This is a genomic window from Streptomyces sp. NBC_01390 (assembly GCF_045040105.1).
Lineage (GTDB): Bacteria > Actinomycetota > Actinomycetes > Streptomycetales > Streptomycetaceae > Streptomyces.
The window spans coordinates 2,870,958-2,926,215 of record NZ_CP109551.1 but is presented as its reverse complement, the minus strand read 5'-3'; the positions used below and the strand labels follow the sequence as shown (position 1 = coordinate 2,926,215).

The following is a 55,258-nucleotide window of genomic DNA, read 5'->3' as shown; positions in this document are numbered from 1 at the left end:
ACCGCCACAAAAACGGCCTGCGCCCAGTCTTGCACCGGCCACTGACAACACCCCTCGCCCTCGCGCCGCCGAGCCGCGTCGACGGACCGACCGGCAGCACTCCGATACGCCGCCTGAGCTGCGGCGCCGGACCGCGGGCCGAACGGGTGACCCGGCCCGAACACCCACGCGCAGAGAAAGTGCTTGCACGACCCCGTTAGACTTGCCCCATGGCCCTTCTCCTCGCGCATTAGACGGCGGGAACGTCCTCAGCCGCCCACCCCGCCAACAACCCCGCCCTGGAGTCTGTCCGTGATCTCCGCCTCCGGTATCGAGCTGCGCGCCGGCGCACGTGTCCTCATCGAGTCCGCCACCTTCCGTATCACCAAGGGTGACCGCATCGGTCTGGTCGGCCGCAACGGCGCCGGCAAGACGACCCTCACCAAGGTCCTCGCGGGCGAGGGCATCCCCGCGGCGGGCCAGATCGCCCGCACCGGCGAGGTCGGCTACCTCCCCCAGGACCCCCGCACCGGCGACCTGGACGTGCTGGCGAGCGACCGCATCCTCTCCGCGCGAGGCCTGGACACCCTGATCCGCAAGATGCGCGAGAACGAGCAGCGCATCGCCAACGGCTCAGGCGCCACCCGCGAGAAGGCCATGCGGCAGTACGAGCGCCAGGAGACGGAGTTCCTCACCAAGGGCGGCTACTCCGCCGAGGCCGAGGCCGCCACCATCGCCGCCGCGCTCAACCTGCCCGACCGGGTGCTCGGCCAGCCCCTGCACACGCTCTCCGGTGGTCAGCGCCGCCGTATCGAGCTGGCCCGCATCCTGTTCTCGGACGCGGACACCCTGCTGCTCGACGAGCCGACCAACCACCTCGACGCGGACTCGATCGTCTGGCTGCGCGACTACCTGAAGACCTACCGCGGCGGCTTCATCGTGATCTCCCACGATGTCGACCTGGTCGAGACGGTCGTCAACAAGGTGTTCTACCTGGACGCCAACCGGGCCCAGATCGATGTCTACAACATGGGCTGGAAGCTCTACCAGCAGCAGCGCGAGGCCGACGAGAAGCGCCGCAAGCGCGAGCGCCAGAACGCCGAGAAGAAGGCCGCCTCGCTGAACGCGCAGGCCGACAAGATGCGCGCCAAGGCCACCAAGACGGTCGCCGCGCAGAACATGGCCAAGCGCGCCGACCGGCTGCTCGCCGGGCTCGACGCGGTGCGGGTCTCCGACAAGGTCGCCAAGCTGCGCTTCCCTGAGCCCGCCCCGTGCGGCAAGACCCCGCTGATGGCCGAGGGCCTGTCGAAGTCGTACGGCTCGCTGGAGATCTTCACCGACGTCGACCTGGCCATCGACAAGGGCTCCCGCGTCGTCATCCTCGGCCTGAACGGCGCCGGCAAGACGACCCTCCTGAGGCTGCTCGGGGGAGCCGAGAAGCCGGACACCGGCGAGGTCATCGAGGGCCACGGACTCAAGCTCGGCTACTACGCGCAGGAGCACGAGACCCTTGACCCCGAGCGCTCGGTCCTGGAGAACATGCGTTCCGCCAACCCCGACCTGGACCTGGTCGAGGTCCGCAAGACGCTCGGCTCGTTCCTGTTCTCCGGCGACGACGTCGACAAGCCCGCCGGCGTCCTCTCCGGCGGCGAGAAGACCCGCCTCGCGCTCGCGACCCTCGTGGTCTCCTCCGCGAACGTCCTCCTCCTCGACGAGCCGACGAACAACCTCGACCCGGCCAGCCGCGAGGAGATCCTCGGCGCGTTGCGCACGTACAAGGGCGCCGTCGTCCTCGTCACCCACGACGAGGGCGCCGTACACGCGCTCCAGCCGGAGCGGATCATCCTGCTGCCGGACGGCGTCGAGGACCTGTGGGGTGCCGACTACGCGGATCTGGTGGCCCTCGCCTGACCGCTCGGCGGGGTCACGGGCGCGTGATCGAATCGCTGATCCACTTCCTCTGGATCATTCGGCCGATCCGTGATCCATCATCTGTGTGAGATCTCCTCATACCGAGGTGTGTCCTACATCCATTTCACGGCCGGGCCCTTCATCGACAAGGGCCCGGCCGTCGCGCGTTCCTGACCAGGCAATTCACGGAACAACTCGTTCGGCCGTACGGACAGACACGTGCGGAACATCGACTTCCGCTTGTGGGGATGCGCTCCTGTCGTCAAAACCTTGTCTCACGGACCTTGCCGAATGGGTGGCCATGACGCGCTTGAGGGGTGATCATGAGAGGACCAGAGCGCACTTCCCACGAGGAGGCACGGGTGGCCGAGACTCTGAAGAAGGGCAGCCGGGTAACCGGCGCCGCGCGCGACAAGCTCGCGGCAGACCTGAAGAAGAAGTACGACTCCGGTGCGAGCATTCGAGCGCTGGCCGAAGAAACCGGTCGCTCGTATGGCTTCGTACACCGGATGCTCAGCGAGTCGGGCGTCACGCTCCGTGGACGGGGCGGGGCGACCAGGGGCAAGAAGGCCGCTTCGGCCTGACCCCCGTCGACTCGTCGGCTTCGATGGTGACCACCCGGTCGGTCCACTGACCGGTCGGGTGGTTACTGTGCAGTCACTTAGGTGTGTCCCGCAGGGGACAGGCACCTGATCCGACCGCACTCATCGGAGGCGCCCCATGGCTTCGTTCGACCAGGACGTTGTTGGTCAAGGTCCCGAAGTTTCCGTACTCGACAAGGACGGCGTACGGCTCACCGTCGACGACGCGGTAGCCACGGTGACACTGGCCAACCCGGCCAAGCGCAACGCGCAGAGCCCCGCTCTGTGGCGGGCACTGGCCGAGGCGGGCCGGCTGCTGCCGGGCACCGTGCGTGTCGTCGTGCTGCGCGCCGAGGGCAAGTCGTTCTCGGCCGGACTGGACCGTCAGGCGTTCACGCCCGAGGGGTTCGACGGCGAGCCGTCGTTCATCGACCTCGCGCGCAGCGACGACGCCACGCTGGACGGCACCATCGCCGAGTACCAGGAGGGTTTCACCTGGTGGCGGCGCACCGACCTGGTGTCCATCGCCGCCGTCCAGGGGCATGCCGTCGGCGCGGGCTTCCAGCTCGCGCTCGCCTGTGACCTGCGCGTCGTCGCCGACGACGTGCAGTTCGCCATGCGCGAGACCAGCCTCGGCCTCGTCCCCGACCTGACGGGCACCCATCCGCTCATCGGCCTGGTGGGTTACGCCCGCGCGCTGGAGATCTGCGCGACCGGCCGCTTCGTCCAGGCCGAGGAGGCCGTGAACACCGGCCTCGCCAACATCGCCGTCCCGGCCGACCGGCTCGACGACGCCGTACGCGAGCTGATCGCCCCGCTGCTCGCCGCGCCCCGGGACGCCCTCGTCGAGACGAAGGCGCTGCTGCGCGGTGCCCAGGGCCGGACCTACGACGAACAGCGCACCGCCGAGCGCGCCGCCCAGGCCCGCAGGTTGCGGGACCTGGCCGGCGTCGGCGACTGACAGGCCGTACCAGTCCGTACACGTACGCGTACGCGCGCGTGAGGGGCCGCTGCCCGCCGGCAGCGGCCCCTCACGTGTCCCCTGCCTGCCGCATCCCCGGCGCGGGTCCGCCCGGCCCCGCCTACTGTGGATCGTGGAGGGCGACCGAAAGGGAGGTACGGCGATGACCGACACGACCCGGCCCAGCCGGCCGGAGCAGCCCGGCGGTGTGGGCGAAACCCCGCTGTCCGCCCAGCTCAGGAAGGCGAACGTCACCAGGCGCGGCGGTGGCGACCCCGCCGACCGTGGGCGTACCACGATCGCCGACGGGGTGGTCGAGAAGATCGCCGGGCTCGCCGCCCGGGACGTTCTCGGCGTGCACGCGATGGGCAGCGGGCTGTCCCGGACCTTCGGCGTGGTCCGCGACCGGGTGCCGGGCGGCGCCTCCAAGTCCGTCAGCCGTGGAGTGAAGGCCGAGGTCGGAGAGGTGCAGACGGCTCTCGACCTGGAGATCGTCGTCGAGTACGGCGTCTCGATCGGCGACGTGGCCCGGGCCGTGCGCGAGAACGTCATCGCGGCCGTCGAACGCATGACCGGCCTGGAGGTCGTCGAGGTCAACATCGCGGTGACGGACGTCAAGCTGCCCGAAGAAGAGGAAGAGGAACCCGAGCCCCGGCTGCAGTGACGGATTCGGGGTATCGGCAAAGTACCGGGAAGGCAGGGCAGCATGAGCATCGCCGTGATCGGCATGATCGCCGGAATGGCGCTGGGATTCGCCGGGTACTTCGGCGGCTTCGGCGCGTTTCTGCTGGTGGCGGCGCTGGGCGCCCTCGGCTTCGTCGTCGGCCGGTTCCTGGAGGGTGACCTGGACCCGGGTGACTTCTTCCGCCGCGACGACCGGCGGCGGTGACGCCCGGTGGCCGAGGAGCAGTCCGGTGGCGAGCGGTCGGGGGAGACCCGTACACCTACATCCCGCCAGGCCATGACGACCGTGCCGCCGGGCGAACGCGGCGCCACCCGGATCGCCGACCGGGTCGTGGCGAAGATCGCCGCGCAGGCGGCCCGTGAGGCGCTGGCCGAGCTGCCCCAGGACGCCGTGCCCCCGCACGCCACGGTCGTCGTCCACCACGACCGCGCCCGCGTCCGGGTGATCCTCGAACTCCCGTACCCCTCGGATATCGGTGGCCAGTGCGCGACGGTGCGTCATCGGGTCGCTTCGCGGGTACACGCACTGGCGGGAATGGAGGTGCCGGAGGTCGCCGTCGAGATCGAGCGGCTGCATCTGGCACCGCCGCACCGTGCGGCACCAGGGAAGGCACAGCGGAGGACGCGATGAGCGAGCCCCAGGGCTTCGACGGCTCCGGGAACACCCGAAGACTGCCAGTACTGGAGAAACCGGACGACGCGACGACCGACACCCCGGGATCGGGGCAGTCCTCGTCCACCGCCGCCTACGACCCCCTGCCCGTCCTCGGCGACGGGGAGGACAGAAACGGCCGCTTCTGGTCGGCGCGCCGCGTCCCGGCAGCCGTCCTCGCCCTGCTGCTGCTTATCGTCGCGGGCGCGTTCCTCTACGACATCACCGCCGTACGAGCCCACCGTCAGGCCATGAGCTGGCGGAGGTCGCTGGCCGGGCAACTGGCGCAGCGTCCCCTCGACGACACCTGGGTGCTGGTCGGCGCCGGCGTCGCGGTGGTCCTCGGTGCCTGGCTGCTCGTCCTCGCCGTCACGCCCGGCCTGCGAGACGTCCTGCCGATGCGGCGCACCCACGCCGATGTCCGGGCGGGCCTGCACCGGGCCGCCGCCGCGATGGTGCTGCGCGACCGGGCCGTGGAGGTGTCCGGCGTCCAGTCGGTCCGGGTCCGGATGACCCGCACCAGGGCCGACGTCCGCGCGGTCTCCCATTTCCGCGAACTCGACGACGTACGGGCCGATCTGGACGATGTGCTCGCCCACGCGATCAGGAGCCTCGGCCTGTCCCGGCCGCCGGCCCTGTCGGTGCGTGTCGCCCGCCCCGGCCGGAAGGGATGAGGACGGATGCCGCGCATCGTCAACCGCGTACTGCTGGGCCTGGCGGGCCTGGCCCTGATCGTCGTCGGCGGCTCGGTACTGGCCGTGGGGCTCGGTGCCCGATGGCCGACGTGGTGGATCCACGACGACCGCCACGACGTACTGCTGAGTGACGCCGAACGAACCCACTACCGGGACGCCGGCTGGTGGTGGCCGACGGTCCTGGCCGTCCTGGCGGCCCTGGTCCTGCTGTCCCTGTGGTGGCTGGCCGCGACCCTCCGCCGACGCCGCCTCACCGAGGTCCTGGTGGACACCGGCGACAACGAGGGCGCCCTGCTGAGAGGCCGCGCCATGGAGAGCGCGGTCGCGGGTGAAGCTGCCCGCCTGGACGGCGTGGCACGAGCCCATGTGACCCTGACCGGCAGCCGCACCTCCCCGGAGGCCCGAGTCCAGCTCCTTCTCCAGCCGCACGCGGCCCCGGAGGATGCGGTACTCCGCCTGGCGGCGGAGGCCCTGACCCACGCCCGCGACTCGGCAGGCCTCAGGTCCCTCCCGACGGAAGTGGATCTGCGGGCGGTCAAGCACCGCGCGGAAAGGGTGAGTTGACACCGACGCGAGGGGGACGGCCCCTTTTCAGGGGCGCGGGGCTGTGACATATGCGGCTCCGCCGCGGGGCGCGACAAGCCACAACGCACCCGCGGTCGACAACGGCGCTCAGAACCCGTGCCGCATCCCCCCGTCGACAGGCACCATGACCCCCGTCAGATAGCTCGCCGCGGGCGACAGCAGAAACGCCGCCGTCCGCCCGAACTCCTCCGGCTTCCCGTACCGCCGCAGCGGAATCCGCGCCTCGTTGGCGACCCGGGTCGCCGCCGGGTCCGCCGACAACGCGTCCAGCTCGCGCACGCGATCCGTGTCGATGCGCGCCGGCAACAACCCCACCACCCGGATCCCGCGCGGCCCCACCTCGTCGGCGAGCGACTTGGCGAAGCCGGCGAGCCCCGGCCGCAGGCCGTTGGAAATGGTCAGCCCCGGAATCGGCTCGTGCACCGAACCGGACAGCACGAACCCGACGACGCCGCCCGCCTCCAGCTCCGCCACCGCCGTACGGGCCAGCCGTACCGCCCCCAGGAACACCGAGTCGAACGCGGCCCGCCACTGCTCGTCCGTGTTGTCGGCGACGAACCCCGGCGCCGGACCGCCCACGCTGACGAGGATGCCGTTGAAGCGCCCGAAGTGCTCGCGGGCCGCCGCGACGAGCCGCTCCCCGATCTCCGGGTCGGAGTTGTCCGCGGCCACACCCACCGCCCCCGGGCCCAGGGCTGCCGCCGCCTCCGCGACCGTCTTCTCGTCCCGCCCCGTGATGACCACCTTCGCGCCGTCGGCGACGAGTTCGCGCGCGGCGGCGTTGCCCAGTCCGCGGGTGGCTCCGGTGACGACGTACACCCGGTCCTTCAGTCCAAGATCCATGGTCCCTATCCTGCCCGGTTCTCGCCGTACAGGGCGAGGGCGGTGTTGACGAGGCCGATGTGGCTGAACGCCTGGGGGAAGTTGCCGAGCTGGCGTTCGGCGACCGGGTCGTACTCCTCCGCCAGCAGCCCCACGTCGTTGGTGACAGCGCACAGACGGTCGAAGAGTGCGCGCGCCTCCTTCGTACGGCCGATCATGTGCAGGGCGTCCGCCAGCCAGAACGAGCAGGCCAGGAACACGCCCTCGTCACCGGGCAGCCCGTCGACCACGGGACCGTCCGTGCTGTAGCGGCGGACGAACCCGCCGTGCCCCAACTCGTCCCTGATCGCGTCGACGGTGCCGACGATCCGCGGGTCGTCCGGCGGCAGGAAGCCGACGCGGGGCAGGAGCAGCACGGCGGCGTCGAGTTCGCGGGAGCCGTAGAACTGGGTGAACGTGTTGCGCTCCGGGTCGTAGCCGCGTTCGCACACCTCCCGGTGCACCTCGTCGCGCATCGCCCGCCAGCCCTCCAGGTCGCCGCCGCTCAGCTTCGGGTTGAGCTCCAGCTGACGCACCGCGCGGTCCGCCGCGACCCAGGCCATCACCTTGGAGTGCACGAAGTGTCGGCGTGGGCCGCGCACCTCCCACAGTCCCTCGTCGGGCAGGCGCCACGCCGTCTTCAGGAACTCCATGAGCGCGCACTGCAGGCGCCACATGTGCGGCTTGGACGGCAGTCCCGAACGCCGGGCCAGCGCCAGTGAGTCGATCACCTCGCCGTACACGTCGAGCTGGAGCTGCCGTACCGCGGCGTTGCCGATGCGCACCGGGGCCGAGCCGCCGAATCCGGGCAGCCAGTCCAGCTCGAACTCGGGCAGCCGGCGCTCACCGGCGAGCCCGTACATGATCTGGAGGTCCGCCGGGTCGCCCGCGACCGCCCGCAGCAGCCAGTCACGCCAGCGCTCGGCCTCCTCGTGGTAGCCCACCGACAGCAGCGCGTTCAGGGTGAGCGTGGAGTCGCGCAGCCAGCAGTAGCGGTAGTCCCAGTTGCGTACGCCGCCCAGTTCCTCGGGGAGCGAGGTGGTGGGGGCGGCCACGATCCCGCCGGTCGGCGCGTACGTCAGCGCCTTGAGGGTGATCAGCGAGCGCACGACGGCGTCCCGGTGCGGCCCGTCGTAGGTACAGCGCGCCGACCAGTCCTCCCAGTCCGAGACGGCCGCGTCCAGTGCCTCGTACGGGTCGACGAACGGCGGATGCGGCTCGTGCGAGGGATGCCAGGTCAGCACGAACGCGACCCGTTCGCCCTCCGCGACGGTGAACTCCGAGTGCGTGGTGAAGTCCCGGCCCCAGGTGCGCACCCCTTCCTCGGTGCGCAGCCACACCGAGTCCGGTCCGGCGACGGCCACCCGGTGTCCGTTCGCCCGGCGCATCCAGGGCACGATCGCCCCGTAGTCGAAGCGCAGCCGCAGCGTGCTGCGGACGGTCACCTCGCCGCGTACGCCTTCGACGATCCGTACGAGATCGGGGGCGCGGTCGCGCTGTGGCATCAGGTCGGTGACGCGTACGGCGCCGTCGTCGGTCTCCCACTCGGTGTCGAGGACGAGGGTGCCGGGCCGATAGGAACGCCGCACGCACCGGTCGGCGCCCTCCGGGGCGATCCGCCAGTGCCCGTTGCGTTCGTCGCCGAGCAGCGCGGCGAAACAGGCGGCCGAGTCGAAGCGGGGCAGACACAGCCAGTCGACGGAACCGTCCATGCCGACGAGCGCGGCGGTCTGGTGGTCGCCGACGAGGGCGTAGTCCTCGATACGAGGGATGCGGTGCTTCTGATGGGGGTGCACGAGGGTCGGGTTCCCGGTGAGGGGCCCCGGCATTCGGGCGAAGCCGTCCTGTCACACGCCGGATCTCCCGGTTACGTCACCCGGCTGTCCACGCCGGACCGGATGGTGTCACACGGTGTCACACGGGGGCGGGCTCGGTGTCCGGCGAATCCTGCGCCTCACGTGCCGCGGCTTCGGCCTCCGCGCGGTCCCGGCGTTCACGGCGCACCAGGATCACCCAGCCCAGGGGGACACCGGCGGCGAACAGCCACCACTGGATGGCGTAGGCGTAGTTCAGCGCGGCGTTCTCGTTGCCCGGCTTACCCAGCAGCTCCGGGGTGTCGCCCTTCGGTGCGGGTGTCGTCAGCACGACGTAGCCGCCGAGTACTTCGGCGCCGAGCCGCCGGGCCTCCTGCTCGCTGTTGATCAGCATGACCTGGCGGTCCGGCAGCCCCTTGAGGTCCTTGATACCGCTCGCCGCGGTCGTCTCGGCGGGCATCAGCCGCCCGGTGACGGTGACCTCGCCCGTCGGGGGCGCCGGGATCCTGGGGAACGCGGTCTGGCTCGGACCGTCCGAGGGGATCCAGCCCCGGTTGACCAGCAGGACCTTGCCGTCGTCGAGGACGAAGGGAGTCAGGACGTGGTAGCCGACCTCGTCGTCGGAGTTGGTGCGGCGGCGGACGACGACCTCGTCGTCGGTGTCGAACCGGCCCTTGGCGCTGACGGTGTGGTACCGCTCGGCGGTGGTGACGGTGTGACCGGGGGAGGTCAGCTTCTCCACGGGCACCGGATCGGCGGACAGCGCGTCGGCGACCAGCTGGTTACGGGCGCTGCGCTCCTCGTAACGGTGCATCTGCCAGATGCCCAGCCTGATCATCGTGGGGATGAGGACGAGGGCGACCAGCGTGAGGATCACCCACTGCCGGGACAAGAGGAAGCGGTACACCCCACTGACGGTACAACTCGCCCGTGGGGTGCCTTCAGGGGGGTACGGACTCGGACGCGGACCGTCTCAGACCCTGTCGACGATCCCCACCCTCCCCTCCGCGCGTGCGCAGTGCGCCCCGCAGTACCAGTGACCCTCGGCCTCGACGCCTTGCCCGATGATCTGGACCCGGCAGTGCTCGCAGATGGGCGCCATGCGATGGATCGCGCAGGCGAAGCAGTCGAAGACGTGCACCGCGCCCTGCGCGTGCACCTCGAAGGTCATTCCGTAGCTGTTCCCGCAGACTTCACAACTGGCCATGGGCCACAGGGTGGGCCGTCGGCGCCGTGCGGGCGAGACGGCGCCGGGCGAGTCGGGCGCCAATCACCCGTCCGTACGGTCATCCCTGCGCCGCGGGTTCCACGTCCCGCAGGAGTTGCCCGAAGGCCGCCTCGTCGATGACCGGCGTGCCGTACTGCCGGGCCTTGACCACCTTCGAGGTCATGGAGTCGGGGTCGTTGGTGACGAGCAGGCTGGTCAGCCGGGACAGGCTCGTCGCGACATGCAGGCCCGCCTCGACGGCCCGGTCCTCCAGCAGGTCGCGCTCGACCGAGGTGTCCCCGGAGAACGCCACCCGCATGCCCTGCCTGAGCGGACGGCCGTCCTCGTAGCGCCCCGGGTTGGGGTACGGGCACGCGGGACGCTTTCGGGACGGGCGCCAACTGGTCGGCTGATAGCTCCCGTAGCCCCCGGAGTTCCCGTTCCCGTGACCACCGGAGGCCTGCCGCCCGATCTGCGGGCGCGCGGAGCCGCCGGTCGCCGCCGACCCGGACCACTCCGTCAGCGGCCGGCACTCCAGCAGGGGCAGCCGTACGCCGCCCCGGGCCGCCGCGTGCAGACTGGGCCGGAACGCCTCGGCGAGCACCCGCGCGTCGTCCAGCGCGTGGTGGGCCCGTTGCTGGACGACCCCGTAGTGCGCGGCGAGGGTCTCCAGCTTGTGGTTGGGCAGCGGCAGCCCCAGCTCCTTGGACAGCGCGATGGTGCACAGCCGCTGCCGCACCGGCGCCTCGCGCTCCGCGCGCGCGTACTCCCGGGCGATCATCGACCAGTCGAAGACGGCGTTGTGCGCGACGAGCACACGGTCGGCGAGCCGGGACGCGAACTCCTCGGCGATGTCCATGAAGAGCGGGGAACCCTCCAGGGCGTCGCTCGTCAGCCCGTGGATCCACACCGGCCCGGGATCACGTTCCGGATTGACCGTTGTGTACCAGTGGTCCTCGACCTCACCGCGTGCGTCCAGCCGGTAGACCGCGGCGGAGATTATCCGGTCGTCCCGGGACAGACCGGTCGTCTCGACGTCAACGACCGCGTATCCCTGGGGATATGCGGTCGGCCACGGGGCGGGGGACGGCGTGGGCGTCAGGTCTTCGAGCATGGTCCCAGAGAATACGGGCCGCGACTGACACTCCGTCGCCCGCCCATTGGTGGACACCGCCAACAAGCAAGCGCGTACCGTGCTGAATACTTGTCAGTAACAACGTCTATGCGCCGCCTGTGCGGCGTCCTAACGTGCAGTCATGCCCAACCTCCCCGACGTCGTGGCCTGGTCGATACCCGCCTTCGTACTGCTCACCGTCATCGAGATGATCAGTGTCCGGATCCACCCTGACGAGGAGGGGCGCGCCGCCGGGTACGACACAAGGGACGCCGCCACCAGTGTCGGCATGGGACTCGGCAGCCTGGCCTTCGACTTCCTGTGGAAGATCCCGATCGTCGCGCTCTACACGGCCGTCCACGAACTCACGCCCCTGCGCGTCCCCGTCCTGTGGTGGACCGTCCCGCTCATGCTGCTCGGCCAAGACTTCTTCTACTACTGGTCCCACCGCGGCCACCACGTCGTCCGCATCCTCTGGGCCTGTCACGTCGTCCACCACTCCAGCCGCAGCTTCAACCTGACGACGGCTCTGCGCCAGCCCTGGACCACGCTCACCGTCTGGCCGTTCTACGTCCCCCTCGTCGCCCTCGGTGTGCACCCGGCGGCGCTCGCCTTCTGCTCCTCCGTGAACCTCGTCTACCAGTTCTGGATCCACACCGAGCGGATCGACCGCATGCCCCGGTGGTTCGAGTACGTCCTGAACACGCCCTCGCACCACCGGGTCCACCACGCGTCCCAAGGCGGCTACCTGGACCGCAACTTCGGCGGAATCCTCATCGTCTGGGACCGGCTCTTCGGCTCGTTCGTCGCCGAGACCGAACGACCTGTCTACGGCTTGACGAAGAACATCGACACGTTCAACCCGGTCAAGGTCGCCACTCATGAGTACGTCGCGATCGCCAAGGACATCAAGGCGGCGGGCAGTTGGCGGGAGCGCGCCGGCCGGGTGTTCCGGGGGCCCGGCTGGCAGCCCGCACACCCGCGCCAGGAGCAGCCGGCCGAAGAGACCGTCGGCGCGTGAGGCCGGCCCGGGTTCTCCTCGCCGCCTTCGCTCTCACGGCGGCTGTCGACCTGATCTCCCTCGCGGTCGGCTCCGACACCGGACACGCCCTCGCCAAGCCCTTCCTGATGCCCCTTCTGGCCGCCCACGCACGCCTCCGTGGCGCTCCGCGACTCCTCCTCGCCGCCCTCCTGCTCGGCTGGGCCGGCGATGTCCTGCTGCTCTCCGACGCCGACCCGGCGTTCCTGGCCGGCATGGCCTCCTTCGCGGCCGGTCACCTCTGTTACCTCGCCCTCTTCAGGACGTACGGCAGCCAGGACCGTACGCCGAACGGTGCCCCACGCGCGCGTGCCGCACACGGCCGGCTCGCCGCGGCCTACGCCCTGGCCCTGGCCGGCACCCTCGCCGTCCTCTGGTCCGGCCTCCCCGCCGAACTCCGCGTCCCCGTCGCCGGCTACAGCCTCCTGCTGACCGCGATGGCTCACCGGGCCACGGCACTCGGCCTCCTCGCCGGCACGGGCGGCGCGCTCTACCTGCTCTCCGACACGCTCATCGCGACCGGCGTCGCGGATCTGCCCCAGCTCCCCGCACCCGACTTCTGGATCATGCTCACGTACCTCGCGGCCCAGTGGCTCCTGACCGGCGGTGTACTCGCGGCGGCGAGAGCCGCGACGCCCCCACCGGTCACGTCCAGCGGATCGGCACCGGCAACGCGGTGAGCAGCCCCGACACCGCGACGACCAGCCCCAGCGCGACTACCTCCGCGCGCGCGGGGGAGCAGGCGGTCAGCGGGTCGGCCGCCCGGCTCAGCCGCAGCCGCGCCCACAGGGCGAGGCCGGCGACGGCCGCCACGACGATCATTTTGGCGAGCAGCGTGCGACCGTACGCCGTCGAGGTCAGCTGGTCCAGGACCGTGTCCGGCGGCATACGGCGCAGAGTGCTCCAGATGCCCGTGGCGGTGATGAGGGCGAGGAGAACGGCCGCCACGCGCGCGTAGAGGCCCAACAACGCCACGCGCGCCTCCCGGGCGGCCCCCCAGAGGGGCAACGTCCGCAGGACGTACAGCAGTCCGCCCACCCACAGCGCCGCGCAGGTCACATGGACCAACGTCAGCGCCGAGCCGGTCAGCGGATCGAGCTCCGGCGCCGGATGGGCCCGCAGCGCCTCCGCCACGGCCACCGCGCCCAACGGCCAGACCTGTGTGGCCGGGCGGCCCGAGAGGGCGCACAGGCCCGCCGCGGCGAACCCGTTGACCTCCAGCAGCGCCAGCTTGCCGTCCCGGGACTCGTACAGGCCGCCCACATCGATCGCGGCCAGGCTGTGCGGTACGAGGTTGCCGGTCGACACCACCGAGGCGAGTCCCAGCGCGGCGACGAAACCGACTCCGGCCGCGTACGGCGCCCACGCGCGCGCCCGCTCCGGTGGCGCCCCGGGCAGCCGGCCGGCCAGCCGGTGCGCGAACAGCTCGCCCACCGGAACGCACAGCGCGGTGAACAGCGCCGTCCGCAGCAGCCCGATCCCGCCCACGCCGGGCGCGACGGCCTCCCCGGTGCCGTCCAGCACGGCGGACGGCCCGAGCAACGGGATCAGGGCGGCCAGCACCACCAGTACGAGCACGGCGACGGCCCGGCCGGTGCCGTGGCGTGAGCCGTCGGGCGCTCTCGCGGGCCCGTCCTCGCCGGAGCGCCCGTCAGTCGGTCGTGTCAAACCCACCCCAAGTTCCTCACCGGCCGCAAGGCCGTGGGGTCGTAGGGCCGCGGTCGCGTCTCCGGTCGCCCGGTGACCCGCCTCGGCACCCTCCCCACGTACTCAACGCTGTGTCTGTCTCAATACACCCAGCGCGCCCGGTCGGTCCCCCAAACGCCGGGAGACCGTGCCCAGTCGACCGGCCCGCCCGTGAAGGAGACCGGCGATCGCGCGTACCGCAGCCGCCCCAGCGCGCTGTCCCGCTCGGCGAGCCACGCCTCCGGCCCGTTGTAGGCGCACTCGCCCACGGGCGCCCCCTGGCCTCGCTCCGCCCCGCTCGTCAGCCACCCGGCCGTGCCGGCCAGCGCCAGCCGTACGAACCGGCTGCCGCCCTCCCGCACCTGGTCGCTCAGCGCCCGCAGCACCCCCGCCGCCAGCAGATACCCCGTGCCGTGATCGAGCGCCTGTGCGGGCAGGGCGCCGGGTTTCCCGGCGGATCCCTCGATCACCGCGATGCCCGAGGCGGCCTGCACCAGGCTGTCGAAGCCCCGCCGCTCAGCCCAGGGCCCGTACGCACCCCACGCCGACAACTGCCCCACGACCACTCCGGGCCTGCGCTCGGCCAGCGCTTCCGGCGAGAGCCCGAAGGGGTCCAGGGCGCCGGGCCGGTACCCGGTGACGACGACGTCCGCGCCGGCGAGGAGTTCCTCGAAGGCCCGCCGGTCCGCCGTCAGATCCAGCACCGCCGACCGCTTCCCGAACCCCGTGTCGGTGTGCTGGTCCGGCAGTTCGGGCAGCTGAGGCGCGTCCACGCGCAGCACGTCCGCGCCGAGCAGGGCGAGCGTGCGGGTGGCGACAGGGCCCGCGATGACCCGGGTCAGGTCGAGGACCCGGACCCCGGCGGCGGGCAGCAAGGGGTCGGTGCCGATCGGCGCGAGCACGCGCGCGCGTGCCGAGTCCAGCAGCCCGCGCTCGACCAGGGGCCGCGCGACCACCGCAGCGCCCTGCTCGTGCGCGGCCCACTCCTCGGCCGTGCGCAGCGCGACGGCGAGGCCCCCGGCGGCGTACACGGTCTCCTCGGCCTCCGCCGAGGAGCGTTCGGCGAGCGCGGCGGCGACGGACGCCGGGTCCTCGGACGTGCCCAGGGCTGCGAGCAGACGCGCTCGGTGATGCGGGTAGTTCGCATGGGTGCGCACCCAGCCGTCCGCCGTCCGCCAGAAGCGCGACAGCGGCGCGAAGGAGACCGGGGCGCGTCCGTCGACCAGCAGGTGGCGCTCGCTGACGAGGGCCGTGGCGACCGCGCCGTCGTCCAGGCGAACCTCCGGCACCTCCGGCAGCCCGGCCCGGAGGGCGCCCAGTTCCGCGGCGGCCAGCGCGCACGCCCCCACGCAGGCCCGCGCCAACTCCCGTACCGGAAGCCGTGATGCGAGCACTCCGGTGCGTGCCACGGTCGAGATCCGGGCGGGGGCGGCCGGATCGCCGCCCAGCGCGGCCCAGGCGTACTCCGTGCTCAATACAGTCATAGGCGCACTATGCCGTGTGCACCGGGTCGACATCCCTACGGGATCAACACGGGATCAACAGAGTGGGCCGGACAGCGCGACGCCGACCGGCCCACCGAAGAGAATCAATGCCTGGGAGGTGCTACTTCGTCACCGCGTCCAGGGCGTCCGCGACGCCGTGGCCGTAGAAGCCGTTGTAGTTCTTCCCGCCCTCGCACACCGCGTCGATCTTGCCGTCACCGTCGAGGTCGTACGGGTCCGTGCACGGCGTGGCGTCCGCCTCGGCGTACAGGAGTGCCTTCACGAGGGCGGCCGAGGCGTGCGGGTGGGTCGACTTGATCAGTGCGGCCACGCCCGCGACGTGCGGGGTCGCCATCGACGTACCCGCCATGTAGCCCCAGGTGCCGCCGGGCAGCGGGCCGAGGATCAGGCCGCTGGTGGCGGGCGGGGCCGGGGTCTGGAGGCGGGTCGAGTCGCCGCCGGGGGCGGCTATGTCGATGACCCCCAGGCCGTGGTTGGAGAAGGACGACTTGATGCCCTTGGCGCCGGTCGAGGAGACCGTCACCACACCGGGGAGCTGGGTCGGGATGTCGTAGCACTCGGAGGGGTCGATGACCCGGTCCGAGGGCGTCGCGTCGTTGGGGGAGACCGGGTCGGTGATCTCGTCGGCCGCGAGGTCGTAGCTCTCGTTGCCGGCCGCCGCGACGTTGACGACACCCTTGTGCTCGGCGTACTGCGAGGCGCGCGTGATGGCGTCGACCAGCGCCTTCTGGTCCGGGTCGTTCTTGCAGTTGAAGTACCAGGGGTCCGTGTAATAGCTGTTGTTCGTGACGTCGACGCCGTGCTCGGCCGCCCACACGAAGCCGCAGACGACGGCCTCCGTGTAGAAGTAGCCGGCCGTGGTCGCCACCTTGATGCCGGACACCTTCACGCCCGGAGCGACGCCCGTGACGCCGATGCCGTTCTTGGCGGCGGCGATCTCACCGGCGACGTGCGTACCGTGCGGGCTCTCGCCCGTCGTCGGCCGCCAGGCCCCGTCGGTCGTGTCGGGCTTGCCCGTCACACAGTTGACCGAGGCGGCGCGGTCGAAGTTCGGCGCGATGTCCGGGTGGGTGTCGTCGACGCCGGTGTCGATCACGGCGACGGTGACCTTGCGGCTGCCCAGCGTCTTCTCGTGCGCCTTGTCCGCCTTGATGGCGGGCAGGTCCCACTGCAGCGGCTCCAGGGGGTCCTGGGTCGCGGTGGCGCCGGCGGTGGCGCTCGCTATCTCCGCCGCGGAGAGCACCTTCGGGGCGCCCTCGTCGGTGGTCGACTGCGCGGGCAGCGGCGCGTTGCGCGTGTTGCCGGCCGACTGCACCCCCGGCACCTTGCGGATGACCTTGGCGAAGTCGGGGTTCGCCGAGTGGACGACGACCACGCCGATCCGGTCGTACGACGTCACGATCGTGCCGCCGGCCTTGGCGATGGCCTTCTTCACGTACTGGGAAGGGCCGAAGCCGGGGAACACGTTGACGACATAGCTGAGCGCGGGCGCGTCGGCCGCGACGGCGGAGGCGCCGGCGGTGAGGTCGGCGTCGGCCGCGGTGGCCTGGATGTTCGGCAGGAAGGCGAACGCCGACGCCATGATCATCCCGACCGGGATGGCCACGGCGCGACGGGAGCGCGAGTGGGGCGCTGTCATAGAGGGTCTCCAGTTCCTTCGTTCGTGGACGTGTGGACCGTGCGCAAAACCTGGAAAACGTGGCGGAACGTGCGGGTCACTTGACCGCGCGCAGCGCGTCGACGATTCCGAACCCGAAGAATCCGTTGACCCGTCTGCCGCCCTCGCACACCGCGTCCTGCGTGCCGTCACCGTCCTGGTCGTACGACACGGGGCAGCCGGGGTTGTTCGCCTGCGCCTTGAGCAGCGCCTGGAGCTGGGCCGGGGTCGCCTTCGGGTGCTTCGACTTCAGCAGCGCTGCGACACCCGCGGCATGCGGCGAGGCCATCGAGGTGCCCTGTAGGAAGGCGTACTCGCCGTTCGGCATGGTGGACAGGATGCGGCCGTTCTTCGACGGCGTGTCCGGTATCTGGTACTTACGGTCGCCGCCGGGGGCCGCGATGTCGATGACGCCGTTGCCGTAGGTGGAGTAGTACGACTTGACGTTGTCGACGCCCGTGGCGCTCACCGTGACGACACCCGGGAGCTGGGTCGGCACGTCGAAGCACTTGTGCGGGTCGATCGTGCGGGTGACCGGCGTCGAGTCGTCGGGGCTGGTGTCGTCGACGATCGCGTCGGAGGCCAGGTCGTGGCTGGAGTTGCCCGCCGACGCCAGGTTGAGGGTGCCCTTCTTCGTCGCGTACAGCTGCGCCCTGTTGACCGCGTCGGCAATGGCCCGCTGGTCGGGGTCGTCGACGCAGTTGTACATCCACGGATCGACGTAGTAGCTGTTGTTCGTGATCTCGACGCCGTGGTCGGCGGCGAACACGAAGGCGCACACCACGCTCTCCGGGTAGAACAGGCCGTCGTTGGGGTCGCTCACCTTGATGCCGGAGACCTTCACGCCGGGCGCGACACCGGCCACCCCGATGCCGTTGCGGGCGGCGGCTATCTCACCGGCGACATGGGTGCCGTGGTAGTCCTCGGCGGTGTACGGGCGCCACGCACCCGCGCTGGTGTCCGCGACGCCCCCGACGCAGTTCGCCGACTGGGACGCGGAGAAGTTCGGGGCGAGGTCGGGGTGGGTGTCGTCGACGCCGGTGTCGATCACGGCGACGGTGACCTTGCGGCTGCCCGGGTTGATCTTCGCGGCCTTGTCGGCGCCGATCGACCGCAGGTCCCACTGGTCGGCTTCGAGGGGCTCGCTCTCGGGGGTCCCGGCCGACACGGCCTCGACCTTGGCTGCCTCCGCGGCCGTCAGATAGTCCGCCGCGCCCTCGTCGGTCGTCCCGGAGGCCACCAGCGGCGTGGTCCGGGTGACACCCGCGGAGCTCACCCCGCGCGCGGCGCGGATCTCCGCCCCGAAGGAGGGGTTCGCGGAGTGGACGACGATCACACCGATCTTGCCGTACGTGACCACGACCGTGCCGCCGGCCTTGGAGACCGCCTTCGTCACCGACCCGATCGTGTGACGGTCGGTGCTCTTGGTGTTGACGACATACGCGAGGTTCGGACCGTCGGCGGCCCGGGCGGCAGCGGCGGCCGGTTCGGCGGCCGAAGCGGCCACGGGCAGGAAGCCGAGAGAGGCGGTAAGGGACAGCACGACCGGCACCGCGAGAGCGAGCCGGCGTCTGGAGCGCAGATGAGCCATGGGTTCTCCACAACATCCGGAAACGAGGCTCGCCCGGACAAGGATGGTTGCCGGGCAAGCGCGTAGCAGGGACGGACAACAGCTGTGTACGCGCGAAAAGGCGGGCACGGGCGCATGGCCCGCACCTCGGATTTTGCAGGTACATGACGGTTGGTACAGGGCGAAGCTATCCCGCGTCGCCGCTGGCCAGCAATGACTTCCGGAGACCAGTTAGGAAAGAAGCGCGGGGAGTTGAACCGGTCCTCGCGTGGCGCCGTGACCTTGGACAGGGAGCCCGAGGACCATCGAGCCCCCTGTCGGATCACGCGTGGGGGCCCTACCATCGCGAGCCGGCCACCTGTGATCCAGATCACCGCGAGGTCAGAGAAGAGCCATGTCCGTACCCAGCCCGTCCCCGTCCCCGAACGACCACGCACCGCCGTCCACTGTCGTGACCGCACCCGCAACGCGAGGAGACTCCGTGGCTACCGACGCACCGCCCCCCTCGAAGACAGAAGAACGCCACCTCCCCTCCACGGAGGAGTTCGTCGAGGTGCAGCAGAGCGCCGAGTTCGGTGAACTGCGCCGCGCCCACCGCTCCTTCGCCTTCCCACTGACCCTCGGCTTCATCACCTGGTACCTGCTGTACGTCCTGCTGTCGAACTACGCGGGCGGCTTCATGGGCACCAAGCTCGTCGGCCACATCAACGTCGCCTTCGTCCTCGGCATCGCCCAGTTCGTCACCACGTTCCTCATCGCCTGGTGGTACTCGCGGCACGCCGCCGCCAACCTCGACCCCAAGGGTGAGGCGATCAAGTCCCGGATGGAGGGCGACGCATGAGCCCCGTACAGCAGAGTGTTCTCGCGGCCGGGGAGGCCAGTGAGCACCGGCCGCTGATCATCTCCCTGTTCGCGGTGTTCGTCGTCGCGACCCTCGTCATCACCGTCTGGGCGGGCCGCCAGACCAAGAGCGCCGCCGACTTCTACGCCGGCGGGCGGCAGTTCACCGCCTTCCAGAACGGCCTCGCGGTCTCCGGCGACTACATGTCCGCCGCGTCCTTCCTCGGCATCGCGGGCGCGATCGCCCTCTTCGGGTACGACGGCTTCCTGTACTCCATCGGCTTCCTCGTCGCCTGGCTGGTCGCCCTGCTCCTGGTGGCCGAGCCGCTGCGCAACTCGGGCCGCTACACCATGGGTGACGTCCTCGCGTACCGCATGCGCCAGCGCCCGGTCCGCACGGCCGCCGGCACGTCGACGATCGTCGTCTCGATCTTCTACCTGCTGGCCCAGATGGCCGGCGCGGGCGTCCTCGTCTCGCTCCTCCTCGGCATCACCTCGGACGCGGGCAAGGTCGCCATCGTCGCCCTCGTCGGCGTCCTGATGATCGTGTACGTCTCCATCGGCGGCATGAAGGGCACCACCTGGGTCCAGATGGTGAAGGCCGTGCTGCTCATCAGCGGCACGATCCTCATTACGTTCCTGGTGCTGCTGAAGTTCAACTTCAACATCTCCGATCTGCTCGGCACCGCCGCCGAACGCAGCGGCAAGGGCGACGCCTTCCTGGAGCCCGGTCTGCAGTACGGCGCCACCGGCACCACCAAGCTGGACTTCATCTCCCTGGGCATCGCCCTGGTCCTCGGCACCGCCGGTCTGCCGCACATCCTGATCCGCTTCTACACGGTGCCCACGGCCAAGGCCGCCCGTAAGTCCGTGAACTGGGCGATCGGCATCATCGGCGGCTTCTACCTGATGACGATCGCGCTCGGCTTCGGCGCCGCCGCACTGATCGACCCGAAAGAGATCACCGACTCCAACCCCTCGGGCAACACGGCCGCGCCACTGCTCGCCCTGCACATCGGCGGCGTCGACTCGACCTGGGGCGCGGTGCTGCTCGCGACGATCTCGGCGGTCGCTTTCGCGACGATCCTCGCCGTGGTCGCCGGCCTCACGCTGGCCTCGTCGTCGTCCTTCGCGCACGACATCTACGCCAACGTCATCCGCAAGGGGACGGCCACCGAGAAGGAGGAGATGAAGGCGGCCCGCTGGGCCACCGTCTTCATCGGCATCGTCTCGATCGCCCTGGGCGCCCTCGCCCGCGACCTGAACGTGGCCGGCCTGGTCGCACTCGCGTTCGCGGTCGCCGCGTCCGCCAACCTGCCGACGATCCTCTACAGCCTGTTCTGGAAGAAGTTCACCACCCAGGGCGCCCTGTGGTCGATCTACGGCGGCCTGATCGTGGCGGTCGGCCTGGTGCTGTTCTCGCCGGTCGTCTCCGGCGACCCGAAGGCGATGTTCCCGGGCGTCGACTTCCACTGGTTCCCGCTGAAGAACCCCGGCATCATCTCCATCCCGTTCGGCTTCCTCATGGGCTGGCTCGGCACGGTCCTCTCCAAGGAGGAGCCCGACACCGGCAAGTACGCCGAGCTGGAGGTCCGGTCCCTCACGGGAACCGGAGCGCACTAGCACCGGGCGTTCGTTCGCCGGCAAGGCATTGCGCGGGGCCGTCGTAGGGATCTACGGCGGCCCCGCGCCGCGTCCTGTGGCATCGGGCCTGCTTCGTTGTCAGTGGGGTCACGTAGGCTCGGGGGTGCAGGAGAACTTCTGTTCACGTGATCCGCTACGAGGGAGGGGGCCCACGTGCTCATCGACACCTTCGGCCGAGTGGCCACCGACCTGCGGGTCTCGCTGACCGACCGCTGCAATCTTCGGTGCACGTACTGCATGCCCGAGGAGGGCCTGCAGTGGCTGGCCAAGCCCGACCTGCTCACGGACGACGAGATCGTCCGCCTCATCGACATAGCCGTCCGCCTCCTGGGCATCGAGGAGGTCCGCTTCACCGGCGGCGAACCCCTGCTGCGCCCGGGCCTGGTCGGCATCGTGGAGCGGGTCGCGGCCCTGGCCCCCCGCCCCCAGATGTCCCTGACGACGAACGGCATCGGACTGGGCCGCACGGCGACCGCCCTGAAGGCGGCGGGCCTGGACCGCGTCAACGTCTCCCTGGACACCCTGCGCCCCGACGTCTTCAAGACCCTCACCCGCCGCGACCGCCACAAGGACGTCATCGCGGGCCTGGAAGCCGCCCGTGCGGCCGGTCTGACCCCGGTGAAGGTCAACGCGGTGCTGATGCCGGGGTTCAACGAGGACGAGGCCCCCGACCTCCTGGCCTGGGCGGTCGAGCACGACTACGAACTGCGCTTCATCGAGCAGATGCCCCTGGACGCCCAGCACGGCTGGAAGCGCGAGGGCATGGTCACAGCGGGCGACATCCTGCAGTCGCTGCGCACCCGCTTCGACCTGACGGAGGAGGGCACCGGCGAACGCGGTTCGGCCCCCGCCGAGCGCTGGCTGGTCGACGGCGGCCCGCACCGCGTGGGCGTCATCGCCTCCGTCACCCGCCCGTTCTGCGCCGCCTGCGACCGCACCCGCCTCACCGCCGACGGCCAGATCCGCAACTGCCTCTTCGCCCGCGAGGAGACCGACCTGCGCGCGGCCCTGCGCTCCGGCGCCCCCGACGAGGAGATAGGCCGCATCTGGCGCGAGGCGATGTGGGGCAAGAAGGCCGGCGCGGGCCTGGACGACCCGACCTTCGTACAGCCGGACCGCCCGATGTCGGCGATCGGCGGCTGAGACGGGCTCAGGTGTCCGAGGACTCCCACTCCGCCAGCCTCACCACGTCCTTGAGGAACCCCCGCACGCCCAGGAACTGTGACAGGTGCTCGCGATGCTCCTCGCACGCCAGCCATGTCTTCCGCCGCTCGGGCGTGTGCAGCTTCGGGTTGTTCCAGGCGAGCACCCACTCGGCGTCCGCCCGGCATGCCTTGGCGGAGCAGATGGGGGAATCAGGGGAACCAGGGTCAGGGCCGATCATCCTGTGACCCTAACCCGGAGCGAAGAGCGCTCAAAAAGGCGACGCCGAGCAGCCACGGGGGGAGCTGCCCGGCGTCGGTCTGTCGCTCCGACGGGGGATGCGGAGCGCGTACGAAGTATGCCACGGGTGACCGTCCGCCCGGCAATGGAACAGCGTGATTGATCTGAGCTTTTCTTGAGCTTGGAGACGCCCTCCGCACTGACTTTTGGTCAGGCCCGCTCGCGTGGATCGCCCCCCGTATCGGCCGTCCGATCGCCCCCGTTGTCCTCCGCTGCGGATTCCGCGAAGCCCTCTCGCGGGCCGGGCGGCGCGATCATCGGCCGCACCGGAGCCGTCACGAACGTCGACGGGAGGCCCGGCGCGTTCTCGCGGCCGGCGTTGGCGATCACCACGGAGATATAGGGCAGGATCATGCCGAGCACCAGCGCCACGAACGCGACGTGCCGTTCGACGTTCCAGAGCGTCGCCGCGAGGACCACCGCCACCGTGCGCACGGACATCGAGATGACGTACCGGCGCTGTCTGGCCCGGACATCGTCCGCGAGCCCCTGCCGGGCCCCGGTGATCCGGAAGACCTCGGCGCCGCCGCTGTTGCTCCGCTTCCGCATCACGTTCCACCATCCACCCGCATCGGACACGCCCCGGCCCGTACCCGCACCGAACCAGGTCGGGGAACCAGGCCCGGACACTTTCCACGTTACGCCGCGCCTGCGCCGCCTACGAGACCGGGGCACCTCCCGGCGGGGTGACCCGGCTGCGCCGTACCGCGTACCGAGGTCCCCGACATGCGCCGTAGCGCGAACGGGCCGACACTGGGCGTAATGCTCACGTAGAGCCGTACGAGGAGGCATCCATGGGCTGGTTGTGGGCGATCATCGTGGGATTCGTGCTGGGTCTGCTGGCCAAGGCGATCATCCCGGGCAAGCAGCACAGCCCCCTTTGGCTGACGACCATTTTCGGCATCATCGGAGCCGTCATCGGCAACGCGATCGCACGAGGTATCGGCATCGACGAGACGAGCGGCATCGACTGGGGCCGGCACGCGCTCCAGCTCGCGGCGGCCGTCGTGATCGTGTTCCTGGGCGACATGGCGTACTCGTCGATGCGCGGCGAGAGACGGCGGGCCTAGCGGTACCGGTACGTGTGAAGGGGCGGCCCGATCGACCGGGCCGCCCCTTCACACGTACGCGTACACCTGGGGTCCGGTCAGCCGGTGACCTCCACCGCCGCGAGGTTCTTCTTGCCCCGGCGCAGGACCAGCCACCGCCCGTGCAGCAGGTCCTCCTTGGCGGGAACCGCGTCCTCGGCGGTGATCTTCGCGTTGTTCACGTAGGCGCCGCCCTCCTTCACCGTGCGCCGCGCGGCCGACTTGCTGGCCACCAGCCCGACCTCGGCGAACAGGTCGACGACCGGCCCCGCCTCGGCGACCCGGATGTGCGGCACCTCGGAGAGCGCCGCGCTCAGCGTCCGCGCGTCCAGCTCACCCAGCTCGCCCTGGCCGAAGAGGGCCTTGGACGCGGCGATCACGGCTGCCGTCTGCTCGGCGCCGTGCACCAGCGTCGTCAGCTCCTCGGCGAGCGCGCGCTGCGCGGCCCGCGCCTGCGGACGCTCGGCGGTCTGCGCCTCCATCGCCTCCAGCTCCTCCCGGGACCGGAAGGACAGGATGCGCATGTACGTCGAGATGTCCCGGTCGTCCACGTTCAGCCAGAACTGGTAGAACGCGTACGGCGTCGTCATCTCAGGGTCGAGCCAGATGGCACCGCCCTCGGTCTTGCCGAACTTGGTGCCGTCCGCCTTGACCATCAGGGGCGTCGCGATGCAGTGCGCCTCGGCGTCGGGCTCCAGCCGGTGGATCAGGTCCAGGCCCGCCGTGAGGTTGCCCCACTGGTCGCTGCCGCCCTGCTGGAGCGTGCAGCCGTACCTTCGGTACAGCTCCAGGAAGTCCATGCCCTGCAACAGCTGGTAGCTGAACTCCGTGTAGCTGATGCCTTCCTGGGACTCCAGTCGCCGGGCGACCGAGTCCTTGGTCAGCATCTTGTTGACGCGGAAGTGCTTGCCGATGTCCCGCAGGAACTCGATGGCCGACAGTCCGGCCGTCCAGTCCAGGTTGTTCACCATCACCGCGGCGTTCTCGCCCTCGAAGGACAGGAACGGCTCGATCTGCGAGCGCAGCCTGGTCACCCAGTTCGCGATCGTCTCCGGGTCGTTCAGCGTGCGCTCCGCCGTGGGGCGCGGGTCGCCGATCTGACCGGTCGCCCCGCCCACCAGGGCCAGCGGGCGCAGGCCCGCCTGCTGGAGACGGCGCATGGTGAGCACCTGGACCAGGTGACCGACGTGCAGACTGGCCGCGGTCGGGTCGAAACCGCAATAGAACGTGACGGGACCGTCCGCGAGCGCCTTGCGCAAAGCGTCCTCGTCAGTGGACAGGGACCACAGTCCCCGCCACTTCAGCTCGTCGACGATGTCCGTCACGGTTCTCGTATCTCCTTGAATGGTCTTCACGCAGTTCTACGGCAGCCGAGCGGCCACCGGCAACGAGGTTATACGCCCTGACTGACAGAGCTCATATTGAAGTCCGGTACCCGCAGCGCCGGCATCGCGGCCCGGGTGAACCAGTCGCTCCACTCCCTGGGCAGCGTCTTCTCCGTACGCCCCGCCTCGACGGCCCGCCCGAGCAGGTCCACCGGCGACTCGTTGAACCGGAAGTTGTTGACCTCCCCGCTGACCTCGCCGTTCTCGACGAGGTACACCCCGTCGCGGGTCAGACCGGTCAGCAGCAGGGTCGCCGGGTCGACCTCGCGGATGTACCAGAGGCAGGTCAGCAGCAGCCCGCGCTCGGTGTTCGCGATCATCTCCTCCAGGGACTTGTCCTCGCCCCCGTCCAGGACGATGTTCCCGATCGCCGGGGTCACGGGCAGGCCGGTCAGCCCGGCGGTGTGCCGGGAGGTGATCAGCCGGTTCAGTTCGCCCTCGCGGATCCACTCCGTGGCGCTCAGCGGCAGCCCGTTGTCGAACACCGACTGGTCGTCGCCGGAGGAGTGGGCGAGCAGGAACGGGGAGGTCTCCAGACCGGGCTCGTTAGGGTCGCTGCGCAGGGTCAGCGGCAACTCGGTGAGCTTCTCGCCGAGGCGCGTCCCACCGCCCGGCTTGGAGAACACCGTGCGGCCCTCGGCGGCGTCCCGCGCGGACGCCGACCAGAGCTGATAGATCAGCAGGTCGGCGACGGCGGTCGGCGGCAGCAGCGTCTCGTACCGTCCGGCGGGCAGCTCGATGCGCCGCTCCGCCCAGCCGAGGCGTACGGCGAGCTCGGCGTCGAGGGCGGCCGGGTCGACGTCCTTGAAGTCCCGCGTCGACCGCCCGGCCCACGCCGACCGCGTACGGTCCGGGGACTTGGCGTTCAGCTCCAGGGTTCCGTTGGGCTGGTCATGGCGCAGCCGCAGCCCCGTCGACGTACCCACATAGCTCGACACCAGCTCGTGGTTGGCGAAGCCGTACAGCTCCCGGCCGCCCGCACGCGCGCGTGCGAACGCTTCCCCGAGTGCCGGCGCGAAGTCGGCGAACACCGCGGACGACGTCTCGGCGGGCGCGTCCGTGAAGTCCGGGGACTCCGGCACACCCCCGACCAGTGCCTGGGCGTCCTCCGCGGGCCCGGCGCCGCGCGCGGCGGCCTCGGCGGCCCGTACGAGCGGTTCCAGCTCGTCGGCGGTGACGGCGGCGCGGGAGACGACCCCGGAGGCGGTGCCCTCCTTGCCGGCGACGGTGGCGACGACCGTGAGCGTGCGCCCGCGCGTGACCCCGTTGGTGGTGAGGGCGTTGCCCGCCCAGCGCAGATTGGCGGTCGACTCCTCGTCGGCGATGACGACACACCCGTCGGCCCGGGACAGCTCGAGGGCCCGCTCGACGATTTCGTGCGGCTTGATCAAACGGGCGCTCATCGACCGGCCTCCTGCGTGGTGTTAAGAATGTTGACGCCCCTGAAGAGGGCCGAGGGGCATCCGTGGGACACGGCCGCGACCTGTCCCGGCTGGGCCTTGCCGCAGTTGAAGGCGCCGCCCAGGACGTACGTCTGCGGACCGCCGACGGCCGCCATGGAGCCCCAGAAGTCGGTGGTCGTCGCCTGGTAGGCCACGTCCCGGAGCTGCCCGGTGATCCGGCCGTTCTCGATCCTGAAGAACCGCTGCCCGGTGAACTGGAAGTTGTAGCGCTGCATGTCGATGGACCAGGAGCGGTCCCCGACGACGTAGATCCCGCGGTCGACGCCGCCGATGAGGTCCTCCGTCGCCAGGCCGCCCGGGTCCGGCTGCAACGACACGTTGGCCATGCGCTGCACGGGCACATGCCCGGGCGAGTCGGCGTACGCGCACCCGTTGGACCGCTCGAACCCGGTCAGCTTCGCGATCCGCCGGTCCAGCTGGTAGCCCACCAGCGTCCCGTCCTTCACCAGGTCCCACGACTGACCGGCGACGCCCTCGTCGTCGTACCCGATGGTCGCCAGGCCGTGTTCGGCGGTGCGGTCGCCGGTGACGTTCATCAGCTCGGAGCCGTACCTGAGTTTGCCGAGCTGGTCGAAGGTCGCGAAGGACGTGCCCGCGTACGCCGCCTCGTAGCCGAGCGCCCGGTCCAGCTCGGTGGCGTGGCCGATGGACTCGTGGATCGTCAGCCACAGGTTCGAGGGATCCACGACGAGGTCGTACAGCCCAGCCTCGACACTCGGCGCCCGCATCTTCTCGGCGAGCAGCTCAGGGATCTGTTCGAGCTCGGACTCCCAGTCCCAGCCCGTACCCGTGAGGTACTCCCAGCCACGCCCCACCGGGGGCGCGATGGTGCGCATGGAATCGAACTCGCCGCTCGACTCGTCGACCGAGACGGCCGTGAACTGCGGGTGCAGCCGCACCCGTTGCTGCGTGGTGACGGTCCCCGAGGTGTCTGCGTAGAACTTGTTCTCGTGGACGGTGAGCAGTGAGGCGTCGACATGGTTGACGCCGTTGGCCGCGAGCAGCTGACCGCTCCACTCGGCCAGCAGCCCGGCCTTCTCCTCGGAGGGCACGGTGAACGGATCGATCTCGTACGACGAGATCCACGTCTTGTCGGAGTGCACCGGCTCAGCGGCCAGCTCCACCCGCTCGTCGGACCCCGCCGCCTTGATCACCTGCGCGGAGAGCTTCGCCATGGCCACGGCCTGCGAGGCGACCTTCGCTGCGGCGTCCATGCTCAGATCCACCCCGGACGCGAACCCCCAGGTCCCACCGTGCACGACCCGCACCGCGTACCCCAGGTCCGTGGTGTCCGAGGTGCCGGACGGCTTGGCGTCCCGCAGCCGCCAGGACGCGCTGCGCACCCGCTCGAACCGGAAGTCCGCGTGGTCGGCACCGAGCGCACGCGCACGTGCCAGTGCGGCGTCGGCCAGGGCGCGTAGGGGCAGCGCCAGAAATGACTGATCGACTTCGTGGGGCACGGGTGGGATCCCTTCGGAGTGCTCTCGTGCGATGGCCGTTGCACGAAGTATGTACGAGTCGACCATGCCCGTTGACTGAGTTTCGGACGCGACCGCACAGACCGGAGGACGGGCCCGGGACCGACTCCCGTGACCGCCCGCCAACGAGGAACGGAGGCAGCTCACGCACCGGGCATGGCGGACTGATCCGTACAACCCGACTGTAGGGACCCGACAGGACAAGGGGTGAGCCACTGTCGGTGCCCGAATGTCCGCTGGCGGGACGGGCCCGATAGGTTTTCGGGGAAGTCGCCTGTCAGCCGTGGTCGGACGGGTGTGGAGACAGCTAACGAAAGGGTGATCCGTTGAGCCGCTCGGTTCTCGTCACCGGAGGCAACCGGGGCATCGGCCTCGCCATCGCCCGCGCGTTCGCCGAAACCGGCGACAAGGTCGCCATCACATACCGTTCCGGCGAGCCGCCGGCCGTCCTGACGGACCTGGGCTGCCTCGCCGTCAAGTGCGACATCACCGACACCGAGCAGGTGGAGCAGGCCTACAAGGAGATCGAGGCCGAGCACGGCCCGGTCGAGGTCCTCGTCGCCAACGCCGGTGTCACCAAGGACCAGCTCCTGATGCGGATGTCCGAGGAGGACTTCACGTCCGTCCTCGACACCAACCTCACCGGCACCTTCCGTGTCGTCAAGCGGGCCAACCGCGCGATGCTGCGCGCCAAGAAGGGCCGCGTCGTACTGATCTCGTCGGTCGTCGGGCTGTACGGCTCGCCGGGGCAGGCCAACTACGCCGCCTCCAAGGCCGGCCTGGTCGGGTTCGCCCGCTCCCTCGCGCGTGAGCTGGGCTCGCGCAACATCACCTTCAACGTGGTCGCGCCCGGTTTCGTCGACACCGACATGACCAAGATCCTCACCGACGAGCAGCGCGCGGGCATCGTCTCGCAGGTGCCGCTCGGCCGGTACGCGCAGCCGGAGGAGATCGCCGCAACGGTGCGGTTCCTCGCCTCGGACGACGCCTCGTACATCACTGGAGCCGTCATCCCTGTTGACGGCGGACTGGGAATGGGTCACTGATCACCATGAGCGGAATTCTCGAGGGCAAGCGCATCCTGATCTCCGGTGTGCTCACGGAGGCCTCCATCGCCTTCCACGCCGCCAAGCTGGCCCAGGAGCAGGGCGCGGAGATCATCCTCACCGCGTTCCCCCGGCCCACGCTGACCGAGCGCATCGCCAAGAAGCTCCCCAAACCCACCAAGGTCCTGGAGCTCGACGTCACGAACGACGAGCACCTGGCCCGGCTGGCCGACCTCGTCGGTGAGGAGCTCGGCGGCCTCGACGGCGTCGTCCACTCCATCGGCTTCGCCCCGCAGGACGCCCTCGGCGGCAACTTCCTCAACACCCCGTTCGAGTCCGTGGCCACCGCCATGCACGTCTCGGCGTACTCCCTGAAGTCGCTCACCATGGCCTGTCTGCCGCTGATGCAGAACGGTGGCTCCGTCGTCGGCCTCACCTTCGACGCCCAGTACGCCTGGCCGCAGTACGACTGGATGGGCCCGGCCAAGGCTGCCCTGGAGGCCACCAGCCGCTACATGGCACGCGACCTGGGCAAGCAGAACATCCGCTGCAACCTGGTCTCCGCGGGCCCGCTCGGCTCCATGGCCGCCAAGTCCATCCCGGGCTTCGGCGAGCTGGCCTCCGTGTGGGACGCCCGGTCACCCCTGGAGTGGGACCTCAAGGACCCCGAGCCGGCCGGCCGCGGCATCGTCGCCCTGCTCAGCGACTGGTTCCCGAAGACCACCGGCGAGATCATCCACGTGGACGGTGGGCTGCACGCGATCGGCGCGTGACCGCTGCCGCTGCCGTCCAGGCTCGGCCGACATACCGAGGGCCCGCGTTCCGTTCCGGCGCGGGCCCTCGGCATGTCGCTGTGTCATCACCCGTTCGGCTCATCCGGCCGGGCGGGGGAGTGGGGTAACTGGGCACTCTGGATTACGCGTTCACCTCGCGTTCCCTCCCCATCACGAGGAGGTCCCCTTGTGCGTCTGTCCCGCGGCTTCGCCCCGCTGCTCGTCGCCGTCGCTCTCATAACGACTCTTCCGTACGAGGCCGTTCCGGCCGTTCCGCACGCGCGCGTGGACGCACGACAAGGGGAGCGGCCCGAGCCCTTCGGCTCCACCTGTTACACCCGGGTCACCGGCTCCAAGGTGACCGCGTACTGCCACAACCCCTACGTGGCCACCGACCGCGTACGTCTGCACATCGAGTGCGACCGCTGGTGGGACCTCGACAGCGACGGCTCCTCGGTCGAGGCCGGGCCCGCCCAGACGGTACGGCTCACCGGCCGCTGCTGGAAGGAGGTCCGCTCGGTGTGGGTCAGCCACCAGAAGCGGACGCCCTGAACCGGCACACGAACGGATAACCGGCCGCCTCCCTGGTAGCGGCCGTCGCGTCGCCCGCGCGGATCGCCTCGACGAGCGGGGCGTGGTCCACGTACGACTGAGGGGTCAGCTTTCCGCCCACGTCGTCGCGCAGCCAGTCCCGCAGCACCTCGCCCAGGTCCGCGTACATCGCCGTCATGACGTCGTTGTGGGAAGCGGCCACCACCGCCATGTGCAGGCTCGCGTCGGCCGTCACGAACGCCTCCGCGTCACCGGACGCCCAGGCCTCCTCCCGGCGCGCCAGAAGCGCGTCCAGCTGCTTGAGGTCCCGTTCGGTGCGCCGCAGCGCCGCCAGCTCGGCCGCGCCCGACTCCAGCGTGGACCGCAGCTCGGCGATGTGCCGGGGGTCCGCGTCGGCGAACCGGCGGTGCATCACACCGGCCAGCTCACTGGTCGCCACGACGTAGGTGCCCGAGCCCTGGCGGATGTCCAGCAGCCCGTTGTGCGCGAGGGCCCGGACCGCCTCACGGACAGTGTTCCGGGCCACTCCGAGCTGCGCGACCAGCTCGGGTTCGGTCGGAATCCGGGAGCCCACGGGCCATTCGCCCGAGGTGATCTGGTTCCGCAGTGCGGCGATGACCTGCTCGGACAGGGCCGATCGGCGGGGATGGCTCAGCGGTGGCATGGCCCATTTTCGCACGGGGGATTACAACCAATCATCCTATGATTTTATGCTGGGTGCCATGGCGAGCGACGAAACCAGGACGACGACGTCCACGACCAGGCCCGTACGCGGTACATCCGAGCCGGAGGGCGGGGGCGAGGGCGAGCGCGAGACCGGGATCACGGGCACGCGCGCGTGGCTCACCCGGCTGGTCGTCGTCGGCATCGTGCTGTCCGCCCTCAACCTCCGCCCCGCCATCACCAGCCTCGGCGCCCTTCTCGAAGAGGTGCGCGACGGACTCGGGATGAGCGGCACGACGGCCGGCGTGCTCACCTCCGTACCCCCGTTCTGCTTCGCCCTCTTCGGCGTCATGGCACCGCGGCTGGCCCGCCGCTTCGGCGCCGGCGCGGTCGTCTGCGCGGGGATGGCCGCCATCGCCGCCGGCCTGGCGATCCGGCCCTGGACGGGCACTGCGGCCGGCTTCCTGGCCGCCAGTGCGCTCGCCCTCATGGGCATCGCGGTCAGCAACGTCCTGATGCCGGTCATCGTCAAACGCTGGTTCCCGGACCGGGTCGGTTCCATGACGGGCCTGTACTCGATGGCCCTCGCCCTCGGCACCGCTGCCGCGGCGGCGATCACCGTGCCCATGACCGAGGCGCTGGGCGGGAGTTGGCAGCGGGGGCTGACCGTATGGGCGGTTCTCGCGGCGGCGGCGGTGGTTCCCTGGATCCCCCTGCTACGGGACCGGGGCGAGTCCGGGCCGGGCCCCGAGGCGTCCCCCGCGCGCGGGACGCCCGCCAAGGGGGAGGGGGACGGCGCACTGCGTATCACCCGCAGCCGTACCGCCTGGGCGCTCGCCGTGTTCTTCGGGCTCCAGGCCACCGCCGCCTACGTCACCATGGGCTGGATGGCGCAGATCTTCCGGGACGCGGGCGTCCCGGCCGACACCGCCGGACTGCTGCTCGCCGTGACCATGGCGATGGGTGTGCCCCTCGCCTTCGTCATCCCGCGCGTCGCGACCCGCCTGCCCCACCAGGGGCCCATCGTGATAGCGCTCGGCTGTTGCGGACTCCTCGGATACGCGGGCCTGTACCTCGCACCGGCCGGCGGCATGTGGGCCTGGGCGATACTGCTCGGCATAGCCAACTGCGCGTTCCCGCTGGCCCTCACCATGGTCGGGATGCGCGCCAGGACGGGCGCGGGCGTCTCCCGGTTGTCGGCCTTCGCCCAGAGCGCCGGCTATCTGATATCCATCCCCGGCCCGCTCGTCGTGGGCGTTCTCTACCAGCACAGCGGCGGCTGGGGGCTGCCGCTCGCGCTGATGGCCGGCCTGATGCTGCCGCAGATGGCCGTGGGCGTACTGGCGGGACGCGACCGCACCGTGGAGGACGAGGCGGCGGCCCGCTGACCTCACGCCCACCCGGCCCGAACCCCCGGCCGCCAGGTGCCGCCACCCCGGGGCCACGGGCGAGCGGAACGGGTGCGAGACTGGCCGTATGCCAGTGCTCGACCCGAATCCCCAGAACGGCCAGAAGAAGATGCTGCTCGTCTTCGGCTCGTTCTTCGCCATCTTCGTGATCATCGCCATCGTCGCGACGATCGCCTCACCGTGAGAGCCGTTGGTGGGGGTATCCCCACCATCCCCTAGGGGGCGAGTCTCAGGGTCAAGTGGGTGGATCTCCGGATGGGTTGAGGCCCGCCGGTTCCGTAGCTTCGAGGTGTGGCCGCGAGAGGCGGGCCACGGACCGCTCGAAGACCCACGGAGGCATTATGTCGGCCCGCACGCACTCCCGGCCCCTTCCGGCGACCACGCGTGGAGTCGACATACGGCTGCCGTGGTGGGCCCTGGTACTGCCGACGCTCGCGTTCGTCGTGCTGCTCGCGCTGATGCTGAACCCGACCGACGCACAGGCGGCGACGGGCGACCCGCTGATCGCCCACTTCCTTGAGCGGGCCCGGGATCTGGTGACGCGTTGAGCGCCGTGAACGCCCCATTCCCACCTGCGGAGCCGCCAGTCAACTCCCTGCGCCCGATGGCGTGTTTCATGCGAAGCTGGATGCCATGAGCGTCGCAGAACCCCGCAGGATCGTCCTCTTCCGGCATGCGAAAGCCGATTGGCCGCAGGTGCCCGACCATGAGCGGCCACTCGCTGACCGGGGCCGCAAGGACGCCGCCGTCGCCGGGCGCAAGCTGGCAGACAGCGGTATCCCTCTCGACCTGGCTCTCTGCTCCACCGCCACCCGGACCCGCGAGACGTGGAAGCTCGCCGTCCAGGAACTCCCACAACGGCCGAAGACCGTCTACGAGGAGCGGATCTACGAGGCTTCACCCGGCGAGCTCATCGCCCTGCTGAACGAAACGCCGGACGACGCGCAGAACGTGGTCCTGATCGGCCACAACCCAGGAGTGCAGGCCCTCACCGACATCCTGGCCGGCGAGTCCGAGGACGACCCCCGCACCAGGCTGACCGACCGAGGCTTCCCTGCGGCGGCCTACGCGGTGCTCTCCTTCACGGGCTCCTGGAAGGCCCTGGAGCCGGACACGGCGACCCTGCTCGACTTCTGGGCACCGACGGAGTAAGCCCCGGCGGCACCGACGGAGTAGGCACAGGCGCCGAAGAGTCGACGCCTGCTGCCTCCCGGCGGGCTACTCGTGGGTGTCCGCCGCCTCGACCTCTTCCCGAGTGACACCCAGCAGATACAGCACGGTGTCGAGGAAGGGGAAGTTCACCGCAGTGTGCGCGGCCTCCCGCACGACCGGCTTGGCGTTGAAGGCGACGCCGAGCCCCGCCGCGTTCAGCATGTCCAGATCGTTCGCCCCGTCGCCGATCGCCACGGTCTGATCCAGCGGAACCCCCGCCGCCGCCGCGAACCGCCGAAGCAGCCGGGCCTTGCCCGCCCGGTCCACGATCTCGCCGACGACCTTGCCCGTCAGCTTCCCGTCGACGATCTCCAACGTGTTGGCCTGGGCGAAGTCCAGCCCGAGCCGCTCCTTGAGATCGTCCGTGACCTGGGTGAACCCACCCGAGACGACGCCCACTTCGAAGCCGAGCCGCTTCAGCGTACGGATCAGCGTGCGCGCACCCGGCGTGAGCCGGACCTCGCTGCGCACCTTCTCCACCACCGACTCGTCGAGCCCCTTGAGCAGCGCCACACGCGCGTGCAGCGACTGCTCGAAGTCCAGTTCCCCGCGCATCGCGGCGGCGGTCACCTTGGCCACCTCGTCCTCGCAGCCCGCGTGCGCGGCGAAGAGCTCGATCACCTCGTCCTGGATGAGTGTCGAGTCCACATCCATGACGACCAGCCGCTGCGCCCGCCGGTGCAGCCCGGCCGCGACCACCGCGATGTCGACACCGAGTGCCGCCGCATCGGTGACCAGGGCGGTGCGCAGCGGCTCGGTCGCCACACCGGAAACGGCGAACTCGACCGCTGTCACGGGGTACTTGGCGAGCCGGAAGATACGGTCGATGTTGCCGCCGGTCCTGGTGATCCGGGAGGCGATCGCAGCGGTCGACTCGGCGGTCAGCGGATGCCCGAGCACGGTGACGACGGAACGCCCGAGCCCACGCGGCCGGTTGTCACCGAGGCCGGAGATGATCTCCGCCTGCATCTTCATCGACTCCGCCCAGCTGTGGACGGTGGCCCGGAGATCGCCTTCGATACCGGCGGCCGGCTGGGTCACGAGCGCGCACAGCACCATGCGGCCACGCGTGACGACCTGCTCGATGTCGACGACGTCCACGGAGTAGGCGGCAAGCGTGTCGAACAGACCGGCGGTGATGCCCGGCCTGTCCTTGCCGAAGATTTTGACGAGAAGGGTGGGTACGTCAGCGGTCTGCGTAGCGTTCATGGTGTTTCCACCGTATCCGGCACCCAGTGCCTCCCGCGCGCACGGTCCGCCTGACGGACGGCGAACAGTACGTTTCGCGAGGGTGGCGAAGACCTTACGGGCAGGTCAGCGCCGTCCTTTGGGCTTGCCCGGCGGCGGGGGCGGCGCAGGCGGTGGCGGCGGCGGGGGAGGAGTCCGCCTCTCCGGTACGGCCCCCGACGAACTCCCTCCCCGCCGCCCGGGCCGTCGCGGAGGCGGCGAGAGGGGCCTGGCCATGGTGGGGAGCCCGTACAGGTTCTCCGGCGGTTCCTCCCGCTCCCGCTCGCCCTCCCGCTCCCCGTCTTCCTCGCCGGAACCGGCCGATTCGGGTTCGCTGCTCCGGTCGGGCGACCACGCCTCCGTGGACGGGGCATCGGGCGCCCGGCCGCCCTCGTAGGACGACCCCCAGTGGGGCTGCCCGGCCTCGGCCGGCCGTGCGTCCTCGGGTTCCCCGAGCCCGCCGGGCAGCCGTAGATACGGATTGGTGTCGCGGTTGGGCGGCCGGTACGGCGAACCGGGCGCGTACGCACCGGCATACGGACCCTGGCCGCCGACCTGCTCCGGATGAACGCCGTACCCCGCTTCCCCGGCCGCCGTGCCTGTCACCGTGCCCGCCACCACCGCCCCGTCCGCTCCAGCCCACACGTCACCCAGTGCCAACGGCACCGCCCGCGACCCCGCCGCCCCGCTCACGTACGTCAGCAGCGCGCCGGCGGCTCCCGCTGCCGCGCCCCACACCGCACCCAGCAGCACGGCCGCGACCAGCTGCCCGCGCAGTTCGATTCCGGCGCCGAACGCGTCGAAGCCCAGCACCGAGATCGAGGCGTCCACGGACACCTCCGCCAGCCAGGCGAACAACGGCAACGCCACCGCGGTCACCACTCCCAGCCGCAACGCGCACCGGCCGGCGAAACGCAGGGCACCGGGATCCCGTACGGCGAGGGGCACCCGCCCCCTGACGTCGTGCGGCGCGACACCGCGGGCCAGCGGTGTCCGTGCCGCCGCGAGGATGCCCGCCAGCAGCATCATCAAGGCCGCCCCGACCCCCAGCAGCCACACCCGGCTGTCCAGTTCCGCCAGTCTGCCGAGGCTGACCGACTGGTCGTCCGCCGAGCTGAGGAGCCGGTCCAGGGGATCCGGGAGGACGTTCACCAGCACCCCGGACGCGCTGCCGTCGAACGGGACGAACAGACCGATCGCGACACCCAGCCAGACCCCGTTGGGGGCGCCGAGCAGAGCCGCGCCCGCGATGCGCTTGGGGTGGGCGTCGCCGATCGCCGCGTACCCGGCGGCCGCGAACCCCGCCGCGACCGCCACCAGCGCCACGGTGACCAGGGCGGAAGCCGCCGGACGTACGACGCGGTGGACCGCTTCCCAGCCGCGCGGCAGGGGAGTTCGGCGGGAGGCCAGCAGGGCGATCGCCAGGACTCCGGCCGCCCAGACCAGGCCGCCGAGCAGAGTGGGGAGCGTGTCGACGGTGAAGCCGACCGCCGCCTTCGCGTCGATCAGGTCGCCGACCCGGTCGGGCAGCAGACCGCTGATGTCACCGAGCCCCGGGATGTCGATACCGCCGCCCCCCGTGCCTCCGCCGCCGCCCGTGCCCGGGAGATCGTCGAGGCCCAGAGCGCCGCCGTCGATCGTGATGACGTCGTGCCCCGCCCAGGCCAGCCCGCCCAGGGTGGCCACGAAGAGGACGGTCACCGCACCCGCGCGCGCGAGGAGTTCGGACGGGGAGATCACCACCCCCGCCCCGCGCAGGGACCGTAGGAAGAGCCACGACAGAAGCACCGCGCCCACCAGGCCGACCCCCAGTGGCGCGATCTCGACGGCGGTCGCCGCCTCCGCTCCTTTCAGGCCGAAGGCCGACACATCACCGGACGGGGTGACCGAACCACCCGCCCCAAGGACCACAACCGCCGCGGTCATCGGCCCGAGCGAGGCCGTGGCGTCCGCCTCCAGCAGATGCAGGCCGAGTGCCGCCGCGCCCGCCATTCCGATCAATGCCCAGCTCACAGCGGAGATCGCGGAGAGCAGCACGTTCCCCCACGGCACCCTCCCGCGCTGCTCGGCCGTCTCGAAGTTCATCGTCAGCCCCCGATCCGCGCGACGGCGGTGCACCGCGCGTGTCCCCCCTCGCGTGGGACTACCACTCTCCGGGCCGGTTTCCAGCCCGTCAACGGCGCGTCGCTGTCCGCTTCCACGCCCCGCGCGCAAGGCCCGACTTTCGGTCAGGGGGCTGAGCCTGAAATAGTTCCCCACGATGTTCGACATCCCTAGACTCCCCGTGTTGGGGCAGATATTCGGGGGACAACTCAGTGGGGCATGGAGTGCCGGAACTCGTACTGGAATTGAACGGACGGACCTGGACGCTCGATTCGTCCAGGCCCTACACCCTCGGACGTGATCCGCAGGGGGACATCGTGCTCGATGACGCCAGGGTCTCCTGGCGGCACGCCACGATCAGCTGGGGCAGCCGCAGTTGGGTCATCGAGGACCACGGAAGCACCAACGGCACCTTCGTGCAGGGGCAGCGCATCCACCAGATGGAGATCGGGCCGGGCTCGGCCGTCCATCTCGGCAACGCGACCGACGGCCCGCGGCTGAGCCTCTCCAGCAGTGCCGCCTCGGTGGCGACGCCGCAGGTGGCGCAGGTGCGGCAGCAGCCGCTCGCCGCCCAGGGCGCGAGCCCCAGTTGGGCCCAGCCGCCCCAGCAGCAGACGCCGGAACAGAGCTGGCCGCAGTCCGACCCGCAGCAGCAGGCCGCCGCGATCCCACAGCAGCAGCGCCCCGGCGCGGGGGCGGTGGGGGCAGGGGCGCCGCCGGTGTACGGCGACCGCAGCCCGACCACCTTCCACCAACTGCTCCTCGGCCGGGTGATGCGCATCGGCCGCGCCCTGGAGAACGAACTGGTCGTCTCCGACCTCCAGGTCTCCCGCAACCACGCCGAGTTCCACGCGACGCCCGACGGCCGCTTCGAGATCCGCGACCTGGGCTCGCACAACGGTACGTACGTCAACGGTATGCCGATCGTCAAGGGCGGCACGGCGCTGCTCGGCCAGAGCGACATCGTCGGCGTAGGCCACTCCACGTTCCGTCTGGTCGGCGACCGTCTGGAGGAGTTCGTCGACACCGGCGAGATCTCCTTCTCGGCCCGCCATCTGACGGTCACGGTGGACGGCGGCAAGCAGATCCTCAAGGACGTCTCCTTCGGCGTCCCGGAGAAGTCGCTGATCGCGGTCATCGGCCCGTCGGGCTCCGGCAAGTCGACACTCCTGAAGGCGCTCACCGGCTACCGGCCCGCCAACCAGGGCGACGTCCTCTACGACAACCGCAACCTGTACAAGCAGTTCGCCGAGCTGCGCCAGCGCATCGGTCTGGTCCCGCAGGACGACATCCTGCACAAGGAACTGACCGTCAAGAAGGCCCTCAAGTACGCGGCCAAGCTGCGTTTCCCCGCCGACACCACGACGGAGGAGCGCGAGCACCGCATCGGGGAGGTGCTGCGCGAGCTGAAGCTCGACATCCACAAGGAGAAGAAGGTCACCTCCCTCTCCGGCGGCCAGCGCAAGCGCGTCTCGGTGGCCCTGGAGCTGCTCACCAAGCCGTCACTGATCTTCCTGGACGAGCCGACCTCCGGCCTCGACCCGGGCATGGACCGTGACGTCATGCAGCTGCTGCGCGGCCTCGCCGACGACGGCCGCACCGTCCTCGTCGTCACGCACTCCGTAGCCGAACTGGCGATCTGCGACAAGCTCCTGGTGATGGCACCGGGCGGCGCCGTGGCGTACTTCGGCCCGCCCGAGGAGGCCCTGAACTTCTTCGGCTACGACACCTGGGCCGACGTCTTCTCCGCCTTCGAGAACTACCGCGACTACGACTGGGCGGGACGCTGGAAGGGCTCGCAGCACTACCAGATGTACGCCGCGGACATCGACGCCGTCGCCCCGCAGTCCGTAGACATGCCGCCCGCACAGGCCATGCGCCCGCCCAAGCCGCAGGGCTGGGGCTCCCAGCTGATGACCCTGATCCGGCGGTACGTGACGGTCATCGCCTCCGACAAGGGCTTCCTGGCACTGACGGTGATCCTGCCCGCGGTGCTCGGCGCGGTGAGCCTGCTCATCGACCCGGACAAGACCCTGCTGCCCGGCAAGGTGGGCAGGAACGGCCTCAACATCCCGAACGGCACGGCCACCACCGTTCTCCTCATCCTCGCCGTCGGCGCCTGCTTCGCCGGGGCCGCCAACTCCGTCCGCGAGCTGATCAAGGAACGGGTCATCTACGAACGGGAGCGCGCGACCGGCCTGTCGCGCTCCGCGTATCTGATGTCCAAGGTGATCGTCCTCGGCTTCATCACGGTGCTGCAGGGACTCATGGTCGGCGCGATCGGCTTCTCCAGCCGCACGATTCCCGACGAGGGTCTGATCTTCGGCAAGTTCGTGCTGCTCGAACTCTCCATCCCGATCATGGCGCTCGGCTTCTCGTCGATGATGTTCGGCCTGGTCATCTCCTCGCTGGTGAAGACCTCCGAGAAGACCATGCCGCTGCTCGTCATGTTCGCGATCATCCAGGTCGTGTTCACCGGCTGCCTGTTCATCCTGCACGGCAACATCGGGGTCAACGAGTTCTCGTACCTGATGCCGTCCCGCTGGGCGGTCGCCGCCGCGGGCGCCACGCTGGACTTCAACAAGATCAGCCCGAACGTCGACGACCCCGGCAGCACGGACCCCCTGTGGGACCACACGGCCACCGCGTGGGGCATCGACATGGTCGCGCTGATCGCCCTCGGCGTGATCTGCGGCTTCTTCGTGGCCCGCTTCCTGCGCCGCCACGAGCCCGAGGTCATGCGCAAGTGACCGGGGCCGCACGACGGTGAAGGGCGGCACCCCCGGTGGGGGTGCCGCCCTTTCGCCTGTACGAGTCAGAGGTCCGCGCAGGCCTCAGTACGCGCCGTTGACGTTGTCGATCGAGCCGTACTTGTCGGCCGCGTAGTTGGCGGCGGCCGTGATGTTGGCGACCGGGTTGTAGATGTTCGTCGACGTACCGGACACGTGGTACGCGTTGAAGGTCGGCTGGATGACCTGGAGCAGACCGATCGACGGTGTGCCGTTCTGGGCGTTGACGTCCCAGCCGTTCACGGCGTTCGGGTTGCCCGTCGACTCCCGCATGATGTTGCGGTACAGGCCGTTGTACGAGCCCGGGATGCCCTTGTTCGCCATGATCGCGAGGGACTCACGGATCCAGCCGTCGAGGTTGTTGGCGTACGTCTTCGTGGCGGCCTTCTTGAGCGCGGCTCGCTTGGCGGACCGGCTCGCGGCCTGCTTCGCCTTGCGGGCCTTCGCGGCCTTCGCCGCGGCCTTCTTCTTGGCGGCGGCCTTCTTCTTCGCGGCGGCGGCGTCGACCGCCTTCTTCTTCGCCGCGGCGGCCTCGGCCTTCACGGTCGCGCCGGCCAGCTGGTCGGTGACGCTCGCCTTCACGTCCTTGAGCTGCTCCTGGCTGAACACCACAGGAGCGGCGGAGACGGCCTCGGAGGTGGTCCGCTCGTTGCTGCTCGGCACGAGCGTGAACGCGAGGGCGGCGGCACTGAGCGTGGCGGCAGCGGCGATCGCGAGCCTGCGGGTCCTGGTCGACATTCGACTATGACCAGAAGTGGTGGTGTTCTCGGGCATGGCGGTGGGACCTCTTCGAATAGCGCGGAGGTCGCTCGGCGTCCGGGGGACAGGCGTGCTTCCGGCACAAACGCCGCGGGCGGAACCCGCGGCGCTGAGCGACGGCTGCCATTCTTAGCGGCCGCAAAATGCTGTGGCAAAGGTGTGACGTACTACGGGGGGTAGTGGACCCGTGAAGGGCAAAATAGGACAGACCGGAGCGTCTTTCCCGCTCACCGGGTGGACGTTTGTCTCCTATCTCCTCTAGTACGTGATGTGTGTCCTATGTGCGGGCTCACACGGGCCGCACCTGCCTCTCACCATTAGTTGCGAGAGCAATGCTCAGCGTGAGGAAGCTGTCTCAGGTCTCCGCCGGAAGGAGGAGATGCACGTCCCCGAACTCGTGCCACAGGTACCGCTCACGCAGCGCCTCCTCGTACCCCCGGTCGATCGCCGCGCGCCCCGCGACGGCCTCCAGCATCAGCAGATGCGACGCCTCCGGCTCGTGCAGCCCCGTCAGCAGCCCGTCCACGACCCGCACGCCCCGCCCGGGCGTCACCACCAGGTCGGTCCACCCCTCGGCCGCCCGGACGACACCGTCAGGCCCGGTCGCGGACTCCACCGCCCGCACAGCCGTCGTACCGACCGCCACGACCCGCCCGTCCCCGGCCCGAACAGCGTTGATCAGCCGCGCCGAGGCCTCCGGCACCGCGAACCGCTCCGGATACGGCCGCTCGTGCGCCTCCGTCGACGCGACCCCGGTGTGCAGCCTGACGGGCGCGAACTGCACCCCGCGGCTCACCAGCTCCGTCACCAACCGCGCGGTGAAGGGCCGCGCGGCACTAGGCATCTCCGCGCTGCCCGCTCCGTCGCGGGACGGCAGCGCGAACACCGTCTGATACACGGACAGCGGCTGATCCCGTTCCGTATAGGAGTAGCGAATGGGCCGCCCGTGCTCCCGCAGAAGAGGCAGCACCGGCCCGCTCACCCGCGCCCACCAAAGCCGGCCACTTCCCGCGACCAGCGGTTCCTCGAGCACCAGCCCCACACCTCCGGCCAGCCGTACCGCCGTCCCCGGCGCACCCGCACGCACGCGCGTGGTGCCCGTTCCATCGGGATCCCGCAGCTCGACGGCCCACCGCCCGTCGTCCCCGCGCGTGGAGAAGTGCACCACCACGCGCGCGTGCCCGGCCCGTCCGTCCACGGCCGCGGCCAGCGTCGACGACGTGTTGACGACGAGCAGATCCCCGGCCCGCAGCTGCCGGGGCAGCTCGGCGAACCCGTGATGCGACACCGCGGTCCCCCGCGACACGAGCAGTCGTACGTCGTCCCGGTCCAGCCCCGGCCCCCGCTGCTCGACCGGCACCCGCGCCGACAGCTCCTCCGGCACCTGTACGGCCAATGTCATCGCGCCTCCAACAGGGACGGCGCCGAGTACCGCCCACTGGCCGGCCGCTCGTCCAGCAGCCGCAGAAAAGCGGGGACGACACTGCCCGGCTCCGGCCGCGGATCCTCGTCCTCGGGTACGGCCGCCGCGTACAGGTCCGTCCCCATGTCCCCGGGATCGACCGCCCAGACCCGCAGCCCCGGCTCCTCCTCCCCGAGCACCGCCGCCAGCTGGTCCAGGGCCGCCTTGGAAGCCCCGTAGCCGCCCCACGTCTCGTAGGCCTCGGCCGCCGCGTCCGAACTGACGGCGATCACCGTCCCGGCCCCCGACTCCCGCAGCAGCGGCAGCGCCTCCTGGACCAGGCCCAGCGCGGCCACCACATTCACCTCCAGCGCCCGCCGCAGCCCCTTCAGGGACAGCCCCTCCAGCCGTACGAGCGGTTCGGCGCCCAACGCGCTCGCGTTGCTCACCAGGAGATCGACGCCGCCCAGTTTCCGCGCCGCAGACACCAGCCCGGCACGGTGACCGGCGTCCGTGACATCACCGGGGAGGGCCTCCACCCGCCCTCCGTACGCGGACAGCGTCTCGGCGGTGGAGTGCAGGACTTCCGGGGTCCTCGCGTCCAGTACGAGATCCCAGCCGCGTCGCGCCAGCGCCGAGGCCAGCGCCCGCCCCAGTCCCTTGGAAGCCCCCGTGATGATCGCAACCGGCATGACAGCGTCCCCTTGTTCTCGGCTCGGCTGCCGGTGATCGGCAGCACACCCAACGTAGGAACGGGACTGGCCCGGCCGCCTCGTGCGTCGGCCGCAATACACCGGGGCCCTTCGCCCTAGGCCCAACGGCCCAGGCAGGGCCGCCACAGGTCGGATACGCGCTGTCACACCCCGCCGGTACCGTGAGGGCATGAGTCAGGGATCCCGGTCCGGCCTGGCCGCGGTGAGCGCCGCGCTGCTGGCCATGAGCAGGCACCTGGAGGTGCGCGACGTCCTCAAGACGATCGTCGCCTCCGCCAGAGAGCTGCTCGACGCGCGGTACGCGGCGCTGGGAGTCCCGGACGACCACGGCGGCTTCGCCCAGTTCGTGGTCGACGGTGTCAGCGACGCCCAGTGGAAGGCCATCGGCCCCCTCCCGCGCCAGCACGGCATCCTCGCCGCGATGCTGCACGAGGCCAGGCCCGAGCGACTGGCCGACGTCCGCCAGGACCCGCGCTTCGAGGGCTGGCCGTCCGCCCACCCCGACATGTCGGACTTCCTGGGCCTGCCGATCCGGGACGGCGACGAGGTGCTCGGCGCCCTGTTCCTGGCCAACAAGCGGTGCGCGAAACCGACCGGCGGCTGCGGTTTCACCGAGGACGACGAGGACCTCCTCGCCATCCTGGCCCAGCACGCGGCGATCGCCCTGACCAACGCCCGCCTCTACGAGCGCAGCCGCGAACTGACCATCGCCGAGGAACGCTCACGCCTCGCCCACGAGCTGCACGACGCGGTCAGCCAGAAGCTGTTCTCCCTGCGTCTGACGGCCCAGGCCGCCGCCACCCTCGTGGACCGTGACCCCGCCCGCGCCAAGGGCGAACTGCAGCAGGTGGCAGTGCTCGCCGCGGAGGCCGCGGACGAACTGCGCGCGGCGGTCGTGGAGCTGCGCCCCACCGCGCTGGACGAGGACGGCCTGCTCGCCACGCTCCGCACCCACATCCAGGTCCTCGACCGCGCGCACTCCGCGCGCGTGACCTTCGACAGCCACGGAGTCCGCGCCCTGCCGGCGGCCCAGGAGGAGGCTCTGCTGAGAGTCGCCCAGGAGGCCCTGCACAACGCGCTGAGGCACTCCGGGGCGGCCCGGGTGGAGGTGACCCTGGAGAGGCGCGGCCAGGGCGGCACCGCCCTGCGCGTCACCGACGACGGCAGCGGCTTCGACCCGACGGCGATACGCAACGCCGGACGCCACCTCGGCCTGGTCTCCATGCGGGACCGGGCGAGCGGGGTCGGCGGCCGGCTGGACGTGGAATCGGTCCTCGGAAAGGGCACCACGATCGAGATGGAGGTCCCCGGTGGCTGACGCGATCAGGGTTCTGCTCGTCGACGACCACCAGGTGGTCCGGCGGGGCCTGCGCACGTTCCTTGAGGTGCAGGACGACATCGAGGTCGTGGGCGAGGCCTCGGACGGCGCCGAGGGAGTCGACCGCGCGCAGGAACTGAAACCGGACGTCGTCCTCATGGACGTCAAGATGCCGGGCATGGACGGCGTCGAGGCGCTGCGCAGACTCCGCGAACTCGACAACCCCGCGCGCGTGCTGATCGTCACGAGCTTCACCGAGCAGCGCACGGTGGTCCCCGCACTGCGCGCGGGCGCCGCCGGATACGTCTACAAGGACATCGACCCGGACGCCCTCGCCGGCGCCATCCGTTCCGTGCACGCGGGACACATCCTGCTCCAGCCCGAGGTCGCCGACGCGCTGCTGACCCAGGAGGAGACCCACCCGGGCCAGGGAAGGGGCGGCTCACTCACCGAGCGGGAGAGGGAGGTGCTGGCGCTGATCGCGGACGGCCGCTCGAACCGTGAGATCGCCCGCGCCCTCGTGCTGTCCGAGAAGACGGTCAAGACGCATGTCTCGAACATCCTGATGAAACTCGACGTGGCGGACCGCACCCAGGCGGCGTTGTGGGCGGTACGTCACGGTATGGCCTGATGGCCGGCAACACGGAACGTTCCCTTCCGGGCTGAGATTCATACCGTCGTGGGAATGTCCCTCGGATGGCGCATCCTTCGTGGATCTCCGGCGTTCTTCAGTGCGTGCTGCGGCGACCTGCCGCGGTGAACGCAAATGGGAGGGCTCAGACATGAAGAACCTGAAGAAGGCCGCTGCTGTGACGATGGTGGCGGGCAGCCTGGTCGCCGCCGGTGCCGGTTTCGCCTCCGCCACGGAGGGCGCGCACGCCAACGGCCAGGCCGTCGGCTCGCCGGGCGTCGCCTCCGGCAACCTCATCCAGGCCCCGGTGCACATCCCGGTGAACGTGGTGGGCAACAGCGTCAACGTCATCGGCGCCTTGAACCCGGCCTTCGGCAACCTCGGCCTCAACCACTGAGAACCCGCAACACCGAGTTCCTGAGGCCCTGACCTCCGGCCTCCCGGCTCACCCCCGGGAGGCCGGTCGGGGCCTCCGCCTCTCAGCCGGGGCGACACCTCACCAGCGCCGTCGGCAGCTTTCCAGCGTTGACGGTGCCCTTTCAGCATTGGCGGTGCCCTTTTCAGCCCAGGCCCGCATCTCCAGCCCGTCCGGCGCTTGAGGACAAGGCCCGTTCAGGGCCGGAGCGGGGGCCTGGGGGCGGCAGCCCCCAGCGAGGCCCACACCAACTCCCCGCACGGCAAAGCCCAACCTCACCGCACCCCCCGCTCCTCCACAACGGAGTTGTACGCCGCGACCTGCGCCCGCCGAGCCGTCCGCTCCACCGGTCGCAACGCCTCCGCCCGCGCCGCGATCTCCGACGCGCTCACCGCCCCGCCGGGCCCGTTCTCGGACGCCACCGAGACCAGCAGCCCCACCCGCTGCGCCAGCTCCAACACCCGTACCGCCCGCGGCGGATACCCCGGCGCCAACACCTCGCGCCCCCGCTCCGCCCGCGCCCGGTACGCGTCGATCGCCGCCTCCGCGACCGGCCCCGACCCGGCGACGTCCAACCGCGCCAACACCGCCGTCGCGTCCCGCAGCGCCTCGGCCAACTCCCGCTCGGCCTCCCCGAGGGACGGCACGTCGGCGGGCGGAGCCTCCCGCACCGGCAGACAGTGCCAGACGACCTCGATGTGCACGTCCCCGGCCGGCCCGGCCTCGTACACCTCCGGCACCAACCCCAGCGCGGCGCCCTCGCAGATCACCGCCTCCTCCGCCTCCAACGCCCGCGCGTTGAACTCGGGGGGCCCGCTCAGCCCGAGCGGATGCCCGGGCGCGGGCAGCGCGAGCCGAAGCCCGGACGCACCGAGCGCCCGCAGCCGCCCCAGCGCGAGCGTGAGACCGACGGGCGCCGACTCACCGGGCATCCCCTCGACCCGGTGCACGGCGTCCTCCCCGACGATGGCCAATACCGCGTCGTCCGGCGAAACAAGTCCGGCCAACAGGGCATTTCCCCATGCGGCCAGTCGTCCTGAGCGTGGTTCCGAAAGCATGCCCCCCACCCTAAGGACCGACCGAGGGGAGGGACCGGCCGACCGGTGGCGTAGATTTCGTGGGGGGCTGCGCCCACAGGCGCCCACGACGTGAGACTGGCCGACACTGCAAGGGGAGACAACCCGCTCATGAGCGATGTTCTGGAGCTGGAGGACGTATCCGTGGTCCGCGAGGGCCGGGCTCTGGTGGACCAGGTCTCCTGGTCGGTCAAGGAGGGCGAACGCTGGGTCATCCTCGGCCCGAACGGCGCCGGGAAGACGACCCTCCTGAACCTCGCTTCCAGCTACCTCTACCCCAGCCAGGGCACCGCCACCATCCTCGGTGAGACCCTCGGCAAGGTCGACGTCTTCGAACTGCGTCCACGCATCGGCATGGCCGGCATCGCCATGGTCGAGAAGCTGCCCAGGCGCCAGACCGTGCTCCAGACGGTGCTGACCGCCGCGTACGGCATGACAGCCGGCTGGCAGGAGGAGTACGAGGACATCGACGAACGGCGTGCCCGCGCCTTCCTCGACCGCCTCGGTATGAGCGACTACCTCGACCGCCGCTTCGGCACCCTCTCCGAGGGCGAGCGCAAGCGCACCCTCATCGCCCGCGCCCTGATGACCGACCCGGAGCTGCTGCTCCTCGACGAGCCTGCCGCGGGCCTCGACCTCGGCGGTCGCGAGGACCTCGTACGCCGTCTCGGCCGTCTCGCCCGTGACCCGATCGCCCCTTCGATGATCATGGTCACGCACCATGTCGAGGAGATCGCCCCGGGCTTCACCCACGTTCTGATGATCCGGCAGGGCAAGGTGCTCGCCGCCGGCCCGCTGGAGCTCGAACTCACCTCCCGCAACCTGTCGATGTGCTTCGGCCTTCCCCTCGTCGTCGAGCAGCGCGGCGAACGCTGGACCGCACAGGGCCTGCCGATGGCCTGACGGCACACGAACCACCATGTGGAACAACTGGAAGAACCCTGTGCCAAGTTGATCGGCGCACTGTCGGTGACCAGGCCCGCGGACCTACCATGACGATGTGAACGACATCGACGCATGGGTGTGGTGGCTCGTCGGCGCGGTGGCGCTGGGGATCCCGCTCGTGGTGACCGCGATGCCGGAGTTCGGCATGCTCGCCGTGGGCGCGCTGGCGGCTGCCGGCGCGGCCGGACTCGGCGGCGGAGTGGTCGTCCAGGTGCTCTTGTTCGCCGTCGTGTCGACCGCGCTCATCGCCGTCGTACGGCCCATCGCGGCTCGGCAGCGCGCGGACCGGCCCCAACACCTCTCCGGAATCGACGCGTTGAAGGGCAAACAGGCCGTAGTCCTGGAACGTGTCGACGGCGCCGGTGGCCGGATCAAGCTTGCCGGAGAGATCTGGTCGGCCCGCTCCCTGGACACCCAACTCGCCTACGAAGTAGGCCAGGAGGTGGACGTCGTCGAGATCGAGGGGGCCACGGCGATCGTCATGTGACATCCGCACGGCGCAAGTGATCGGAACGTCCCACAGGCACCCGACGGTCTGGCACACTCGACCAGCAAGATCTTCGACAAGCAAGATCTTCAACAGGCATACGATCTTTCCGTAAGCGCCACGGCGGAGAAGGGTACGGGGATCCACGATGGAACCCATCATCATCGTCCTGATCATTCTGGTGGTGTTGGTCTTCATCGCCCTGATCAAGACCATCCAGGTCATTCCACAGGCCAGCGCAGCCATCGTGGAACGGTTCGGCCGGTACACGCGGACACTCAACGCGGGCCTGAACATCGTCGTTCCGTTCATAGACACCATCCGCAACCGCATCGATCTCCGCGAGCAGGTCGTGCCGTTCCCGCCGCAGCCGGTGATCACCCAGGACAACCTGGTCGTCAACATCGACACCGTCATCTACTACCAGGTGACGGACGCGCGGGCGGCGACGTACGAGGTCGCCAGCTACATCCAGGCCATCGAGCAGCTCACCGTCACCACGCTCCGCAACATCATCGGTGGCATGGACCTGGAGCGGACCCTGACCTCCCGCGAGGAGATCAACGCGGCCCTGCGCGGAGTCCTCGACGAGGCCACCGGCAAGTGGGGCATCCGCGTCAACCGCGTCGAGCTGAAGGCGATCGAGCCGCCGACCTCCATCCAGGACTCGATGGAGAAGCAGATGCGCGCCGACCGTGACAAGCGCGCCGCGATCCTCACCGCCGAAGGTATCCGCCAGTCCCAGATCCTCACCGCGGAAGGTGAGAAGCAGTCCGCGATCCTGCGCGCCGAAGGTGAGGCCAAGGCGGCCGCCCTGCGCGCCGAGGGCGAGGCCCAGGCCGTCCGCACGGTCTTCGAGGCCATCCACGCCGGTGACCCGGACCAGAAGCTCCTCTCCTACCAGTACCTCCAGATGCTCCCGAAGATCGCCCAGGGCGACGCCAACAAGCTCTGGATCGTCCCCAGCGAAATCGGCGACGCCCTCAAGGGCCTGTCCGGCGCCATGGGCAACCTCGGCAACTTCGGTAACCCGGGCGGCGGTTCGGGCGACGGAGGCAACTCGGGCGGCGGCACCGAACGCCGAGAAAAGCCCTCAATCACAGACTGACGGCTTCTCAAAATCCGCGGTGAAGTGTCCCCGCGCCCGGAAGGGGCGCGGGGAACGGCGCGACCAGCCACAACCAACCCGCAGCGAACGAACAACCGGCGGACTCGGACAAGCCCCAGCGGCACGAACCTACGCCGCCGGCTGCACCAACCACTCGGGCAGCGCGGCAAAGTCATCCTGCGCAAGAGTCAAAAGCATGGCGTCCGCGGGCGAAGGCTCAAACGGCAGCCGCAACAGTGGCATCCCCGCCTGCTCCGGAGTCCGGGCCGCCTTGCGGTGGTTGTCCTCCGCGCACGACGCGACGGTGTTCAGCCAGGAGTCCTGCCCGCCCTGCGCCCGCGGCACCACATGGTCCACGGTCGTCGCCCGCCGGCCGCAGTACGCGCACTTGTGCCGGTCCCGGACCAGCACACCCCGCCTCGACCACGGTGCTTGTCTTCGGAAGGGCACCCGGACATAGCGGCAGAGCCTGATCACACGCGGCGCGGGTATGTCGACAGCGGCTCCGCGCATACGGATCTCGGGGTGGGCCTGCTCGACAACAGCCTTGTCCTGCAGCACCAGAACGACGGCCCGGTTCAACGTCACCGTCGACAGCGGCTCGAAGCTCGCGTTCAGTACCAGCGTGTCCCGCATCCAGCCCACCTCCTCTGCTCACCGGCCCACCGCGTGGCGGGCGGGCTTGGATCAACTCTGGCCGGGCACGCCGAGATGGACAACGCAATAAAAAATGCCCGCCTCTGATCACTTCCATGACCAGAGGCGGGCAAACGTTCAATGAACGTCAGTCTTCGGCGGGAACCTCGTACTCACCGACGAGTTGGGCACGCGCGATCGCGTGGAACCGCAGGTTGAATCCGATGACCGCGGGCGACGCATCCGCGTCCGGACCCAGCTTCTCCTGATCCACGGCGTACACCGTGAACACATACCGGTGCGGCCCGTCCCCGGCCGGCGGCGCCGCACCGCCGAAGTCCCTTGTGCCGTAGTCGTTTCGCACCTGGACCACGCCCTCGGGAAGCCCCTCGAACTTGCCGCTGCCCGCACCCGCCGGCAGCTCGGTCACCGAGGCCGGGATGTCGAACGCGACCCAGTGCCAGAACCCGCTGCCCGTGGGCGCGTCCGGGTCGTAGCAGGTGACGGCGAAACTCCTGGTCTCCGACGGGAACCCCTCCCACCGCAGCTGCGGCGAGGTGTTGCCGGACGCGTAGACCTGAGCGTCCTTGAGCGTCGCGCCCGCCTCGACATCCTCACTCGTGACCGTGAACGAGGGCACGGGCGGATGGAAGTCGTGCGGCAGTGGCGGCCTCTTGAGCTCGGTCACGTCGGTACCTCCTGGTGGATTGAGCCGGATGCGTGTCTGTCTCCGGACACGGACGCTACTAGAACCAGCTGCGCTTGCTGCCGACCTCGGCCAGCCACTGATTGAGGTACGCCGCCCAGTCCGTGTTGTGGTAGTCGTGCAGGCCCACCTGGAACGACCGGAAGGTGTCACTGCCCTCGCTGAACAGGCCGGGCTTCTTGTCCATCTCCAGCACGACGTCCATCGCGTGCTCGTCGGCGACGAAGCTCAACTCGACCTGGTTGAGGCCCCGGTACTGCGACGGCGGGAAGAACTCGACCTCCTGGTAGAAGGGAAGCTTCTGCCGAGTACCGCGAATGTGACCCCGCTCGAGGTCCGCGTTCTTGAAACGGAAGCCCAACTGGACGAAGGCGTCCAGGATCGCCTTCTGCGCGGGCAACGGGTGCACGTTGATGGGGTCCAGGTCACCGGAGTCGATGGCTCGCGCGATCGCCAGCTCGGTCGTCACTCCGATGTGCATCCCGCGCAGCGCCTGACCGTCGATCATCGTGACCGGCGTCTCCCACGGGATCTCCAGCCCGAACGGCACGACGTGCACGGCACCGGCCTGGACCTCGAAGGCGCCGCCCAGCCGCACCTTCGTGAACTCGATGTCCTGCTTGTACTCCTGGTCGCCGCCCTCGACCTCGACCTTGGCCTGGAGCCCGACGGACAGCCCCTCGATCTGCTGGTTGACGGAACCGCCCTGGATCCGCACCTCACCCTGGACGACACCACCCGGAACGACGTTGACCTCTGTCAACACCGTCTCGACCGAAGCCCCACCGGCACCCAGGCTCGCGAGCAGCTTCTTGAACGCCATGTCTCTCCCTTGTCCAGCGATCCTTGCGATCCCTTGATCCTTAGAAACGCGATCCGGCCGGGACCGGTTCCGTCCTCACCCTGGCAAGCCGGACGCTTCCTGGCCACCCCGTTCACCGAGACACACCTGCACTACGCTCGGACGGCATGATCGCGCCCGCTGACCGTACGCCCCTCTCCAGGGAGTTCTTCGACCGGCCGGTACTGGAGGTGGCCCCCGATCTCCTCCCGGACGGTCCGATCGAACTGCGCCTCACAGAGGTAGAGGCATACGACGGCCCCAACGACCCCGGCTCCCACGCCTATCGCGGCCCCACATCCCGCAGCAGCGTGATGTTCGGTCCGCCCGGTCATGTGTATGTCTACTTCGCCTACGGCATGTCAAGGCAGTCAGCATGAACGTTGATCTCCTCTCCCATCCCGCCGAAGAGGTCGCCCCCAAGCTGCTCGGATGCGTCCTCACCTGCAAGACCCCCGAGGGGGCTGTGAGCATCGCCATTACGGAAACCGAGGCGTACTCCGGCACGGCCGACCCGGCTTCCCATGCCTACCGGGGCCGGACTGACCGCAACGCCACCATGTTCGGGCCCGCAGGACATCTCTACGTCTACCGGTCCCACGGTCTCCACTGGTGCGCCAACGTCGTCACCGGTACGGATGGCATCGCCTCGGGTGTCCTCATCCGGGCAGGCAGGGTCATCGAGGGCGAAGCCCTGGCGCGCAAGCGGCGAGGGGAGAGGGTCGAGAGCCCACGTCTTGCCAGAGGTCCGGGAAATGTCGGCCAGGCACTCGGCATCACGGCGGAGCACAACGGCGCAGACCTCCTGGCAGGTACGTCGGTCATGCTCTCCGAGGGCAAGCCGGTACCTGCCGCGCTCATCCGGATCGGTCCTCGGGTAGGCGTGAGCGAGGCCCACGACTGGCAACACCGGTTCTACCTCGCCGGTGATCCAACGGTCTCGGCGTACCGACTGAGCCCGCGAGCCAAACCGACCACAGGAGCCTGACCCGCTGTGTGCCTTGCCTGCGGCGGCCCGCCGGGCCTGATGTCGTACTCCGCTTCTATGCTCCCGCGATGACGTCTTACGAAGGAACGCATCCCACCGTTCTCGTCCGGGTGGGCAACCTCCAGGCCCAGATCGACGAGCAGCTCGCTCCAGTTGTCCAGGCGATCTGGGAGTGCGGCATCGACACGTTCACCTGCTGCCAGGACCTGGCCGAGAGCAACGCGGACTGGCCGGAGAAGTTGCCGCACATGGCGCAGTGGGTGGAGTCCCGCCGCGGTTGGATGCTTGTCGACTTCCCGGTGGCCAGCGGACTCGCCTTCCTTTCAGCCGTCGCAAATGCCGGACCGCGAGACGCGTTCTACGTGCGGATGACCCACTGGGCCGCCCCCGACGCCTGGGACGTGAAGATCAAGCCGATGGACGCGGCGATGTTTCAGGGAGACCAGCCGTCGGACTTCGGCCTGCGCCTCCTACAGGTCAGCTTCCCTGCCTACGATCTGCCGGAACTGACCCGGCGCCTCGGCGAACACGCCGCAGGCCGTACGGTGCCGCCTGCTCCTGCCGACTGGAGCACAGTGGGTCGCTAGCTACTGACCGGGTCGCTCTGGAAGCAGGCTCCGGCTGAACAGAGCAGCACCACACGGGAGGCCTCCCTGAACGGGGCCATGTAAGGAGCAAAGGGCAGGGGCGGGGTCAGCCGAGAGCAGGGCTCATCAGGTCAAGCATCAGCCGGTTGCCCCAGTCGTTGGTGAAGACGGCGTTCATGCCCACGTAGTGCACTCGTACGAAGGGGTTGGAGTAGAACATCACGGCGACCCACCGCAACGAGCGGTCGGCGTTGACTCGGGCGAGGTAGCCGATGTTGCCCATCCCGCCGCCTCCGCCGGACATCCACCCTGATCCGTCCGGAAGAGGGCTCTCGAAAGAGGTGTCCACCTCCTCGATGCCGTGCTCCTCAATGGCCCGAACGGCATCGAACGGTCCTCCGATACGGAAGGGGATCGGCTGCCCGGCATCCGGGTGGTACGCCCCCGGACCGTCGACATGCAACTCCAGGCCGGTGTCGTCCGGCCGGTACAGCCCGTCACGGAGCGGCATCTCCCCGGCCGTCCAGAGACCCTCGACCATTCCCATAGCCCACCCTTCGTCAGCCACCAGGACGAGTCAATTCCGAAGCCTGGCTGCACGCAAGGACAGAGCCGCACAGGGCATCGAGTTGCTGCGTCCCTCCTTCAAGCGGGAGAGGAAGCGGTACGGCGAGCCGATGCTCAAGAAGGTCCGCCAGCTGCTCGAGTCGGTCAACGACACCCTCAAGGGCCGGCTCGACCTGGAACAGCACGGCGGGCGGACGTTCGAGGGTGGCACTGCATGAACCTGGTGTGCGGCCCCGGCGAGGTCCTGCTCCGCGCCGGCGAGATCATCGAGGGTGCCGGGCTTGCCCGTAAACGACGAATTTCAGCCCGAAACGACAGGGAACTGGCCAAAGGCCCGGCCCGTCTGGCCACGGCCCTCGATGTGGACAGAGCCCTCGACGGTACGGACGCCTGCGCGACCGGGGCCGCGGCGATCACGGTCCTGACCGGCATCCCTGTCACCACCGACCAGGTGAGCAGTGGTCCACGCACCGGTGTGGCCGGCGACGGAGGTGTCCACCCCTGGTGTTTCTGGATCGCCAACGACCCTGCGATGAGCCCCTATCGGGCCCATGCGCCCCGTCGTCGCTCAACTTGACGACCTCTTGGGGGGTCCGTAAGGTAGTCCGAGCCGCTTGACCCGGGTACGGCGATCGCCTGCAGCCGGAAGTGGCCAAACCACTACCTTCGACTCCCTCCCAGCGGGGGCAATTTCGGCGTGCCTGCACCCTGAATTGCGAACGCGCGGAACTCGATTATGAGTTACCGAGGGAATCGGCTAACGTAGTGAATGTCGAAAGGCCGACAGGCGAAAGCCAAAAGCCCGAGGCACCCCCCGCCGACAGGGAATCGGATCAGAAAATGATCTGATAGAGTCGGAAACGCAAGACAGCAAGACAAAGTTAAACAGTAGGACCGAAGGGAAACTGCCCGGAGGAAAGCCTGAGAGAGTCTCTTGGGTGAGTACGAAGGAAGCGTCCGTTCCTTGAGAACTCAACAGCGTGCCAAAAATCAACGCCAGATTTGTTGATACCCCGGCTCACGGAATGTTCTGTGAGTTCGAGGTTCCTTTGAAGTAACACAAACACAGCGAGGACGCTGTGAACGGTCGGGCTTATTCCGCTTGACTGTTCCGCTCTCGTGTGTGTGCACCGGATATCCGGTAAACATTCACGGAGAGTTTGATCCTGGCTCAGGACGAACGCTGGCGGCGTGCTTAACACATGCAAGTCGAACGATGAAGCCTTTCGGGGTGGATTAGTGGCGAACGGGTGAGTAACACGTGGGCAATCTGCCCTGCACTCTGGGACAAGCCCTGGAAACGGGGTCTAATACCGGATAATACCTTCCCTCGCATGGGGGTGGGTTCAAAGCTCCGGCGGTGCAGGATGAGCCCGCGGCCTATCAGCTTGTTGGTGAGGTAGTGGCTCACCAAGGCGACGACGGGTAGCCGGCCTGAGAGGGCGACCGGCCACACTGGGACTGAGACACGGCCCAGACTCCTACGGGAGGCAGCAGTGGGGAATATTGCACAATGGGCGAAAGCCTGATGCAGCGACGCCGCGTGAGGGATGACGGCCTTCGGGTTGTAAACCTCTTTCAGCAGGGAAGAAGCGCAAGTGACGGTACCTGCAGAAGAAGCGCCGGCTAACTACGTGCCAGCAGCCGCGGTAATACGTAGGGCGCAAGCGTTGTCCGGAATTATTGGGCGTAAAGAGCTCGTAGGCGGTCTGTCGCGTCGGATGTGAAAGCCCGGGGCTTAACCCCGGGTCTGCATTCGATACGGGCAGACTAGAGTGTGGTAGGGGAGATCGGAATTCCTGGTGTAGCGGTGAAATGCGCAGATATCAGGAGGAACACCGGTGGCGAAGGCGGATCTCTGGGCCATTACTGACGCTGAGGAGCGAAAGCGTGGGGAGCGAACAGGATTAGATACCCTGGTAGTCCACGCCGTAAACGGTGGGAACTAGGTGTTGGCGACATTCCACGTCGTCGGTGCCGCAGCTAACGCATTAAGTTCCCCGCCTGGGGAGTACGGCCGCAAGGCTAAAACTCAAAGGAATTGACGGGGGCCCGCACAAGCAGCGGAGCATGTGGCTTAATTCGACGCAACGCGAAGAACCTTACCAAGGCTTGACATACACCGGAAACATCCAGAGATGGGTGCCCCCTTGTGGTCGGTGTACAGGTGGTGCATGGCTGTCGTCAGCTCGTGTCGTGAGATGTTGGGTTAAGTCCCGCAACGAGCGCAACCCTTGTTCTGTGTTGCCAGCATGCCCTTCGGGGTGATGGGGACTCACAGGAGACTGCCGGGGTCAACTCGGAGGAAGGTGGGGACGACGTCAAGTCATCATGCCCCTTATGTCTTGGGCTGCACACGTGCTACAATGGCCGGTACAATGAGCTGCGATGCCGTGAGGCGGAGCGAATCTCAAAAAGCCGGTCTCAGTTCGGATTGGGGTCTGCAACTCGACCCCATGAAGT

56 protein-coding genes, 1 rRNA gene and 1 pseudogene (1 of these 58 running past the window's edge) are annotated in these 55,258 nt (G+C 69.7%); 33 read left to right on the top strand and 25 right to left on the bottom strand.

Annotated features, from left to right (window positions below):
- The first annotated feature begins 291 nt into the window (after positions 1–291).
- The 8 genes from OG241_RS13030 to amaP all read left to right on the top strand — a co-directional run bounded on the left by OG241_RS13030 (position 292) and on the right by amaP (position 6,027).
- Positions 292–1,890, top strand: a complete 1,599-nt coding sequence (locus OG241_RS13030; RefSeq protein ID WP_405815436.1) for an ABC-F family ATP-binding cassette domain-containing protein — start codon at positions 292–294, stop codon at positions 1,888–1,890.
- 362 nt (positions 1,891–2,252) lie between these two features.
- Complete coding sequence (locus OG241_RS13025) at positions 2,253–2,474, top strand: helix-turn-helix domain-containing protein (protein ID WP_006123601.1); 222 nt, start codon at positions 2,253–2,255, stop codon at positions 2,472–2,474.
- 136 nt (positions 2,475–2,610) lie between these two features.
- Positions 2,611–3,432, top strand: a complete 822-nt coding sequence (locus OG241_RS13020) for an enoyl-CoA hydratase/isomerase family protein (protein ID WP_405815435.1) — start codon at positions 2,611–2,613, stop codon at positions 3,430–3,432.
- 163 nt (positions 3,433–3,595) lie between these two features.
- Complete coding sequence (locus OG241_RS13015) at positions 3,596–4,096, top strand: Asp23/Gls24 family envelope stress response protein (RefSeq protein ID WP_405815434.1); 501 nt, start codon at positions 3,596–3,598, stop codon at positions 4,094–4,096.
- A 42-nt stretch (positions 4,097–4,138) separates the two neighbouring features.
- Positions 4,139–4,321: a hypothetical protein gene (locus OG241_RS13010; protein ID WP_319093837.1), complete on the top strand. Its 183-nt coding sequence runs from the start codon at positions 4,139–4,141 to the stop codon at positions 4,319–4,321.
- Between the two features lie 6 nt (positions 4,322–4,327).
- The gene (locus OG241_RS13005; protein WP_405815433.1) at positions 4,328–4,747 is read left to right on the top strand and encodes a hypothetical protein; all 420 of its coding nucleotides are present in this window, start codon (positions 4,328–4,330) and stop codon (positions 4,745–4,747) included.
- Positions 4,744–5,442 carry a DUF6286 domain-containing protein gene (locus tag OG241_RS13000; protein WP_405815431.1) on the top strand — a complete coding sequence of 233 codons (699 nt, stop codon included), beginning with the start codon at positions 4,744–4,746 and terminating at the stop codon, positions 5,440–5,442. Before OG241_RS13005 ends, OG241_RS13000 begins: the two co-directional genes overlap by 4 nt.
- Positions 5,443–5,448: 6 nt before the next feature.
- Positions 5,449–6,027, top strand: a complete 579-nt coding sequence (gene amaP, locus OG241_RS12995) for an alkaline shock response membrane anchor protein AmaP (protein ID WP_405815429.1) — start codon at positions 5,449–5,451, stop codon at positions 6,025–6,027.
- 108 nt (positions 6,028–6,135) lie between these two features.
- Here amaP and OG241_RS12990 read toward each other — a convergent pair whose 3' ends face one another.
- The 5 genes from OG241_RS12990 to OG241_RS12970 all read right to left on the bottom strand — a co-directional run bounded on the left by OG241_RS12990 (position 6,136) and on the right by OG241_RS12970 (position 11,044).
- Entirely contained in the window at positions 6,136–6,891 is a 756-nt protein-coding gene (locus OG241_RS12990) for an SDR family oxidoreductase (RefSeq protein WP_405815428.1), read from the bottom strand.
- A gap of 5 nt (positions 6,892–6,896) precedes the next feature.
- Positions 6,897–8,738, bottom strand: coding sequence for a glycoside hydrolase family 15 protein (locus tag OG241_RS12985; RefSeq protein ID WP_405815426.1), 1,842 nt, complete (start codon positions 8,736–8,738; stop codon positions 6,897–6,899).
- Positions 8,739–8,823: 85 nt separating this feature from the next.
- Positions 8,824–9,630 carry an SURF1 family protein gene (locus OG241_RS12980; protein WP_405815425.1) on the bottom strand — a complete coding sequence of 269 codons (807 nt, stop codon included), beginning with the start codon at positions 9,628–9,630 and terminating at the stop codon, positions 8,824–8,826.
- A gap of 66 nt (positions 9,631–9,696) precedes the next feature.
- Complete coding sequence (locus OG241_RS12975; RefSeq protein WP_405815423.1) at positions 9,697–9,930, bottom strand: hypothetical protein; 234 nt, start codon at positions 9,928–9,930, stop codon at positions 9,697–9,699.
- A 79-nt stretch (positions 9,931–10,009) separates the two neighbouring features.
- Positions 10,010–11,044 carry a DEDDh family exonuclease gene (locus OG241_RS12970; protein ID WP_405815422.1) on the bottom strand — a complete coding sequence of 345 codons (1,035 nt, stop codon included), beginning with the start codon at positions 11,042–11,044 and terminating at the stop codon, positions 10,010–10,012.
- A 142-nt stretch (positions 11,045–11,186) separates the two neighbouring features.
- Here OG241_RS12970 and OG241_RS12965 point away from each other — a divergent pair, with 142 nt between their 5' ends.
- Together OG241_RS12965 and OG241_RS12960 are read left to right on the top strand one after the other, a co-directional pair.
- Positions 11,187–12,065 carry a sterol desaturase family protein gene (locus OG241_RS12965; protein ID WP_405815421.1) on the top strand — a complete coding sequence of 293 codons (879 nt, stop codon included), beginning with the start codon at positions 11,187–11,189 and terminating at the stop codon, positions 12,063–12,065.
- Complete coding sequence (locus OG241_RS12960; protein WP_405815420.1) at positions 12,062–12,763, top strand: lysoplasmalogenase; 702 nt, start codon at positions 12,062–12,064, stop codon at positions 12,761–12,763. Before OG241_RS12965 ends, OG241_RS12960 begins: the two co-directional genes overlap by 4 nt.
- Here OG241_RS12960 and OG241_RS12955 read toward each other — a convergent pair.
- The 4 genes from OG241_RS12955 to OG241_RS12940 form a co-directional block, all read right to left on the bottom strand.
- Positions 12,729–13,757 (bottom strand): CopD family protein, encoded by a 1,029-nt coding sequence (locus OG241_RS12955; protein WP_405815419.1) that lies wholly within the window; start codon positions 13,755–13,757, stop codon positions 12,729–12,731. The genes OG241_RS12960 and OG241_RS12955 overlap by 35 nt on opposite strands.
- A 113-nt stretch (positions 13,758–13,870) precedes the next feature.
- Positions 13,871–15,253, bottom strand: coding sequence for a CoA transferase (locus tag OG241_RS12950; RefSeq protein ID WP_405815418.1), 1,383 nt, complete (start codon positions 15,251–15,253; stop codon positions 13,871–13,873).
- Positions 15,254–15,374: 121 nt separating this feature from the next.
- Entirely contained in the window at positions 15,375–16,913 is a 1,539-nt protein-coding gene (locus tag OG241_RS12945; protein WP_405815417.1) for a S8 family peptidase, read from the bottom strand.
- 76 nt (positions 16,914–16,989) lie between these two features.
- On the bottom strand, positions 16,990–18,522 hold the full coding sequence (locus OG241_RS12940; RefSeq protein ID WP_405815415.1) for a S8 family peptidase: 1,533 nt from the start codon (positions 18,520–18,522) through the stop codon (positions 16,990–16,992).
- A gap of 460 nt (positions 18,523–18,982) precedes the next feature.
- Here OG241_RS12940 and OG241_RS12935 point away from each other — a divergent pair, with 460 nt between their 5' ends.
- The 3 genes from OG241_RS12935 to moaA all read left to right on the top strand — a co-directional run bounded on the left by OG241_RS12935 (position 18,983) and on the right by moaA (position 22,128).
- Positions 18,983–19,342 (top strand): DUF485 domain-containing protein, encoded by a 360-nt coding sequence (locus tag OG241_RS12935; RefSeq protein ID WP_405815414.1) that lies wholly within the window; start codon positions 18,983–18,985, stop codon positions 19,340–19,342.
- The gene (locus tag OG241_RS12930; RefSeq protein WP_405815413.1) at positions 19,339–20,964 is read left to right on the top strand and encodes a cation acetate symporter; all 1,626 of its coding nucleotides are present in this window, start codon (positions 19,339–19,341) and stop codon (positions 20,962–20,964) included. The genes OG241_RS12935 and OG241_RS12930 overlap by 4 nt, the downstream gene beginning before the upstream one ends.
- A gap of 174 nt (positions 20,965–21,138) precedes the next feature.
- A complete protein-coding gene (gene moaA, locus OG241_RS12925; RefSeq protein WP_405815412.1) occupies positions 21,139–22,128 on the top strand; it encodes a GTP 3',8-cyclase MoaA in 990 nt (329 codons plus the stop codon).
- A gap of 7 nt (positions 22,129–22,135) precedes the next feature.
- On the opposite strand, the gene OG241_RS12920 is transcribed toward moaA, so the two are convergent.
- On the bottom strand, positions 22,136–22,369 hold the full coding sequence (locus OG241_RS12920; protein WP_405815410.1) for a hypothetical protein: 234 nt from the start codon (positions 22,367–22,369) through the stop codon (positions 22,136–22,138).
- Positions 22,370–22,578: 209 nt separating this feature from the next.
- Complete coding sequence (locus OG241_RS12915) at positions 22,579–22,977, bottom strand: DUF3099 domain-containing protein (RefSeq protein ID WP_405815408.1); 399 nt, start codon at positions 22,975–22,977, stop codon at positions 22,579–22,581.
- Positions 22,978–23,222: 245 nt separating this feature from the next.
- Here OG241_RS12915 and OG241_RS12910 point away from each other — a divergent pair, with 245 nt between their 5' ends.
- Complete coding sequence (locus tag OG241_RS12910) at positions 23,223–23,498, top strand: GlsB/YeaQ/YmgE family stress response membrane protein (RefSeq protein WP_405815407.1); 276 nt, start codon at positions 23,223–23,225, stop codon at positions 23,496–23,498.
- Positions 23,499–23,575: 77 nt separating this feature from the next.
- Here the strand turns inward: OG241_RS12910 and tyrS are convergent, their stop codons facing one another.
- The 3 genes from tyrS to OG241_RS12895 form a co-directional block, all read right to left on the bottom strand.
- Positions 23,576–24,841: a tyrosine--tRNA ligase gene (tyrS, locus tag OG241_RS12905; protein ID WP_405815405.1), complete on the bottom strand. Its 1,266-nt coding sequence runs from the start codon at positions 24,839–24,841 to the stop codon at positions 23,576–23,578.
- 68 nt (positions 24,842–24,909) lie between these two features.
- Positions 24,910–26,304 carry a metallopeptidase TldD-related protein gene (locus OG241_RS12900; protein ID WP_405815404.1) on the bottom strand — a complete coding sequence of 465 codons (1,395 nt, stop codon included), beginning with the start codon at positions 26,302–26,304 and terminating at the stop codon, positions 24,910–24,912.
- Positions 26,301–27,824: a TldD/PmbA family protein gene (locus tag OG241_RS12895; RefSeq protein ID WP_405815402.1), complete on the bottom strand. Its 1,524-nt coding sequence runs from the start codon at positions 27,822–27,824 to the stop codon at positions 26,301–26,303. Before OG241_RS12895 ends, OG241_RS12900 begins: the two co-directional genes overlap by 4 nt.
- A gap of 344 nt (positions 27,825–28,168) precedes the next feature.
- Between OG241_RS12895 and fabG the strand changes: the two genes are divergently transcribed.
- The 3 genes from fabG (at position 28,169) to OG241_RS12880 (ending at position 30,213) form a co-directional block, all read left to right on the top strand.
- Entirely contained in the window at positions 28,169–28,888 is a 720-nt protein-coding gene (gene fabG, locus OG241_RS12890; RefSeq protein WP_405815400.1) for a 3-oxoacyl-[acyl-carrier-protein] reductase, read from the top strand.
- A 5-nt stretch (positions 28,889–28,893) separates the two neighbouring features.
- Positions 28,894–29,661, top strand: a complete 768-nt coding sequence (gene fabI, locus OG241_RS12885; RefSeq protein WP_405815399.1) for an enoyl-ACP reductase FabI — start codon at positions 28,894–28,896, stop codon at positions 29,659–29,661.
- A 189-nt stretch (positions 29,662–29,850) separates the two neighbouring features.
- A complete protein-coding gene (locus OG241_RS12880) occupies positions 29,851–30,213 on the top strand; it encodes a hypothetical protein (protein WP_405815397.1) in 363 nt (120 codons plus the stop codon).
- On the opposite strand, the gene OG241_RS12875 is transcribed toward OG241_RS12880, so the two are convergent.
- On the bottom strand, positions 30,188–30,877 hold the full coding sequence (locus tag OG241_RS12875) for a FadR/GntR family transcriptional regulator (RefSeq protein ID WP_405815396.1): 690 nt from the start codon (positions 30,875–30,877) through the stop codon (positions 30,188–30,190). The two genes, OG241_RS12880 and OG241_RS12875, sit on opposite strands and share 26 nt — an antisense overlap.
- 46 nt (positions 30,878–30,923) lie before the next feature.
- On the opposite strand from OG241_RS12875, the gene OG241_RS12870 reads away from it, so the two are divergent.
- From OG241_RS12870 to OG241_RS12855, 4 genes are all read left to right on the top strand, one after another.
- A complete protein-coding gene (locus tag OG241_RS12870) occupies positions 30,924–32,264 on the top strand; it encodes a CynX/NimT family MFS transporter (RefSeq protein ID WP_405815395.1) in 1,341 nt (446 codons plus the stop codon).
- 88 nt (positions 32,265–32,352) lie between these two features.
- Entirely contained in the window at positions 32,353–32,469 is a 117-nt protein-coding gene (locus OG241_RS12865) for an SGM_5486 family transporter-associated protein (RefSeq protein ID WP_006380681.1), read from the top strand.
- Positions 32,470–32,626: 157 nt separating this feature from the next.
- On the top strand, positions 32,627–32,833 hold the full coding sequence (locus OG241_RS12860) for a hypothetical protein (RefSeq protein WP_405815393.1): 207 nt from the start codon (positions 32,627–32,629) through the stop codon (positions 32,831–32,833).
- 85 nt (positions 32,834–32,918) lie between these two features.
- On the top strand, positions 32,919–33,437 hold the full coding sequence (locus tag OG241_RS12855) for a SixA phosphatase family protein (RefSeq protein ID WP_405815392.1): 519 nt from the start codon (positions 32,919–32,921) through the stop codon (positions 33,435–33,437).
- Positions 33,438–33,503: 66 nt separating this feature from the next.
- On the opposite strand, the gene serB is transcribed toward OG241_RS12855, so the two are convergent.
- Positions 33,504–34,706: a phosphoserine phosphatase SerB gene (serB, locus tag OG241_RS12850; RefSeq protein ID WP_405815391.1), complete on the bottom strand. Its 1,203-nt coding sequence runs from the start codon at positions 34,704–34,706 to the stop codon at positions 33,504–33,506.
- A 105-nt stretch (positions 34,707–34,811) separates the two neighbouring features.
- On the bottom strand, positions 34,812–36,809 hold the full coding sequence (locus tag OG241_RS12845) for a streptophobe family protein (protein WP_405815390.1): 1,998 nt from the start codon (positions 36,807–36,809) through the stop codon (positions 34,812–34,814).
- A gap of 242 nt (positions 36,810–37,051) precedes the next feature.
- Between OG241_RS12845 and OG241_RS12840 the strand changes: the two genes are divergently transcribed.
- A complete protein-coding gene (locus OG241_RS12840; protein ID WP_405815389.1) occupies positions 37,052–39,577 on the top strand; it encodes an FHA domain-containing protein in 2,526 nt (841 codons plus the stop codon).
- 84 nt (positions 39,578–39,661) lie between these two features.
- Here the strand turns inward: OG241_RS12840 and OG241_RS12835 are convergent, their stop codons facing one another.
- From OG241_RS12835 to OG241_RS12825, 3 genes are all read right to left on the bottom strand, one after another.
- Positions 39,662–40,390: a transglycosylase SLT domain-containing protein gene (locus OG241_RS12835; protein WP_405815387.1), complete on the bottom strand. Its 729-nt coding sequence runs from the start codon at positions 40,388–40,390 to the stop codon at positions 39,662–39,664.
- A gap of 340 nt (positions 40,391–40,730) precedes the next feature.
- Positions 40,731–41,777, bottom strand: a complete 1,047-nt coding sequence (locus OG241_RS12830; RefSeq protein WP_405815386.1) for an S-adenosylmethionine:tRNA ribosyltransferase-isomerase — start codon at positions 41,775–41,777, stop codon at positions 40,731–40,733.
- Positions 41,774–42,469: an SDR family NAD(P)-dependent oxidoreductase gene (locus OG241_RS12825; protein ID WP_405815385.1), complete on the bottom strand. Its 696-nt coding sequence runs from the start codon at positions 42,467–42,469 to the stop codon at positions 41,774–41,776. Before OG241_RS12825 ends, OG241_RS12830 begins: the two co-directional genes overlap by 4 nt.
- 190 nt (positions 42,470–42,659) lie before the next feature.
- On the opposite strand from OG241_RS12825, the gene OG241_RS12820 reads away from it, so the two are divergent.
- The 3 genes from OG241_RS12820 (at position 42,660) to chpE (ending at position 44,836) form a co-directional block, all read left to right on the top strand.
- A complete protein-coding gene (locus tag OG241_RS12820; RefSeq protein ID WP_405815384.1) occupies positions 42,660–43,808 on the top strand; it encodes a GAF domain-containing sensor histidine kinase in 1,149 nt (382 codons plus the stop codon).
- Positions 43,801–44,439, top strand: coding sequence for a response regulator (locus OG241_RS12815; protein ID WP_405815383.1), 639 nt, complete (start codon positions 43,801–43,803; stop codon positions 44,437–44,439). The genes OG241_RS12820 and OG241_RS12815 overlap by 8 nt, the downstream gene beginning before the upstream one ends.
- A gap of 151 nt (positions 44,440–44,590) precedes the next feature.
- Positions 44,591–44,836: a chaplin ChpE gene (gene chpE, locus OG241_RS12810; RefSeq protein WP_053744187.1), complete on the top strand. Its 246-nt coding sequence runs from the start codon at positions 44,591–44,593 to the stop codon at positions 44,834–44,836.
- A gap of 293 nt (positions 44,837–45,129) precedes the next feature.
- On the opposite strand, the gene OG241_RS12805 is transcribed toward chpE, so the two are convergent.
- Entirely contained in the window at positions 45,130–45,912 is a 783-nt protein-coding gene (locus OG241_RS12805) for a hypothetical protein (RefSeq protein ID WP_405815382.1), read from the bottom strand.
- 129 nt (positions 45,913–46,041) lie between these two features.
- Here OG241_RS12805 and OG241_RS12800 point away from each other — a divergent pair, with 129 nt between their 5' ends.
- The 3 genes from OG241_RS12800 to OG241_RS12790 all read left to right on the top strand — a co-directional run bounded on the left by OG241_RS12800 (position 46,042) and on the right by OG241_RS12790 (position 48,470).
- On the top strand, positions 46,042–46,833 hold the full coding sequence (locus OG241_RS12800) for an ABC transporter ATP-binding protein (RefSeq protein ID WP_405815381.1): 792 nt from the start codon (positions 46,042–46,044) through the stop codon (positions 46,831–46,833).
- 97 nt (positions 46,834–46,930) lie between these two features.
- A complete protein-coding gene (locus tag OG241_RS12795) occupies positions 46,931–47,362 on the top strand; it encodes an NfeD family protein (protein WP_405815380.1) in 432 nt (143 codons plus the stop codon).
- Between the two features lie 148 nt (positions 47,363–47,510).
- Positions 47,511–48,470, top strand: coding sequence for an SPFH domain-containing protein (locus OG241_RS12790; RefSeq protein ID WP_319093882.1), 960 nt, complete (start codon positions 47,511–47,513; stop codon positions 48,468–48,470).
- Between the two features lie 129 nt (positions 48,471–48,599).
- Here the strand turns inward: OG241_RS12790 and OG241_RS12785 are convergent, their stop codons facing one another.
- From OG241_RS12785 to OG241_RS12775, 3 genes are all read right to left on the bottom strand, one after another.
- On the bottom strand, positions 48,600–49,106 hold the full coding sequence (locus OG241_RS12785; protein WP_405815379.1) for an HNH endonuclease: 507 nt from the start codon (positions 49,104–49,106) through the stop codon (positions 48,600–48,602).
- 148 nt (positions 49,107–49,254) lie between these two features.
- Positions 49,255–49,794, bottom strand: coding sequence for a YbhB/YbcL family Raf kinase inhibitor-like protein (locus tag OG241_RS12780; protein WP_405815378.1), 540 nt, complete (start codon positions 49,792–49,794; stop codon positions 49,255–49,257).
- 58 nt (positions 49,795–49,852) lie between these two features.
- A complete protein-coding gene (locus OG241_RS12775; protein ID WP_405815377.1) occupies positions 49,853–50,635 on the bottom strand; it encodes a sporulation protein in 783 nt (260 codons plus the stop codon).
- Between the two features lie 146 nt (positions 50,636–50,781).
- Here OG241_RS12775 and OG241_RS12770 point away from each other — a divergent pair.
- The 3 genes and pseudogenes from OG241_RS12770 to OG241_RS12760 form a co-directional block, all read left to right on the top strand.
- Positions 50,782–51,015 (top strand): annotated as a pseudogene (locus OG241_RS12770) (DNA-3-methyladenine glycosylase); the annotation flags it as partial.
- 14 nt (positions 51,016–51,029) lie between these two features.
- Entirely contained in the window at positions 51,030–51,641 is a 612-nt protein-coding gene (locus OG241_RS12765) for a DNA-3-methyladenine glycosylase (protein ID WP_405815376.1), read from the top strand.
- Between the two features lie 68 nt (positions 51,642–51,709).
- A complete protein-coding gene (locus tag OG241_RS12760) occupies positions 51,710–52,228 on the top strand; it encodes a hypothetical protein (protein WP_405815375.1) in 519 nt (172 codons plus the stop codon).
- A 106-nt stretch (positions 52,229–52,334) separates the two neighbouring features.
- On the opposite strand, the gene OG241_RS12755 is transcribed toward OG241_RS12760, so the two are convergent.
- A complete protein-coding gene (locus OG241_RS12755; protein ID WP_405815373.1) occupies positions 52,335–52,775 on the bottom strand; it encodes a hypothetical protein in 441 nt (146 codons plus the stop codon).
- Positions 52,776–52,808: 33 nt separating this feature from the next.
- On the opposite strand from OG241_RS12755, the gene OG241_RS12750 reads away from it, so the two are divergent.
- Positions 52,809–53,372 (top strand): DNA-3-methyladenine glycosylase, encoded by a 564-nt coding sequence (locus OG241_RS12750; protein WP_405826179.1) that lies wholly within the window; start codon positions 52,809–52,811, stop codon positions 53,370–53,372.
- A gap of 571 nt (positions 53,373–53,943) precedes the next feature.
- Positions 53,944–55,258: ribosomal RNA gene (locus OG241_RS12745) — 16S ribosomal RNA — on the top strand; it runs 212 nt beyond the window's last position.

Bases quoted from the DNA above. Each gene is read 5' to 3' on its own strand.
- OG241_RS13020 (WP_405815435.1), top strand. From the start codon at position 2,611: ATGGCTTCGTTCGACCAGGACGTTGTTGGTCAAGGTCCCGAAGTTTCC.
- OG241_RS13015 (WP_405815434.1), top strand. From the start codon at position 3,596: ATGACCGACACGACCCGGCCCAGCCGGCCGGAGCAGCCCGGCGGTGTG.
- OG241_RS13010 (WP_319093837.1), top strand. From the start codon at position 4,139: ATGAGCATCGCCGTGATCGGCATGATCGCCGGAATGGCGCTGGGATTC.
- OG241_RS13000 (WP_405815431.1), top strand. From the start codon at position 4,744: ATGAGCGAGCCCCAGGGCTTCGACGGCTCCGGGAACACCCGAAGACTG.
- amaP (WP_405815429.1), top strand. From the start codon at position 5,449: ATGCCGCGCATCGTCAACCGCGTACTGCTGGGCCTGGCGGGCCTGGCC.
- OG241_RS12990 (WP_405815428.1), bottom strand. From the start codon at position 6,891: ATGGATCTTGGACTGAAGGACCGGGTGTACGTCGTCACCGGAGCCACC.
- OG241_RS12985 (WP_405815426.1), bottom strand. From the start codon at position 8,738: ATGCCGGGGCCCCTCACCGGGAACCCGACCCTCGTGCACCCCCATCAG.
- OG241_RS12975 (WP_405815423.1), bottom strand. From the start codon at position 9,930: ATGGCCAGTTGTGAAGTCTGCGGGAACAGCTACGGAATGACCTTCGAG.
- OG241_RS12970 (WP_405815422.1), bottom strand. From the start codon at position 11,044: ATGCTCGAAGACCTGACGCCCACGCCGTCCCCCGCCCCGTGGCCGACC.
- OG241_RS12965 (WP_405815421.1), top strand. From the start codon at position 11,187: ATGCCCAACCTCCCCGACGTCGTGGCCTGGTCGATACCCGCCTTCGTA.
- OG241_RS12950 (WP_405815418.1), bottom strand. From the start codon at position 15,253: ATGACTGTATTGAGCACGGAGTACGCCTGGGCCGCGCTGGGCGGCGAT.
- OG241_RS12945 (WP_405815417.1), bottom strand. From the start codon at position 16,913: ATGACAGCGCCCCACTCGCGCTCCCGTCGCGCCGTGGCCATCCCGGTC.
- OG241_RS12940 (WP_405815415.1), bottom strand. From the start codon at position 18,522: ATGGCTCATCTGCGCTCCAGACGCCGGCTCGCTCTCGCGGTGCCGGTC.
- OG241_RS12930 (WP_405815413.1), top strand. From the start codon at position 19,339: ATGAGCCCCGTACAGCAGAGTGTTCTCGCGGCCGGGGAGGCCAGTGAG.
- OG241_RS12920 (WP_405815410.1), bottom strand. From the start codon at position 22,369: ATGATCGGCCCTGACCCTGGTTCCCCTGATTCCCCCATCTGCTCCGCC.
- OG241_RS12915 (WP_405815408.1), bottom strand. From the start codon at position 22,977: ATGCGGAAGCGGAGCAACAGCGGCGGCGCCGAGGTCTTCCGGATCACC.
- OG241_RS12910 (WP_405815407.1), top strand. From the start codon at position 23,223: ATGGGCTGGTTGTGGGCGATCATCGTGGGATTCGTGCTGGGTCTGCTG.
- OG241_RS12900 (WP_405815404.1), bottom strand. From the start codon at position 26,304: ATGAGCGCCCGTTTGATCAAGCCGCACGAAATCGTCGAGCGGGCCCTC.
- fabI (WP_405815399.1), top strand. From the start codon at position 28,894: ATGAGCGGAATTCTCGAGGGCAAGCGCATCCTGATCTCCGGTGTGCTC.
- OG241_RS12875 (WP_405815396.1), bottom strand. From the start codon at position 30,877: ATGCCACCGCTGAGCCATCCCCGCCGATCGGCCCTGTCCGAGCAGGTC.
- OG241_RS12870 (WP_405815395.1), top strand. From the start codon at position 30,924: ATGCTGGGTGCCATGGCGAGCGACGAAACCAGGACGACGACGTCCACG.
- OG241_RS12865 (WP_006380681.1), top strand. From the start codon at position 32,353: ATGCCAGTGCTCGACCCGAATCCCCAGAACGGCCAGAAGAAGATGCTG.
- OG241_RS12860 (WP_405815393.1), top strand. From the start codon at position 32,627: ATGTCGGCCCGCACGCACTCCCGGCCCCTTCCGGCGACCACGCGTGGA.
- OG241_RS12855 (WP_405815392.1), top strand. From the start codon at position 32,919: ATGAGCGTCGCAGAACCCCGCAGGATCGTCCTCTTCCGGCATGCGAAA.
- serB (WP_405815391.1), bottom strand. From the start codon at position 34,706: ATGAACGCTACGCAGACCGCTGACGTACCCACCCTTCTCGTCAAAATC.
- OG241_RS12845 (WP_405815390.1), bottom strand. From the start codon at position 36,809: ATGAACTTCGAGACGGCCGAGCAGCGCGGGAGGGTGCCGTGGGGGAAC.
- OG241_RS12835 (WP_405815387.1), bottom strand. From the start codon at position 40,390: ATGCCCGAGAACACCACCACTTCTGGTCATAGTCGAATGTCGACCAGG.
- OG241_RS12830 (WP_405815386.1), bottom strand. From the start codon at position 41,777: ATGACATTGGCCGTACAGGTGCCGGAGGAGCTGTCGGCGCGGGTGCCG.
- OG241_RS12825 (WP_405815385.1), bottom strand. From the start codon at position 42,469: ATGCCGGTTGCGATCATCACGGGGGCTTCCAAGGGACTGGGGCGGGCG.
- OG241_RS12820 (WP_405815384.1), top strand. From the start codon at position 42,660: ATGAGTCAGGGATCCCGGTCCGGCCTGGCCGCGGTGAGCGCCGCGCTG.
- chpE (WP_053744187.1), top strand. From the start codon at position 44,591: ATGAAGAACCTGAAGAAGGCCGCTGCTGTGACGATGGTGGCGGGCAGC.
- OG241_RS12805 (WP_405815382.1), bottom strand. From the start codon at position 45,912: ATGCTTTCGGAACCACGCTCAGGACGACTGGCCGCATGGGGAAATGCC.
- OG241_RS12800 (WP_405815381.1), top strand. From the start codon at position 46,042: ATGAGCGATGTTCTGGAGCTGGAGGACGTATCCGTGGTCCGCGAGGGC.
- OG241_RS12790 (WP_319093882.1), top strand. From the start codon at position 47,511: ATGGAACCCATCATCATCGTCCTGATCATTCTGGTGGTGTTGGTCTTC.
- OG241_RS12785 (WP_405815379.1), bottom strand. From the start codon at position 49,106: ATGCGGGACACGCTGGTACTGAACGCGAGCTTCGAGCCGCTGTCGACG.
- OG241_RS12775 (WP_405815377.1), bottom strand. From the start codon at position 50,635: ATGGCGTTCAAGAAGCTGCTCGCGAGCCTGGGTGCCGGTGGGGCTTCG.
- OG241_RS12765 (WP_405815376.1), top strand. From the start codon at position 51,030: ATGAACGTTGATCTCCTCTCCCATCCCGCCGAAGAGGTCGCCCCCAAG.
- OG241_RS12760 (WP_405815375.1), top strand. From the start codon at position 51,710: ATGACGTCTTACGAAGGAACGCATCCCACCGTTCTCGTCCGGGTGGGC.
- OG241_RS12755 (WP_405815373.1), bottom strand. From the start codon at position 52,775: ATGGGAATGGTCGAGGGTCTCTGGACGGCCGGGGAGATGCCGCTCCGT.